Source organism: Devosia submarina, from assembly GCF_003056345.1.
In the GTDB taxonomy this organism is placed as follows: Bacteria; Pseudomonadota; Alphaproteobacteria; order Rhizobiales; family Devosiaceae; genus Devosia; species Devosia submarina.
Genome location: NZ_PYWB01000005.1, coordinates 172,487 through 228,809, shown reverse-complemented (window position 1 = coordinate 228,809; position 56,323 = coordinate 172,487). Strand labels below are relative to the sequence as shown.

Below are 56,323 nucleotides of genomic sequence, written 5' to 3'. Positions count from 1 at the left end.
ATCCATGAAAACGTCCGGGGCGAGGACGTGTTCATTCTTCAATCGACGAGCTTTCCGGCCAACGACAATCTGATGGAGCTGCTGATCCTGACCGATGCGCTACGCCGCTCATCGGCCCGCAGGATCACGGCCGTGCTGCCCTATTTCGGCTATGCCCGGCAGGATCGCCGCGCTGCCGGCCGCACGCCGATTTCGGCCAAGCTGGTGGCCAATTTGATCGCGGGCGCAGGCGTCAACCGCGTCATTACGCTCGATCTGCACGCCGCTCAGATCCAGGGCTTCTTCGACATTCCGACGGACAATCTCTATTCCGCGCCTGTGATGACCCGCGACATCGAAGAGCACTACGACACCAAGAATTTGATGATCGTGTCGCCCGACGTTGGCGGCGTTGCACGTGCCCGGGCCATTGCCCAGCGCATTGGCGCCGATCTGGCCATTGTCGACAAGCGCCGTCCGCGTGCAGGTGTATCCGAAGTGATGAATATCATCGGCGATGTGGCCGGGCATTCATGCCTCCTCATTGACGACATCGTTGATAGTGGCGGCACGCTGATCAATGCGGCCGATGCCCTGCTCAAGGCTGGCGCCAAGGAAGTGTCGGCCTATATCACTCATGGCGTTCTTTCCGAAGGCGCCTGCGCGCGCGTCGGGGCCAGCAAGCTCAAGGAACTGGTGATCACCGACTCGATCGAGGAAACCGAGGCGCAGCGCGAAACGGCCAATATCCGTCGTGTCACCATCGCGCCCCTTATCGGCGAGGCTATCGCCCGCACCGCGAGCGAACAGAGCGTTTCGAGCTTGTTCGACTAGATCCAGCCGCCTGGCTACAATCTCGTCCTCTGATAGGCTCAAGCTCAGGGCGAGTGTATACCCGGTTTTGCTTGCTGCCCGTCGGGCTTTCCGCTATAGCCCCGGCCATGAAGCGCTCGTCACCCCTGGAGGACGGGCGCGTATGCCGTTGTGATGACGCCATACACCAACCCAGAATGGATATTTCCATGGCTGAAACAAAGGTGCTCAAGGCACAGGCGCGTGACGGAGTGGGCAAGGGGGCCGCTCGCGAATTGCGCCGTCAGGGACTCGTTCCTGCAGTTATTTACGGTGACAAGCAGCCCCCCGTCACCATCGCCCTCGCCTACAAGGATGCCTACAAGCACATCTATGCTGGCGGCTTCCTGAGCCACATGATCGATCTTGACGTCGATGGCACGGTCCACCGCGTGATCCCACGCGACTACCAGCTCGATCCCGTCAAGGACTTCCCGCTGCATGTCGACTTCCTGCGCGTCGGCAAGGGCTCCAAGCTCAACGTCCAGGTGCATGTGAACTTCATCAACGAAGACGCAAGCCCGGGTCTCAAGCGCGGTGGTACGCTCAACATCGTGCACCACACGCTGGACCTGACCGTTGCTGCCGACAACATTCCCGAGGAAGTCACCGTCGACCTGACGGGTCTTGATATCGGCGACAGCATTCACATCTCCAACATTCAGCTGCCGGCCGGTGCCACCGACCACAGCCATGAAGAAGACGTGACCATTGCAACCATCGTTGCTCCGTCAGCGCTGAAGTCCGCTGGCACCGATGGCGAAGGCGAAGCCCAGGCCGAGTAATCGCCTCAGCGTAGCTAGAATATTGAGGCGGCCCCATGGGTCGCCTCTTTCGTTTGGAGTGGGTGAATGAAACTGCTTGTCGGCCTGGGCAATCCAGGCAGCCAGTATGAAGGCAACCGCCACAATATCGGGTTCATGGCGATCGACGCCATTGCGCGCGAGCATGGGATATCGCAGTTCCGCTCCAAGCATGCCGGGCTGCTGGCCGAGGGCAACATAGCGGGCGAAAAACTGCTGCTGCTTAAGCCGCAGACCTTTATGAACCGCTCCGGCGACAGCGTTCAGCAAGCGGCCAAGTTCTTCAAGATCGAGCCAGCCGATATCATTGTCTTTTATGACGAACTCGATCTGGTGCCGGGCAAGGTCAGGGTCAAGATCGGCGGCGGCAATGGGGGGCATAATGGCCTGCGCTCCATCGACCCGCAGATCGGCCTCAACTACAAGCGCGTCCGGCTCGGTATAGGTCATCCCGGCAAGGAGTTTGTCACGCCCCATGTGCTGGGCGATTTCGCCAAGGCGGATCAGGCATGGCTCACCCCGCTGCTCGATGGTATCGGCAAGCATGTCGACCTGCTGCTCAAGGGCGATGACGCCGGCTTCATGAACAAGCTGGCTCTTGCATTGAAACCTGCCGAGGACAAAACGGAAAAGCCGGCGCCCAAGGCGCAGAGTCACGTTCGCCAGGCAAGACCAAGCGCTCCGCAAGCCAAGCTGCCCCAGAGCGGTCCAATGGCCGACATGCTCAAAAAGCTCTTCCGGAGCGAGTAGTCCCCCTTTCAACGAACCTTGCTTGGCTCGCCTGCGCCTGAGTGCATTGACATCTCAGCCCATCCGAACCAAGTGGGGGTCAACTATTTCCGGAGCATCCCCATGGGTTTCAAGATGGGCATTGTCGGCCTGCCCAATGTCGGCAAGTCGACTCTTTTCAACGCGCTGACGCGCACCGCCGCGGCAACAGCCGCCAATTTCCCGTTCTGCACGATCGAGCCCAATGTGGGTGACGTACCGGTTCCGGACGAGCGCCTGCAGAAATTGGCCTCTATCGGCAAGTCGGTCAATGTACTGCCTGCTCGCATGAGCTTTGTGGACATTGCCGGCCTTGTGAAAGGCGCATCCAAGGGTGAAGGCCTGGGCAACCAGTTCCTGGCCAATATTCGTGAATGCGATGCCATCGCCTATGTGCTGCGCTGCTTTGAAGACGGCAACATCATCCACGTCGCCAACAAGGTTGATCCGCTGGCCGATGCTGAAGTGGTCGAGACCGAGCTGATGCTCGCCGACCTTGAGAGCCTTGAAAAGCGCCGCACCGGTGTCGAGAAGAAGGCCAAGGGCAATGACAAGGATGCAAAGATCACGCTCGAGCTGATCGATCGCGCCCTGGTACTGCTGCGCGAAGGCAAGTCCGCGCGCTTCGTTGAACGCTCGGCCGAAGAAGAAAAAGCCTTCCAGGAGCTGCAGCTTCTGACCAGCAAACCTGTGCTCTACGTCTGCAATGTGGATGAAGGCTCCGCCGAAAACGGCAATGCCATGAGCAAGGCCGTCGAGGACTACGCCCGCGCCAATGGCGCCGGGGTGGTCATCATCTCCGCCGAGATCGAATCGCAGCTGGCCCAACTGCCAGATGCGGAGCAGGCCGAATATCTGGAATCTCTCGGCCTCCACGAACCGGGCCTCAATCGCCTGATCCGCGAAGCCTATGACCTGCTTGGCTTGCAGACCTATTTCACCGTCGGCCCAAAGGAAGCGCGCGCCTGGACCATCCACAAGGGCGACAAGGCCCCTGCCGCCGCTGGCGTCATCCACTCCGATTTCGAGCGCGGCTTTATTCGGGCGCAAACCATCGGCTACGAGGATTTTGTGACCCTGGGCGGTGAAGTCGCTGCCAAGGAAGCCGGCAAGGCAAGAGATGAAGGCAAGGAATACGTCGTCAAGGACGGCGACGTGATGCTGTTCAAGTTCAATACTTAGCCTTGGCGGCAGAGCCACAAAATTGCTCCGGTGGAGCGATATTAGAGGATAAGGCCATGAGAGTTACGCTCGAATGGCAGGGGCGATCCGCGCACTCGATGTCACCCCAGCCTTGCGCCGGTGCCGGTACGAAGCTCAGGCCAGTAGCCGCTAGCTTGCCGAGTGGACCAATGACATTCCAAGATGGATCCCGGCTCAAGGCCGGGATGACACCGTGGTTGGATATGTCTACTGGAGCTCCTTGCCGCTAGGCTTATCCCTCGATTGTGTCCTTGCGCATCTGGCTCGGCGTCATGCCATAGGCCTTGCGGAAATGCTCGTAGAATTGCGTTTGCGAGACAAAGCCTGATTGAAACGCCACATTGGCGATCGAAAGGCTGCCGTCGAACAGCAATGAGCGGGCGCGGATCAAGCGCATGCGGACAACGAATTTCTGCACCGGTATGCGCATTACCTTGGTGAAGAGGTTGGTGGCGTAGTTGGGATGGAGCCCCACCACTTCAGCGATGCTTTCGGCGCTGAGTGGATCGGCTATGTTTTCCACGATATGGCGCACCATACGCACCACATAGCGCACCGGAGAACCTGTGCGCGTGCGGGTTCCTGTCCCCTCCTCCACCCATGGCGCGAGCAGCAGATCCCATCCAGTGATCGCCGCGCGCCGGAACATGGTGCCGATTTCAGTGCGGACAATGTCGGTGCGCAACGAATTGCCACTGCGATAGTCCTGGTGCCAGCGCTCCAGCGTTTCGAGACCGATGCAGTCGGGGTTGAGTTGGATAACCCCGCCCCCCATCAGCGTTTCGGTGAGCCGGCCCAGTTGCGGCATTTCCAGAAATGCGTCCATGGGCAGGTAGATATTGATCTGCCTGGCATCTTCCGCCCCATGGAGGGCCACAGTCTGGTGCGGAATGCCGGCCCAAAAGGCGACAAGCCGTTCCTGCCCTATGCTGCAGGGGCCCCCGTCAAACTGGTAATCCATGCTCCCGCGCGTCAACCAGTTGAATTCGATATGGCCGTGGCTATGCGGCGCGGGCATGATTTGAGGCGCAAACGAACGCATGCCGAACCGACCGAACGCCTTGCCCGAGGAGTAAAAGCTCCGCTCCGGCCGAGGTGTGGGTTTGGGCGCGCTGCCCCGTTTGGATTGCGTCGCGACTGGCTTGTCAACAATCATACTTATCGGTGCACATCTTAGAAACCCGGAAGAAGTCTCTATCATTCCGGATTGCTTCACCTATGGCAAGGCGTACCATTTGATCCTGTCAGCACAGAGTAAGGCCGGAAGCATGTTCGGCCGGCGGCGGCCAGCCGTCTCGTTGCTAATGGGAGGTTTTATGAAAAAGCACGCATTTGCCCTTGGCGGGGCAGGCTTGATGCTGGGCGTTTCGCTAATGGCGATTCAGGCCCAGGACTTGACCGGTGAGCTTCCGGATCCGCCGGAGTTTGCCGCCCAGAGCGAACCGGTGTTCGTGAGCGTCACCGATATGCTCGAATACAAGGCGCTGCCGGAATACAAGGAACCCGATTGGGTCACCTCGAAATATGTGGATGCCGGCACCCTGCCGCCCGTTGCTGAGCGCCTGCCCAAGGAACCTCTGGTCTACAAGACCGGCAACATGCCAGACGGCGCCGGCGTTTATGGCGATACGATGCGCCACGTCATCGGCGGCCGGCCGGAGGGCTGGAATTATATCGCTGGTCAGTCCCAAGGCTGGGGCGGCATCGACATTGGTCTTTCCGAGTGCCTGACGCGCACAGGTCCCCTGTTCCAGATCAAGGCTGAAGAGCTTGAGCCCCTTCCCAACCTCGCCAAGAGCTGGGAATGGTCTGAGGACGGCCATGAGTTGACCATGCACCTGATCGAAGGTGCGAAATGGTCAGACGGTGACCCCTTCGACTCCGAAGATCTGATGTTCTACTGGGAAGACCACGTCAACGATCCCAACATCAGCGCCGTCCCTTCCGGCACCGGAACGCCCGAACGCTTCGGCGTCGGCACCACGCTTGAGGCGATCGACGAATACACCGTCAAGTGGACCTTCAAGGAAGTTCGCCCAACGCAATATCTCTATGCGATGGCCTATGACTCTTTCTGCCCGGGCCCGAGCCATATCCTCAAGCCAGAGCATCCCAAGTACAATCCGGACAACACCTACGACCAGTACAAGAACGCCTTCCCGCCCGAGTTCCTGAACATGCCCGTCATGGGCGCCTGGGTGCCGGTGGAGTATCGCGCTGACGACATCATCGTCATGCGCCGCAACCCGTACTACTGGAAGGTCGACGAGAACGGCAACCAGCTGCCTTACCTCAATGAGATGCACTATCGCCTCTCGACTTGGGCCGACCGCGACGTTCAGGCTGTGGCCGGCTCCGGCGACTTCGCCAACCTCGAACAGGCTGAAAGCTTTGTGGAATCGCTCAAGCGTTCTGCCGAGGACAGCGCCCCTGCCCGTCTGCAGTTTGGTGCCCGCACCATTGGCTATGCCCTGCGCATGAACCTGTCCGGCAATGGCTGGGGTGAACCCGATGCCCGCGCCCAGGCCGTTCGCAAACTCAACCGCGAGCTGGATTTCCGCAAGGCCGTCTCCATTGCCGTTGACCGCCAGCGTCTCGGCGATTCTCTGGTGCGCGGTCCGTTCACCGCCATCTATCCCGGCGGCCTTTATGCCGGCACGACCTATTACGACAAGGCGTCCACGGTCTACTATCCCTTTAACCTTGAAGCCGCCAATTCGCTGCTTGATGGCCTGGGGCTGACCGATACGGACGGCAATGGCATCCGCAACTTCCCGGCCGACCAGGCTGGTGGTGCAGACGTGGAAATCACGCTCCTTGCCAACACAGACTACGGCACGGACACCAACCTTGCCGAAGGCGTGATCGCCATGATGGAGCCGCTTGGCATCCGTGTCATCGCCAACTTCCAGCAGGGCACTTCGCGTGACGACCTCGCCCAGTCCGGTCAGTTCGATTGGACAGTGGAACGGCAAGGTTCGGAAATGGTCGCCGTGGTCCAGGGCACGACATCGCTCGCGCCGACAGGGCCACGTACCCACCCATTCCACAAGGCGGGCACGGACGGCACTGTCGACCTGCTGCCCTTCGAGCAGGAGATGGTTGATGTGGTGAATAAGTTCATCGCATCCAGCGACACCGAAGAGCGTGCTGAACTGATGAAGCAGTACCAGAAGCTCTTCACCGAGAATGTTTATTCGGTAGGCCTCACCCAGTACCCTGGGGCGCTGATCGTCAACAAGCGCTTCGCCAATATTCCGGCTGGCGCCCCGATCTTCCAATTCAACTGGGCCGAAGACAGCGTCATGCGCGAACGCCTGTTTGTTCCTGCTGACCAGCAGGGCGACTATGAACTGCACCCCGAGACCCTGCCGGGTGAACCGGGCGGCGCTGGTCCGGTGTGATCTAGTCAAAGTCGGCGGGGTGCAATGCCCCGCCGGCACTCACCCCTCACCCCAGCCCTTGCGCTTTCTAGACAAGGGCTAAGGCGAGGGATGCCCATCCAGAATTTTCGACCAAGAGGCGGCGATGCTTCGATTTGTTTCCATGCGCGTACTGGGCGCGATCCCGCTGCTGTTCTTGCTCAGCATCGTGACCTTCGCTATCATCCAGGCACCCCCGGGTGACTATGGCGATTACATCCGCGCCATGGCGGTCAATCAGGGCGGCGCTACGCTCGAGCAGGCCGAGATCCAGGCGGAGCTTTACCGTGAGGCCAATGGCCTCAACGATCCGATGATCGTGCAGTATTTCCGCTGGATCACCGGCATCGTCACCCGCTTCGACTTCGGTCACTCCTTCTACTACAACAAGGAAGTCGGCCAGGTCGTCGCCGAGCGCCTGCCCGCGACTATTGCCCTGGCGCTGGTGTGCCACCTTCTGGCCTCCCTGCTTGGGATTGGCCTCGGCATTGTGGCTGCAACCCGCCAGTATTCCTGGATCGACACGGGCCTGGGTATCATCTCGTTCCTTGGCATGACGATCCCGCGCTTCCTGCTCGCCATCATCATCCTATACGTCCTTGTATTCCGGATGAACGTTTCGGAAGTGGGCATGTTCTTTTCCGCCCGTTATGGCGGCGCGCCCTGGTCTTGGGACAAGTTCGTCAACCTCCTGACCCATATCTGGCCGGTAATCTTCATCGCCACTTTTGGCGGCCTCGCCTACAATATGCGCGTGATGCGAGCCAATCTGCTCGACGTGCTGAACTCGCAATATATCGAGACGGCGCGCGCCAAGGGCCTGCCGGAAGGCGCCGTGATCATGAAGCACGCCGTTCCCAATGCGCTTCATCCGCTGGTCGCCTATCAGGGCGTGGTGCTGCCCTACATGCTCACGGGCGAGATCGAAGTCGCCATCGTGTTTGGCCTTGCGACCGTAGGACCCGCCATTGTGGGCTCCATGGGTGTAGGCGACGTCTACGTCACCGCAACCTTCATGCTGGTGCTCGCCGCCACGCTGATCGTTGGCAACATCATCTCCGATATTCTGCTGGTGGCGCTTGATCCTCGCGTCCGTTTGGGAGGAGGCAACGAATGAGCGACATCGACACACGCTCCTCCATTCCGCTGCCCACCGACCCTGCCGGCGGCCCCGCACCTACACCAGCCGAGGAAGCGGACAACACGCCAATTGTATCTCGCTACGGCTCCGGCAACGAGGGCTATGCAACCCTCGTCTGGCGCCGATTCAAGCGCTCGCCTATGGGCATGATCGGACTGATCCTGGTCGGTCTCATGCTGGTGGTGTCGATCTTTGCCGATTTCTTCGCGCCCATGGACCCCAAGCAGGCGAACCTGCCATTCGCGCCGCCAGACGTAATCGCCTTTGAAGATCCGGACGGCAATTTTAGCCTTCTCCCCTATGTCTACCCAATCGGTGACACCGGGGAGTTCGACCCTGTCACCTTCCAGCCGCTCACCGGCCTGATCAAGGACAATCCGACGCCTACTGGCTTCTTTGTCCAGGGCTATGCCTACAAATTCTTCTGGTTCATTCCGTCCAACATCCACTTCTTCGGCTCCACGGACGGGCGGCCGATCCAGTTGCTCGGCACCGACAAGTTTGGCCGCGATATCCTGTCCCGCGGCATCGTCGGTTCGCGTATTTCGCTGATGATCGCCTTGGCCGTGGTGACCCTGACCACCATTGTCGGCACGCTTGTCGGCATTACCTCGGGCTATATCGGCGGGCGCTTCGACAGCTGGGTGCAGCGCTTCGTGGACTTCGTCCTCGCTTTCCCGCAGCTGCCGCTCTACCTCGCCTTGACATCCCTGATCCCCGTCACGGCACCCTCGAACGTTTTTCTCACCTTCGTCATCTTCGTGATGGCGGTGCTGGGCTGGGCGCAGTTGAGCCGTGAGGTGCGCTCCAAGACATTGTCGCTTGCGCGTATCGACTATGTGCGCGCTGCAATCGCCGTAGGCGCCACCGATAGCCGCATCATCACTCGCCACATCCTGCCCAACGTGCTCAGCCACATCATCGTGGCGGTGACCCTTGCGATCCCCAGCGTGGTGCTGCTCGAGAGCTTCCTTGGCTTCCTCGGCTTTGCCGTGAAGCCGCCGCTGATCTCCTGGGGCTTGATGCTGCAGGATACCGGCACTTTTTCGGTGATCGGCTCCTATCCATGGATCTTGTCTCCTGTTGTCTTCGTGCTGATCACCGTCTTTGCGTTCAATGCGCTGGGCGATGGCCTGCGCGACGCAATCGACCCCTATTAAGGAGCCGGCAAATGAGCCAACCAAGCCACACGCCCGTCTCCCTTACCCGTTACGATCTGGGCAGCCATGGCCGCGAATTGATCCTGGATGCACGCAATGTCGGCGTCAATTTCAAGGTCGAGGGCGGCACCGTGAACGCCGTGCGGGATGTCTCCTTCCAGCTCCACAAGGGCGAAACCATTGCCCTCGTCGGGGAGAGCGGCTCTGGCAAATCCGTTACTGCCCGCACACTGATGAAGCTGCTGACCAAGCGCGCGACCATCCTGCCCAACACGCAAATCACACTAAGCGGCAAGAACATCGTCGCCATGAGTGATCGCGATATGCGGAAGTTGCGCGGCAATGACATCGCCATGATCTTTCAGGAGCCGATGAGCTCGCTGAACCCGGTCTATACCGTGGGCCAGCAGATCTGCGAGATTATCCAGTTGCACAACAGGATGAGCACCAAGGAGGCCATGGAAAAGGCCGAGGCCTTGCTGGCCGAGGTGCAGATTCCCGAGCCCAAGGCGCGCCTCAACAACTACCCACATCAGCTTTCGGGCGGACAGCGCCAGCGCGTGATGATTGCCATGGCCCTCGCCAACCGGCCCGACGTGCTGATCGCCGACGAACCCACCACGGCACTCGACGTGACGGTCCAGGCTCAGATCCTCAACCTGATCAAGGATCTCAAAGACAAGTACGGCATGGCGGTGATCCTGATCACCCATGATCTGACTGTCGTTCGCCAGTTCAGCGAATATGTTTATGTGATGCAGAACGGGCGCGTGCAGGAGCACAACACGACCGAGGCCTTGTTTGCCAATCCCCAGCATCCCTATACAAGGCATTTGCTGGATTCCGAGCCCAAGGGCACGGCCCTTCCGCTCGCAGAAGGTGCCCATGACACGGTGCTGGAGGGCAAGGACGTCAAGGTCAGCTTCACGCTTAAGCGTGGCGGTTTCTTCAAGCCTGATTTTTTTGAGCTCAAGGCTGTCGACAATCTCGACATAAAGCTCATGCGCCACGAAACGCTCGGGATCGTGGGAGAGTCAGGTTCGGGCAAGACGACATTCGGCCAGGCCCTGATCCGCCTCATCGGCAATCAGGGCGGACAGATCTTCTTTGATGGCGAACGCATCGACACCAAGGACCGCCAGGCCATGCGCCCGCTCCGCTCCCGCATGCAGATCGTGTTCCAGGACCCGTTTGCTTCGCTTAACCCGCGCATGTCGATCCGCCAGATCATCGAAGAAGGCTTGATCGTCAACAATATCGGTGCCAACCGCACCGAGCGCGGCAACCGGGTGCGCCAGGCCCTGCGAGACGCTGGCATGCCCGACACGATCCTCAACCGCTTTCCGCATGAGTTTTCGGGCGGGCAGCGGCAGCGCATTGCGATAGCGAGGGCCATCGCGCTCGAGCCCGAGTTTATCCTGCTCGACGAGCCCACTTCAGCGCTCGACCTGTCAGTGCAAGCTCAGATCATTGACCTGCTGCGCAAGCTGCAGGATGAGAAGGGCCTGAGCTACCTCTTTATCAGCCACGACCTAAAGGTCGTGCGCGCCCTTTGTCACCGTGTCATGGTCATGCAGCACGGCAAGATCGTGGAACAGGGCCCGGTGGCCGACGTCCTCACCAACCCACAAACCGACTACACGCGCCGCCTTGTCCGCGCCGCGTTCGAAATAGCCGCCTAGGAGCATTTGATGGCAAATCCAAAAATCACCTTTATCGGTGCCGGTTCGGCCGTGTTCATGAAGAACATCGTCGGCGACATCCTGCAGCGCCCGGCCCTGACCAGCGCCACCATCCGCCTGATGGACATCAACCCCACGCGCCTTGAAGAAAGCGAAGTGATCGCCAAAAAGCTGATCGCAACGCTGGGCGTTTCGGCAACCGTGGAAACCTATTCCAACCAGCGCCAGGCGCTGGACGGTACCAATTTCGTTGTGGTCTGCTTCCAGATCGGTGGCTACGAGCCGTCCACCGTCGTTGATTTCGAGATCCCCAAGAAGTACAATCTGCGCCAGACCATTGCCGATACCCTGGGCGTCGGCGGCATCATGCGCGGCCTGCGCACCGTGCCGCACCTGTGGAGCATCTGCGAGGACATGCTGCAGGTCGCGCCCGATGCGATCATGCTGCAATACGTCAATCCGATGGCCATCAACACCTGGGCCATCTCGGAAAAGTATCCCACCATCAAGCAGGTTGGCCTCTGCCACTCCGTGCAGGGCACGGCGATGGAACTGGCCCATGACCTCGACATCCCGTACGAGGAAATCCGCTACCGCTCTGCCGGCATCAACCACATGGCGTTCTATCTCAAGTTCGAGCATCGCCAGCCCGACGGCTCCTACAAGGACCTCTACCCAGAACTGTTCAAGGCCTATGCCTCTGGCAAGGCGCCCAAGCCGACCTGGAACCCGCGCTGCCCCAACAAGGTGCGCTATGAGATGATGACGCGCCTGGGCTATTTCGTCACCGAAAGCTCCGAGCACTTCGCCGAATATACCCCGTACTTCATCAAGGAAGGCCGCGAGGACCTGATCGAGAAGTTCGGTATTCCGCTTGATGAATATCCCAAGCGCTGCGTCGAGCAGATCGCCAAGTGGAAGAAGACGTCCGAGGATTACCGGACTGCTGACCGCATCGAGGTCAAACAGTCCAAGGAATATGCCTCTTCCATCGTCAACTCGGTCTGGACGGGCGAACCTTCGGTAATCTACGGCAATCTACGCAACAATGGCGTGATTACTTCGTTGCCCAACAACGCAGCGGTGGAAGTGCCGTGCCTGGTTGATGAGAATGGCCTGCAGCCGACCTATATCGGCGAATTGCCGCCACAACTGACGGCGCTGATCCGCACCAATATCAACGTGCAGGAACTCACCGTGCGCGCACTGATCGAGGAAAATCGCGAGCACATCTATCATGCCGCGATGATGGATCCCCATACGGCCGCCGAACTGGATCTGGAGCAGATCTGGAATTTGGTGGACGACCTCACCGAAGCCCATGGCACCTGGTTGCCGGAATGGGCGCGTGGTTCCCGGAAGCAGCGCGTGGCGTAATTCGCGGCGCAACCTCCTCCCCTGCTTCCAAAAGCGGCCCCGATGCGAATAGCGTCGGGGCCGTTGGGCTTTGTGCGGGAAAGACCGCCTGCGTACCGGTCAACAAAAAGGGGCAGGCTGTGAAAGCCTGCCCGGAATGCTTTGGATCAGCAGTGACTTAGTGGTGGCCGCCCACCACTTCGCGCAGCTCTTCAACCGAGCGCACGCGCTTGCGGGCCGCGCCGTCCCATTCGCGCGTCTTGACCGTTGACTTAGCCATGCGCTCCCTGGCGGCGGGGACGGCATCTGCGTATTGCGGCAGCCACTTGGCCTGGGCCACCACCATCTCATCGACCATGGCCCAAACCTCGTCCGGCGTGCAGATGGCGCCGACCAGCGGGTCGTGCAGCACGGCGAGTTTGAGCGTGTTGATATCGCCGGTCATCGCCGCTTCTACCGATAGGCGCTGGACCGATACGGAGACCGAGCAGGTCGCTGCGCATGCCGTTGGCAGGGTGATGCCTTCGATCATGTTGATGCCGAAGCGATCGACATAGCCGGGGCTTTCAATGATCGCGTCGTCGGGCAGGTTGGTGATGATGCCATTGTTGCGGCGGTTGAAATGGCCGCGATAGGAACGGCCGGTTTCCATGGCTTCAATGATGTAGCTGGCGTGTTCGCTGGTCCGCTTGTGTTCGGAAAGCGGCTTGTTGGCCTGCTCCTTGAACATCGGGAAGTCGGTTTCGAACCAGTTGCGACGCTCGGTCGAGTAGCGCAGGTAGCCGCCGGTCTCCCCATGGATCCAGTCGCTCATGTCGATCCAGCGGCCGATTTCCTCCGGGCGCTTGCGGTACCAGGGGAGGTATTCGCTCAAATGTCCATTGGATTCAGTGGAGTAGACGCCGAAGCGCTTTAGGACGTCGATGCGCACCTTCTCCTGCTTGGAGTAGACGGGGTGCTTTTCGAAGCCCGCGATCAGCTCGCCCGCCTCGATCTTGCGGCCCTTGGCGCGAATGTCGATGTACCAGGTCTGGTGGTTGATGCCCGAGCAGACATAGTCGAGCTCGTCGTCGCGGACGCCCAGGACATTGGCGATCTGGTGGGCGCCGTGCTGCACGCCATGGCAGAGGCCGACGACGTTTACGCCGCCATACATTTCCGCCGCCCAAGTGTTCATGGCCATGGGGTTGGCGTAGTTGAGGAACAGCGCGCCCGGTTCGGCTACTTCCCTGATATCCTTGCAAAAATCGAGGATCACCGGAATATTGCGCTGGCCATAAAGAATGCCGCCGGCGCAGATGGTGTCGCCGACGCACTGGTCCACACCGTATTTGAGTGGGATGGAGATGTCGGTGCTGAAGGCTTCGAGCCCCCCCACGCGGACGCAGCTCATGATGTAACGGGCGCCGGTAATTGCAGCGCGCCGGTCGGTGGTGGCGGAAACCTTGGCGGGGAGATTGTTGACCGAGACAATGGTTTCGATCACCTGGCGCACCATGTCGAGGTTTGCCGGGTTGATGTCGGTGAGCGCAAATTCGCAATCGACGAACTCGGGAACCTTGAGAAGGTCGGAGATTAGGGTCTTGGTGAAGCCGATCGAGCCGGCTCCGATGACGGTGACTTTGAACGACATGAGGGGTCCTTAAGAGAGTAGCATTGGCCGCATTCGCGCTAACACATTGCTAGCGTTGAGCGCGCGGTGAGTGGTAGAGAAAGCTTGTGCCATTGCGGGTATTTTTGTGCTTTCCAAGCTCCTTGAACACGGCCACGACGTCCGCGTGCTGAACCTGGGCAAATCTGCCGTGCCGCTCCATTGCATGCCGGTGAGTGCCGGATACGAGCAGCGGATGAACGAGGTTTATTCCTGGGACGGCATGCAGCGCGGTACGGCGCCGTTCGCCGTTATCCAGCACACGCTGGTGGGCGAAGGCCGGCTCGACTTTGCGGGCGTGCAGCATCGGCTGGTCCCGGGACAGACCATGGTGCTCTCCATGCCCCATGCGCATCGCTATTGGCTCGAGCGCGGCGGACGTTGGGAATATTTCTGGCTGGTGTTGAACGGCCGCGAAACGCTGCGGCTGGTGCGCGAGGTGATCGATGCAGCGGGACCTGTGGTGAGCCTGGCACAGCCAGTGGTGGAGCGGCTGGCTGGCGCATGCCTCAGCCTTCTGGATCAAAGCGAGCCAACGCCGGGGGAGGCCTCGGCCGCGGCTTACAGCGCCATGGCGGCGCTTCATGATGGGGTGTTTGCAGCCAGTGCCGTGCCCCAGGCGCCGGTGCAGCCGGCGATTGCGCGGGTCATGGCGCATGTGGAGGATCATTTAAGCGAGCCCCTCCAGGTGGAGCGGCTGGCCGATATAGCCGAAATGAGCCGTGGCCATTTCGTTCGGCAATTCAGCGCTGCGGTGGGACAGGCACCATCCGAATGGGTGCTGGAACGGCGGCTAGAGCGGATCGAGCGCTTGTTGCTGGCAACCGATATGAGCGTGGGGGCGATCGCGGGGGCGACGGGGTTTGCTGATGGAAACTACCTGGCCAAGGCATTTCGGCGGCGGCGGGGAATGGCGCCTTTGGAGTACCGGGCGGCGCAGCGATTGGCTTCTGGGACTTGAAGAGCATCGAGGCACGCCATCATGGTTCGACAGGCTCACCATGAAGATTAGTGAGAGTGAGCAGCAGGCCTCATCCTGAGCTTGTCGAAGGGCGAGGGTGTGGCACTGCGCTTGCCTTGTCGAGGCAAAACGGGCAAAACCGTTACTTGACGTATAGGGCAAGCAAATGACCAATCCTGTCACGGCAGACCGGCGCCATTTTGAGGACCTGCAGCTAGGCGAAGTGATCGAGCTAGGCCAGACCAAGGTCAGCAAGCAGATGATCCTCGAGTTTGCGCGCGAGTTCGATCCCCTGCCCTTTCACCTCGATGAAAAGGCCGCCAAGGCGAGCCTGCTGGGTGGACTGGCATCGAGCGGCTGGCAGACGGGGGCGCTGAGCCTGCGCATGCTGGTGGACAATTTCCTGGGCAAGATCGCCTCGGCGGGCGGCCTTGGCTTCACCGACCTCAAATGGAAGACGCCTGTGATGGTTGATGACACGATCGGGGGCCTTGCGACCATCAGCGAACTCCGCCGCTCCAAGACCCATCCCCATTGGGGCATTGTCGGCATAGACTTCGATATTCGCAACCAGAAGAACCAGCAGGTCATGACCCTGCGGCTGGCCAATCTTGTTGACGTGCGGGAGCGCGCCGCATGACGCGCTGGTATGAAAACATCGTGCTCGATGAAGTGTTTGACCTTGGCGAGCACACTTTTGGCGAAGACGAGATCATCCGCTTTGCCCGCGCCTATGATCCGCAGTATTTCCACACAGATCCTGCGCTGGCCGCCCATAGCCATTTCGGTGGTCTGGTGGCTAGCGGCTGGCATACGGCGGCGGTGGGACATCGCAAAATGGTGGATGCGCTGGAAGCGGAAGAAGCCTTGCTGCGTGGGCGAGGCGAAGAGCCCGGGATATCGGGGCCATCCCCTGGGGGCAGCAAAATTGAATTCCCCGCGCCTGTGCGGCCAGGCGACACGATCCGCTATCAGCTCAGCGTTTATGACAAGCGCCACAGCAATTCCCTGCCGGGCTGGGGCTTGCTGTTTAACCGCATCGCGGCGGTGAACCAGCGCGGCGAGCAGGTCTATCTTTCCGAATTCGTCGGCTTTTCCAAGCTGCGCGATTACCGGCCCGATCTGCGCAGGCGGGTGTTGCTGGCGCTCATCAAACTTCCGTTGATCGGACCTTTGCTGAAGCGTGCCGCTTGAAAGCGCCAAAGCATATCGGCACTCTGCCCTTATGCGCCGAATCGCCCTTGCTACCAGCCTCTTCGCCCTTTTTGCCACGCCGGCCCTTGCCCAGAACTTCGAAGGCAATTGGGGTTGTCGTGACCCCACGGCCAGCAAAGCCGGGATCCTGACCATTTACGGTCAGGTCTATGGCTTCGCCTCGACCGCCGTGGGTGACAAAAGCTCGGGCACCGGAACCATCACACCCTACCAGGATGGTGTGGGCTTCAACGATGGCGGCCTTAAATCTACCCGCGCCATCCAGGCCGGCCGGATCGTTCCCGATCCCAATTATGGCTCGGCGATCCAGCTCGAAACCGCCGATGCCATCGTGATGTTGTGCACGCCCCACTAGGCGACTGCTGCAAGCGCGCTTGAGGCTCGTCCCTAGTCGGACAGCGCCGTTGAGTTCAGCCCGCCCTCATAGAGCTTGAGGGTGGATTCGACATCGGCGATATGAGCAGCAAAGCCGGCTTCAAACGCCTCCGCCTGGCGGCGCAGCAGGTCGCGCCGGGAGATCAGCTCATAGCGTTCGCTTTCCAGTTCCTTGACGGCAAGGCCGATTTTTTCGCGATGGGCCGAGAAACGCTCCACCATGGGGGCAGTCTGCTTGGCTGCTTCCTGAAAGGCGGCTTCTGCCTCCGTATGGGAATTATCCACCACCTTGAGGGCGGTTTTTACGCGTCCAGTCATTCAAGTCTCCATGAAGTTTCCTCCGGCCTACCGCCGGATAAGTGAGTTGATTGACGCTGTGGATAAGGTTCTTCGTGCAGAACCTATTGTATTACCGCTGAAACACGCTGGTCGCCGGCAGGAACACAAAGCAGGCTGCCCGTACTTAACCGTTAACAATAGTTAACGCCTGCCGAATTGACCATCTGCCACAGGGGATTTCACTAGCTCAGGGGAGCTAAAGGCCAGATATGCCCAAAAATTGGGGGAACTTGCCGGTGCTGCGAGGCGCGCAGTCATGTTGACGATCCCGCGGCAATCGGTCGCAATGACTTGAACTTTCTGGCGCTTCAAGCATTTTGGAGGGGCAGCGCCGGGCCCCTCTGGCGAGAGCCTCGTGCTTTCGTGATGTCGGAGCTGCTCCAACAAAAATGGAGATGGTCCGGCGATGGAATCGCTTCTTGCCGCCCTTACGGGTGATTTTCTAGGCACCCCTGTTTATTTCTGGGTCGCGTTTATCGCGGTCGTTATTGGCTTGCTCGTGTTCGACCTTGGCATTCTGCACAAGGAAGAAAAGGAGATTTCCGCCAAGGAAAGCCTTATTCTCTATGGCTTCTATGTCACCATAGCCGTTGCCTTCGGCGCCTGGGTTTGGTGGCAACGCGGCTCACAAGCAGGCCTTGAGTTCTTTACCGGCTATTTGATCGAGCAATCGCTGGCGATGGACAATATGTTCGTGATCGCCACGATCTTTGGCTTCCTTGCCATCCCCCGCATCTACCAGCACCGCGTACTGTTCTGGGGCATTCTGGGCGTGATCGCCTTCCGCGCCATCCTGATCGGCCTAGGTGCGGCGCTGGTTTACCAGTTCAGCTGGATTCTGTTCGGCTTTGGCGCTTTCCTGGTGTTCACCGGCATCCGCATGTTCAGCCACAAGGATGAGGAACCCGACATCGAGAGCAATCCGGTGTACTCGTTCCTCACCAAGCGCTTCCGCGTGACCAGGGAACTGAGCGGGCACGACTTCACCGTCAAGAGGCCCGATCCCAAAACCGGCAAGATCGTGCGCTGGCTGACCCCGCTTGGCGTGGCGCTGATCATGGTGGAAACTGTGGACCTGATCTTTGCCGTGGACTCGGTGCCCGCCGTGTTCGCCGTGACGCAGGACACTTTCATTGTCTATACCTCCAACATCTTCGCGATCCTTGGCCTTCGTGCGCTTTATTTCGCCCTGGCCGCCGCGATGAACCGCTTCCGTTATCTGCAGATTTCGCTCGCGATCATCCTGGTGCTGGTCGGCATCAAGATCTTCCTCGTGCCCATGGGCATCAAGATCGATACCCTCCTCTCGCTAGTGGTGACGATTTCGATCCTGGCGGGTGGCGTGATCTACTCGCTGTGGAAGACGCGCAACGAGCCCGACATCTCGGCCGAGGAAGTGCCCGAAACAGGCCGTCTGGAGCCCTGACCAACTGCTTAAGCCGGGCGCCCTTGTGGCGCCCGTCGCTTTTGTGAAGAAGGCGAAACCGCCGTCTTGCCGCATTTGAGCGGTAGCCGATTCGATCAAGACCATCAGGAGACCACCACATGGGTAGGATCCACGAGATCGTATTCGACTGTGACAAGCCGGCGCGCTTGGCTGCGTTTTGGGCCGAACTGCTCGATGGCTATGCCGTCCGGGACTATGACGAAGCCGAAATTGCGCGCCTGGCCGCCCTCGGCCTGACGCCGGAAAGCGACCCCACCGTCATGGTGGATGGACCAGGTCCCTCGATCTGCTTCCAGAATGTGGAAGGTCGTCGCTATGACAATAATCGCGTCCATTTCGATATCGAGGTGACGGACCGCGCGGGCGAGGTGGAACGGCTCAAGGCGGCTGGTGCCGAGCCGGTGCGTGTTCTACCGACCTATACGGTGATGCGCGATCCAGAGGGCAACCAGTTCTGCCTTGTGGACGCCCAGCAGCAGGCCGAGGCCGAGGCTGTGGCCGCCTAAGCCCCGGGCACCTGCTGACAGGATCTGGCAAGGCGCGGCTGCAGACTGGCTCCACCCGAACAGAGGAGCCCGCCATGAGCCTGACCGCGACCTGCCACTGCGGCGATACCCGGATTATATTGCCGCATCTGCCCCACTCCGCGGGCCAATGCAATTGCAGTTTTTGTGCGCGCACAGGGGCCGTCTGGGGCTATTTTTCGCCGGGCGAATTGCAGTTTGCCTCGATCGAGGGCGACAGGATGTACTCAGTGACGGGCATGAACCAGCACCATTTCTGCGGCCGGTGCGGCATGCAGACTTGGGGCGATTCACCCGATTGGAGCTCGATGTATAATGCCGATGGCACGCCAAAGAATGGCGACCCCACTGCCGTGCCGACGGAGCGAATCCTTGCGGTCAATCTCAGGCTGATCGATGATCTGGATTGGTCCGCGGTGAAGGTGGAGCAGATGGATGGGCGGAATAATTGGTGAGGATGAGGGGGCCATGAAATCCGGCTCACACTTGAATCCTCTCGAAACGCGCCCTTCAACTCCACTACGCGTCACCCTCGGGCCGACTCGAGGGGTTTGCACTTAGCCCAGCTCTCCGCAAGTGAAGTGCCCTTGGGTCAAGCCCAAGGGTGACGATCGGGGTGGGGGTAAGATCAGGGCGACGACGGCGCCATCTTCAGCCCCACTGCGCGTCGCCCTCGGGCTCGACCTGAGGGTCTGCACTTGGCTCAGCGCTCCGCAAGTAAAGTACCCTGGGGTCAGGCCCAAGGGTGACGATCGGGGTGGGGTAAGATCGGGGCCAAGTCGGCACAAGGGGGCGAGAGCGACCCTGTGATGGCTTAGTGGCCCGCGAATTCCATCAGGGCCGTTACGGCAACGCCTTCCGCCTTGAGCTTGGCGGCGCCGCCCAGGTCGGGCAAATCGATCACGAAGGCAGCGTCGTCGACCTTGGCGCCCGTGCGGCGGAGGAGGCCGACGGCTGCGAGGGCAGTGCCGCCGGTGGCGATGAGATCATCGACCATGAGCACCGTGTCGTTGCTGTCGAGCACATCGGCGTGGATCTCGATGGTGTCAACACCATATTCCAGCGCATAGTTCTGCCCGATGGTTTCGCCGGGCAGCTTGCCTTTTTTGCGCACGGGAATAAAGCCGACACCCAAGGCGATCGCCACCCCTGCCCCGAAAATAAAGCCGCGTGCCTCAATGCCGGCAACATGGGTCACGCCGCGGCCGCGATACAGCTGGGCGATACGCTCAACGCTTTCCTTGAAGCCTTCAGGATGCTCGATCAGCGTGGTGATATCGCGAAACAGGATTCCCTTTTTTGGGTAATCGGGAATCGTGCGCACGAGGGATTGCAGATCGAGCGGCATGGGGATCCTTGGATGGGCGGAGAAGATGTCGTCAGGGAATGCGGCGGCCAACGATGTGCCGGGCGATGACGCCGGCATTATAGGCGGCATTGCGCGTGGCAGAAATGGCCGCTTCGCGCGCCTTGGGATTGTTGGCGACAGCGCTGATGCCGGCGCGCACGACAGGGTGGCGCGTCATGGTGATGGCGGCGCCAACAACGGTCACGGCTATGCGAATGGCGGACATGGCGGCTCCCCTCACCTGCTGATTTGCGAACCGCGCTATAATGCGGGAATGGCGGGCGGATTGGCAAGGGGCGAAGTGGCAGCCCCAAACAGGAAGGGCCCCAATGGGGCCCTTCAATCGATGCTGGCAAATGGCCTTAGTGTTCGATGCCGGCCCAGATGCGGCGCTTGGTGGCCCAAAGCAGGCCCGCAAACAGGAACAGGAACAGCAGGACGCGGAAGCCGGTTTCCTTGCGGCCCGGCAGGCCAGGCTCGGCCATCCACATCATGAAGGCCGCAACGTCCGTGGCATATTGCTCGGCGGTCAGCGGAACTTCGGCCTGACCTTCGGCAACTTCATAGACGACCTGTTCGTCGAACAGTGGCGGGGCCATGCCAATGGCGTGACCGGGGAAGTAGTCGTTGTAGTACTTGCCTTCAGGCAGATCGAAACCGGCGGGCGCTTCCTCGTGATAGCCCAGCAGCAGCGCGCGGATATAGTCGACGCCGCCTTCGGAATAGCCGGTGAAGTAGTTGAAGATCCAGTTGGGGAACGGATCAACAATGCCGCGCGCCTTGGCCAGAACCGAGAAGTCTGGCGGGAGCGAGCCGCCATTGGCGTCACGGGCATCCTGCTCGGTGGGGAATGGCGAAGGCCAGCGATCGGCCGGCACGGCGGCGCGGGTGCCGCCTTCAACGGTGGGGTCAGCCACTTCATATTCGGCGGCAAGTGCCTTGACCTGCTCTTCGGAAAAGCCCGGGCCGTCTTCTTCCGAAAGATTGCGGAAGGCGATCAGGCGCGCGCCGTGGCAGCTGGCGCAGACTTCCCGGTAGACCTGGAAGCCGCGCTGGAGCTGGTTGCGGTCATAGGTGCCGAAAATGCCGGCAAAGGACCATTGCTGCTTTTCGATATGAGGGGTCGAGTGGGTGTCGGCAGCCATGGCCGGGGCGGCGAGGCCGAACACCAGCGCCAGGGTCACCAGAACGGTCTTGGTCTTGATCATGGTCACTCTTTTCGTCCTCAAGCGTGGGCCTTGCCGAGGACGTTCTCGGAAATGCTGGTCGGAAGGGGCAAGGGCTTTTCGATCCGCGACAGCACCGGCAGCACCACAAAGAAGTGGATGAAGTAGTATGCCGTGCAGACCTTGGCGAGCACAACGTAGATGCCCTCGGCCGGCTGCGCGCCCAGATAAGTCAGGCCGATGAAGTTGATCAGGAACAAGAGGTAGAACCACTTGAACACAGGCCGGAACAGGCCCGAGCGCACCTTGGCAGTGTCGAGCCACGGCACAACCAGCAAGGCGATCATCGAGAGGGCCATGGCGATCACGCCGCCCAGCTGGGAGTTGATGAACAGCACGTTGAAGTCGATGGCGCGCAGGATCGTGTAGAATGGCAGCAGGTACCATTCGGGCACGATATGAGCCGGGGTGACCTGGGAATTGGCCTGGATGTAGTTGTCGGGGTGACCCAGGATATCGGGCGCAAAGAAGATGAACCACGCGAACGGGATCATGAACAGGACCATCGCGAAGAGGTCCTTCATGGTGTAGTAGGGGTGGAACGGCACCGTGTCACGGGTCGACTTCACGTCCACGCCGATCGGGTTGTTGTTGCCCGGCACATGGAGCGCCCAGATGTGGAGTGCGACAAGGGCTGCAATCACGAATGGCAGCAGGTAGTGGAGCGAGAAGAAGCGGTTCAGCGTCGGGTTGCCCACGGCGAAACCACCGCGCAGCAGCTGCAGCACGCTTTCACCAACCACCGGAATGGCCGAGAAGATGTTGGTGATAACGGTGGCGCCCCAGAAGCTCATCTGACCCCATGGCAGCACATAGCCCATGAAGGCGGTGGCCATGGTCAGGATGAAGATGATCACGCCGATGATGTAGAGGATTTCGCGCGGCGCCTTGTAGGAGCCGAAGAACAGATTGCGGAAGATGTGGACGTAAAGGGCCAGGAAGAACATCGAGGCGCCCACGGCGTGGGTGGCCTGGATGATGCGGCCGCCATTGACGTCGCGACGGATATGCTCGACCGAGTCGAAGGCCATCGCCACATTGGGCGTATAGTGCATGGCCAGGATAATGCCGGTGACGATCTGCACGGCAAGGCACATCACCAGGATTGCGCCAAAGGTCCACCAGTAATTGAGGTTCTTTGGCGTGGGGAAGTCCATCAGGTGCTCTTTGGCAAACCTGGCGACCGGAAGACGATCATCAAGCCACTTCTCAGCGGCAGTTCCGGGAACGTACGAGTGTTCTGACATCACAAAAGGCTCCACTAGCCGATCTGGACCAGCGTATCGCTGATGAATTCATAAGGGGGCACCACGAGATTGGTGGGCGCGGGCCCCTGCCGGATACGGCCGGAGGTGTCGTAGTGCGAACCATGGCATGGGCAGAACCAGCCATCGAAATCGCCCGACTGCCCAAGGGGCACGCAGCCCAGATGGGTGCAGTTGGCGACCATGATCAGCCATTGGGCGTGATCGGGCTTGGTGCGCTCTTCGTCAGTCTGCGGATCCTTGAGATCGGCAATCTGAACGGCGCGGGCCTCGTCGATCTCGGCCTGGGTGCGGTGGCGCACAAAGACCGGCAAGCCACGCCAGGTAATCGTCACGGACTGACCTTCAGGGATGGCCGAAAGATCGAACTCGATGCTCGCGAGCGCCAGCGTGGACGCATCGGGATTGAGCTGGTTGATCAGCGGCCAAACCACGGCGGCGGCGCCAACAGCGCCTACGGCCCCAGTCGCAACGAAGATAAAATCCCGCCGGTTCGTTGAATGTTGAGCTTGCTCGGCCAAGGTCGCGTATCCCCGTACAATCACTTTAGACGCGGCCGGCATCTGGCAAAGCTATTCACGCACAAGTCGGAATCAGCAGCCGTCCGCCATTATGCGGCCCGTCAGTCTGCGTCCTTTTTGCACTGTCACAGGAACTTGTCCAGCCATGGAGGCGGTGACATGGATCAACTGCGATACTATTACCCACCCCACCCTGCGGGAGGCTACGGCCCTCTGCCGCGAACTGGACCATTTGATGCCTGTTGCGCTTGCCCTCTACCAGCCCGACATCGCCAATAATACGGGCACGCTGATCCGCCTGGGTGCGTGCCTGGGCACGACAATACACATTATTCACCCGACCGGATTTCCGTTTTCACCCAAGACGCTAGCGCGTGCCGGGCTCGACTATCTCGACCATGCCGCAGTACAGGAGCATGACAGCTGGACGGCGTTCAACGATTGGCGCAGTGCAGCGGGACACCGGCTGGTGCTACTCACCACCAAGGCCGAGCAATCTGCCTACGCTGCGGCCTATCAAGACAATGACATCCTGATGGTGGGGCGCGAAAGCGCTGGCGTGCCCGACGCTGTGGCGGCAGCCTGCGATCTAGCCGCTCGCATTCCGATGCGTCCCAATTTGCGCTCGATCAATGTTGCGCTTGCAGCAACCCTTATCCTGGGCGAGGCAAAAAGGCAGACCGACGGGTTTACAGACCTCCAATGACAGTCCATTTCAATTCTCCCATGACACTCCCAACCGATATCGACGCCAAGAAAAGCACCGCCCAAAGCTGGTTCCGCCTGCTGCGCGACCGCATTGTGCAGGCCTTCGAGCAGATCGAGGCCGATGTCCAAGGCCCCAACGCGCATATGCCGGCGGGCAAATTCGAGATCAGCCCCTGGGACCGCGCCGCGGGCGGCGGCGGGGAGATGGGGATGCTGCACGGCCGCGTGTTCGAAAAGGCCGGCGTGCATATCTCGACCGTCCATGGTGAGTTCTCGGCCGATTTTGCCAAGCAGATGCCGGGCACCGAACAAGGCGCGCAATTCTGGAGCTCGGGCATTTCACTGATCGTGCATCCCTGGAACCCCCATGTTCCGGCCGTGCATATGAACACACGCATGATCGTAACGGGCCAGCAATGGTTTGGGGGCGGCGCTGATTTGACGCCGGTGCTGGACAGGCGCCGGACGCAGGACGATGCCGACAGCCGCCATTTCCACGCGGCCATGCAGGCCGCCTGCGCCGGTCGGCCCGGGGTGGACTATGAGCGCTACAAGGCGTGGTGCGACGAGTATTTCTTTTTGCCCCATCGCAACGAGCACCGCGGCATTGGCGGCATCTTTTACGACCACCACAATTCGGGCGATTGGGATGCCGACTTTGCCTTCACCCAGGCGGTGGGCGAGGCGTTCCTCGATATCTACCCTCAATTGGTGCGGCGTAATTTCGAGACAGCCTGGACCGAAGCGGACCGGCACGAGCAATTGGTGCGGCGCGGGCGCTATGTGGAGTTCAACCTGCTCTATGACCGTGGCACGACCTTTGGCTTGAAGACTGGCGGGAACGTCAATTCCATCCTGTCGTCCATGCCCCCGGAAGTGCGCTGGCCCTGACCCATGACGCTGGCTTCGATCGAGATCATTGGCTATCGATCGGTCCGCAAGATCCGCTTTCCAGTGCGGCAATTAAGCGTACTGGTGGGCGGAAACGGGGTCGGCAAGACCAATCTTTATCGTTCGCTGGAACTGCTGCAGGCCGCAGCGCGTGACACGCTGGCCGACGAGATCGCCCGAGAGGGCGGCCTTGGTTCGATCTTCTGGGCGGGTGGCAAGAACCTATCGCCCGATGGCGATTTCGACCCAATGTATCGCACTGATGGTTATCGCAAATGGGAAGGCAATGGCCTGCGCCTGGCTGCAAGCTTCAGCGATCTGGGCGATGGGGCGTTCGATCCCACCTACAAGCTCGATGTCGGCTTTGCACCCAATGAAGGCGCCGCCGCCTTCCCTGGGGAAGCGCAGATTCGGGGCGAGCGGCTGGAATGGCGCCAAAGGGGCAAGGCGGTGACGCTGATGGAGCGCGATCGGGGCATGGCCTGGTCGCGCGATGGGCAGGGCCGGCGCGAAGTGGCCCGGGAAGATCTGCTGGCCAGCGAAACGGCGCTCGCTTCGCTCTCCGGGCGCCCGGAAGTCGCCATGGTGCGCGACAGCTTGCTGGGCTGGCGGTTCTTTCACGGGTTTCGCACCGATGCCGACTCGGCGCTGCGCCGGCCGTCCCGCGCCGTAACGTCGCCGTCGCTTGCCGCTGATGGCAGCAATCTGGGCGCGGTGCTGGCAACGCTACGCCATATCAGGGGCGATACGGCCGACCTCGACCTGGCCATTGCCGATGCCTTTCCCGGCGCCCAGTTGGTGATACCGCCGGTCGGCGAATGGGCAGATTTTGGCATGCGCTACCGGGAAATGCCCAAAAGGGTGTTTGGCCCGCATGAACTGTCCGACGGTACGCTGCAGTTCTTGGCGCTGGCAGGCGCCCTTCTGTCCTACCGGTTGCCGCATTTCATCGCTCTCAACGAACCCGAGAATAGCCTTCATCCTTCGCTGCTCCCTATTCTGGCTCGACTGATCGTCAAGGCAGCGGAGCGCGCGCAGGTTTGGGTGGTAACCCATTCGCGCGAACTGGCCGATGCCATTGCGGAGGGAAGCGGCATCCTGCCGCGTGAAGTGGTTCGCAATGATGACGGGACCTGGATCGAGGGCCTCAGCCAGATCGGCGAATTCATGGATTCTGATTAAGGAACCCTTTCGGAAGGGCTGCGTTCACCTCTTTGGCTCACCAGCAAGGGAGATAAGGATGAAGCGTTTCGATTCCGGCACTTTGATCCCCGGCGCAACCTGGCATGCGGAAGCCGAGAGCGAGGCGGAAGTGGTTCGCCGCGCCGTTGAAAATCTGCGCAATCTGCATGGCGAGACCGAAGTGCGCCCCGAGATGATCGAGCGCATCAAGGAGCGCATTGTCGATGTCGACAGTGGGCAACCCACCCGCCACTAGGGTCGCGCGAGCGCTATTAGTTCAGCTTTATCGAGGCTGAAGCCACTCTCGATCCAGAGGCGCTCAAGACGCCTGAGTTCTGCTCCAAGAGCCGGTCCCGGCGCCATGCCGAGGCCGGCAAGGTCGTGTCCGGAAATGGGGAATGGCACAAGTTGCACCCGGCCCAGTTCGCGCGCCGTTTCGGCCAGCCGCTCGCGGTTCCAATTTTCCTGTGCGGCCGCGACGGCAAGGCCTTCCACGGCGAGTTCCCCATGGCGATAGGCCGCTTCTCCGATGGCGCCATTGCGCACCAGTTCGCTGGCCAGTTGCACCTTGCGCACCGCGGCCACCAGATCGTTGGACAGGTGCCAGCGCATGCGGGCAGCCTCAGTGTCGCCCACGAGCGCTAGCCGCGCGACGGCCGATTGCCCGCCGAAATCTTCGTAGGCCTGGAGCCAATCCAGGGCACCTTGCTCGAAAGGGAGGAGATTGATGGCCGCCATGGCCCCCAAAGTTTTTGCGACCTTCGGAAGCGCTAGCATTCGCAGAATTTCGGCGCCTATGCGCTCGGCCGAAAGATGATCCAGCGCACCCACGGCCCGTTCGCAGGCAGCAAGGCCTTGCCCGTCAAGCACTTGCTGCCCATGGCTCGCCGAAAAGCGGAAGAAGCGGTAGACGCGCAAACCGTCCTCGCGAATGCGCTGATCGGCATCGCCGATGAAGCGGATGCGGTGGGCAAGCGCGTCCTCTAGACCATCGAGGGGATCAAAGAGCGTGCCATCGGCGGCGCAGTAGAGAGCGTTCAGCGTGAAGTCGCGGCGCTGGGCGTCGTCGAGCCAGTCGGTGCCAAGAACCACCTTGGCGTGGCGGCCGTCGGTTTCGGTGTCCTGCCGCAAGGTGGTAACTTCGGCGAGCACATCGCCCAGGCGCAGCGTGACTGTGCCGTGATCGATGCCGGTGGGGTACCAGGCGATGCCGGCCGCTTGGGCGCGCGCGATCACTTCGTCGGGAACGAGTTCAGTGGCAAGATCGATGTCAGGCGTCTTGCGGGGAAGCCCCAAAAGGGTGTCACGCACAACCCCACCCACAGCGCGGGTCCGGCCGCGCGCGCCATCGAGCGCAGCAAAGATCGCTTGGGTTTCCGCTTGCTGCAACCAGGGAGCCTGGGCCAGATCGCCGGGGATCATGGAACAGGCTCGCTGAGGACGAGGTCGCGGAAGCGGCGGGTCAGATTGGCCGTGATGCCCCAGATGCGGTGGCCATCATGGTCGATCTGCCAGGTGCGGTGCTCGACGCCATTGCGCTGGATGCGGGCCTGTCCATAGGCGTTAGAGGCCAGAATGCGCTCCAGCGGCACTTCGAACACGGAATGAACTTCGCCCGGATTGGGCACAAAGGGCCCGCGCGGCGTGACATCGGCAACAACGGGCGTGATAAGGTAATTGGTGCCGGTGAAATAGGTGGGCATGAAGCCCATGATCCGGGCGTCACCGGCTTCCAGCCCCACCTCCTCATTGGCCTCGCGCAGCGCCGTTGCCCCCACATCATTGTCGCCGGCATCGACCTTGCCGCCAGGAAAGGCGACCTGGCCCGAATGGGAGCGAAGATCGGGCGAGCGCTCGGTGTAGAGCACGGTAAAGCCTTCGGGGCGGCGAATCAGCGCGATCAGCACGGCGGCAGGAACGGGCGGGCGGGCAAAGGGACGCTCGGGCGCCCAGTCCGGTACGAGACTATCGGCCGGCGGCAAGGGTGGCGGCGCGGGCAGAAGGCGTGCGCTGAGACGCTCGATGAAAATGTCGTCGGACGACAAGAGGGCACCGGAAGTGATTGTCGGAGCGGGGAGCTTAGTGCAGCGCAAGGGAGGTGACCACCCTTGCGGAAGAGGCCCCCACCTGCCTCCAGAAGGCAAGCTCAGGTGGGAGGCTCCGGCTTTACTTCCGCCCGAACGCCCGGATCGGGCCCGCAAGCGTTGCGGCGAGGGTCTTGTCCTCGGCGTAGAGCAGCACTCGGGTGGGATCGACAGGACCGGGGAACTGGATATTGCCTGGGGTGGTCGGCTCCCAGCCTAGGGGGCAATAATAATCGCGGTCGCCCACCAGCATCACGAACTCACCCTCGCCGCGCGCCAGGGTCCGCTGGGTGACTTCGCGGGCGAGGAGCTTGCCGGCGCCCAGCTTGCGGTAATTGGGATGGGTGGCGAGAGGGCCAAGCATATAGCCGTTGCGGCCGCCGATGCTGATCGGGGTCATCCAGACCGAGCCACAGGGCACGCCGTCCACCTCGGCCACAAGGCTGAGGCTCGGATCGATCGGGAACCGCTCGCGAATGCGGAAGGCCGTGCGGGCAAAGCGGCCCGGGCCAAAGGCGATGGCCTGAAGCTCTTCAATGAAGGCATCATCTTGCGCCGTAGCGGGGCGAACGGTGGGGACACGCAGGGACATGGGATCGGCGGCCGAAGAGGCAGGGACAGCGGTCATGATGGGGATCCGGCAAAAGGACGCATAAGACAAATTCGGCGCCTCAAGAGCACCGATCAGGGGACCACTCAGGGTCGTCGTGTTGTCAGCGAAACCTTTACCATCCTGGGCGCCTCCACGCCTGAAATCCGCATTAGCACCAAGGGGGCATCGCGTAAACAAAAAGTCATGGCGCTCGCCTCATATTTCAAGATGGACTTGGCCGCTGTGTCCCAAATGCACAACACTTCGTTGCCGCAGGGCAGCCTTATCGCCACTTGGCGGCCGGCTTATCTAGCAGGCAACCGAAGCAGGCAAGGATGATTATGCCCTGCAACGCGTCCAGAACATGACGGAAAGGCTGCGATCGTGGGACAATTGATCGACGGAAAATGGTCCACCCAATGGTACGACACCAAGTCAACGGGCGGAAAATTCGAGCGCAGCAAGGCTGGGTTCCGCAACTGGATCACCGCTGATGGGTCGGCAGGACCGAGCGGGGATGGCGGGTTCAAGGCGGAGGCGGGGCGCTACCACCTTTATGTGTCCCTTGCCTGCCCCTGGGCACACCGAACGCTGATCTTCCGCAAGCTCAAGAACCTGGAGGATCTGATCTCGGTATCGGTGGTGTCGCCGCGCATGCCCGATGAAACCGGCTGGAGCTTTGACAAGGCCACCGGCTCGACAGGTGATGCGCTGTTCGGCAAGCAAACCCTTTGGCAGGTCTATACGCAGGCGGTGCCGGACTATACCGGGCGCGTGACTGTGCCGGTGCTATGGGACAAGCAGACCGGCACGATCGTCTCCAACGAAAGCTCGGAAATTATCCGCATGTTCAACTCGGCATTCAACGAGGTGACGGGGAACACGGACGATTTCTACCCCGAGGCCGACCGCAAGAACATCGATCAGATCAACCAGCGGGTTTATGACGACATCAACAATGGCGTCTACAAGGCCGGTTTTGCCACGACGCAGGAGGCCTATGAGGAGGCTGTGCGCAAGCTGTTCGAGGCCCTGGACTGGGTCGAGGGGCTGCTAGGCGAAACTGCTTATCTGGCAGGTGACAGTGTCAGCGAAGCCGATTGGCGGCTGTTTACGACCCTGGTGCGGTTCGATGCGGTTTATGTCGGCCACTTCAAGTGCAACATCCGGCGTATCGCGGATTATCCCAACATCTCGCACTATCTGAAGGCCCTCTATGAGGTGCCCGGGATCAAGGAGACGGTGGACCTCGATCACATCAAGACGCACTACTACTGGAGCCACACGACCATCAATCCCACGCGGGTGATACCGGTGGGGCCGAATCTGGAGTTCGTGCGCTAGCATGTCCCCCCACCATGATCGCGGTGTCACCCCGGAATTGATCCGGGGTCCATCTCGAGATCCCAGGATGGATCCCGGGTCGAACCCCGGATGACATCGGGGTGAGGTGAGATCGGAGCCTAATACCCCCAGATGTCGCGCTTGGGCGCGCCGTCGAAATATTCGTCGATCCGCTGTGAGGTGGCGGGGGTCACTTTTTGCGGGAGGGCGGAGCGGTGGAACCAGCCGACTTCGGAGATTTCGCGGTCCGGCTTGCGCTCAAACACCTTTTCGCTCGCGGTGGCGACATAGAAAGCCACATGGTCACGGTTCGTGACGGGGCTTGAATTGTGGTACATGCCGAAAAGCTGGAGCGGGCCGGTTATGCGATAGCCGGTTTCCTCCAGAACTTCGCGTGCAGCAGCCTGCGGCAGGGTTTCGCCGGGATCGACGCCCCCGCCAGGAAACTGCCAGCCCGGCACATAGGTGTGGCGGATGAGGAGCACCTTGTCGCCATCGACCACCATGATGCGCGTGCCGATGGTCATGCGATGCCAAAAGCCCTTCACGGTGAGAAAAATTCTCGAAATCGTCTGCTGGGTGCGGTTCATCTGCATGGGGAATCCCTCTTTGCCGACATGGGTAGCAGGAACTTGATGGCGACAAAATTGCGGTTCGGGGCGTTTCATCGTTTTCTTGACGCTCCCCTTCTGGCATTACGCCCACAATGATCACCCTCGCCCATATCTCCGATATTCACCTTTCCCCTATGCCCGAGATCGCCCTGCGCGATCTCTTGGGCAAGCGCTTCACTGGTTATCTGAACTGGAAGATGCGGCGTAACGAGGAACTCAACAGCGAAACGCTGGCGAGCCTTGTGGCGCATCTGCAGGAGCAGAATGCCGATTTCACCGCGGTGACCGGCGATCTGGTCAATCTGGCTCTTGATGTGGAAATGGTGCGCGCCGGCAGATGGTTGGAGTCGCTGGGCGGTCCCGACAAGATCGCCGTATGCCCCGGCAATCACGACGCCTATGTGCCCGGCGCGCTGGAGGACGCCCACCGCGCCTGGGGCCGGTATATGCAGGGGGAAACCCTTGATGGCATGGCCTTCCCCTTTGTGCGACGGGTTGGGGAGCTGGCCGTCATCTCCTGTTCGAGCGCCGTGCCGACGCGGCCATTCCTAGCAACGGGCCGATTTGACGAACAGCAGGCCGAGCGGCTGGGGCGCATCTTGAAAGTTATGGGCGAGGCCGATTATTTCCGCGCCGTGATGATCCACCATCCGCCCAATCCCGAACTGCAGCATCCTTCCTTCGGGCTCAAGGGACACAAGCTGTTCCGCCAGGTTATCGCCGAGCATGGGGCTGAACTGATCCTCCATGGCCATACGCACCGCTCCTCGATCCACTCCATCCCCGGCAAGAACGAGGAAGTGCCCGTGGTGGGCGTCGCGGCGGCGAGTGCGGCCCAGGGCGGTACGCTCGACGATCCGGCGCGCTATAATCTTTTCCGGATCGAGCGGTCGTCCGATGGCTGGTCCTGCACCATGCGCGAATATGGCTACCAAAGGCTTGGGACCGAGATCGTGATGCGCATGCAGATGCGAATATCCTGAAGGCCTGGTAGCCAGCGATCATTTTGGGGTTGGGGCTGGCGCCCCCTCTTCTCGCCTCCCCCGTTGAGAGGAGGCGAATAGGGTGCCTGCCAACAACGCCGCCTACTGCTCTCCCAGCTTTTCGCTTACGCGGCCGTGGACGTCGGCGGCTTCGGCGGTCATGATTTCTTCGAAATCACTCATCTCGAAGACGGGACGGATTTCGATCTCACTGGGTCCAGGCATGGGGTTGGGACATTTCTTGACCCATTCAATGGCGTGGTCCATATCGCGCACCTCCCAGATCCAGTAGCCGGCCACCAATTCCTTGGTTTCGGTGAAGGGGCCATCGATGACCATGCGGCTGGCACCGTCGAAGGCCACGCGCTTTCCGTCGCGGGAAGGCTTTAGGCCGTCGCCGCCCTTCATGATGCCCGCATCCACCAGCGCTTCATTGTATTTGCCCATTTCGACGAGCAGTTCGGGCGGCGCCATCACGCCCGCTTCGCTGTCTGCCGTTGCCTTGACGAAAACCATTACACGCATGTTTGTCTCCTTTTCCCCTGGCCAAGAATGGACCATTGCCCTCCCGACGAACAAGGTGATCCGATTTCGACAAAGCGCTGCACCCTACTCCCGCCGCGCCGGCAAATCACCTATATGGTCTTGACCCGCAGAGTATTCGCCATTGACTGATCAGTTCCTTATCGAGCGCCCGAGTTTTGATCCCGCGAGCGGGATTGCCGAGTTTTCCTATGGACTGGAAGGGATGCGGTTTACCGAGCGGCTCGTGCTGCCGCCCGGCGCCGATGTAGCGGCGGCGCAAAGCTCGAGCTTTCTCAAGTTGCTGGACTTGACCGCCCTTGTCCTGGGCGTAAGCTATTTCAAGCTCAAGGCACCCTTCGAGATTGCGGCGCCCAATATTGCCCTCACCGAAGCTGAGCGCGCCTTTGTTATCGACGTTTATGAGAACGGGCTGGGCGAGTTTTATGCGCGCAACAATTTGCAGCGCTTCGGCAAGCTTGTGCTCCACACGCCCCATGATGTGCAGAAGCGCAGCGCACCTGCCCTGCCCGAACGCACGCTGCTGCCGATCGGCGGGGGCAAGGATTCGCTGGTGAGCGTGGATTTGCTGAGCCATGTCGGCGTCCAGTTCAGCCCTTTTGCGGTGAACCCCAAAGGTCCGATCATCTCGTCGGTCGACAAGATCGGCACAGCCCCTGTTTATGTGACGCGCAATCTTGATCCCGAAATGATCCGGCTGGGCAAGGAGCCAGGCTATTACAATGGCCATGTGCCATCGACCGCCATCAACTCCATGATCGCAGCGCTTTGTGCCTTGCTTTACGGCTTTAACCAGATCGTTCTGAGCAATGAGCGCTCGGCCAGCGAAGGCAATGTTGAGTTTGATGGGCGCGAGACGAACCACCAATATTCCAAGTCGCTGGGGTTCGAGCTGCTGATCGCTTCGATCCTGAGCGATGCCACGGGCGGGGTGCTTAAATATTTCTCGCTGCTGCGGCCCTATTCGGAAGCGCGCATCGCTTCGCTCTTCACGCATGAAACCAAGTTCGACCATGTGTTTTCGAGCTGCAATCGCAATTTCCGGCTGGCCGGGCATGAGGGTCCGCTCTGGTGTGGCGAATGCCCCAAATGCCATTTCGTGTTTTTGATCTTTGCGCCCTTCATGCCCAAGGATCGCTTGCTGGCAATTTTTGGCAAGAATCTGCTTGATGTTCCCGCCAATGAAGGCTCGTTCCGTGAACTAGCGGGCCTGGCGGGGCAAAAGCCCTGGGAGTGCGTGGGGGAAATTCTCGAAGCTGCGGCCTGCCTTTATACACTAACGCGCCATTCCGATTGGCATGAGGCCGCCGTGGTGCGGGCGGTGAAGGCTAACCTTTTCGAGCAATATGGCGAGCCAGCCCTGCAGATCGCCATGGCCGAGTGCCTGACCGATAGCCACGATCACAATATCCCGCCTGCGCTTGCCGCCAAGGTTGCTGCCTATGCGGTTTGAGGAACCGGTCCTGCTCTATGGAGCCGGGCGCGAAGCGCAATCGACACGCGCATTTCTCCAGGCGCGGCAGCCGGAGCTCCCCGTCTTCGTTACGGTAGATAGCGGCAATGCCGACATTGCCGGCACACAGGCGATTGCCCCCGAGGATCTTCCGCAAGCCATTCGGGAGCACCGCTTCGGGCTGATCATCAAGAGCCCCGGTGTTTCCCTGTATAAGCCGATCTTCGAGATCGCCGGGGCGGCCGGCATTCCGGTCACGTCCAACCTCAATCTTTGGGGCAGTTTCTATCGCGCCGGGCGCACGGTGATTGCCATCACCGGCACCAAGGGCAAGTCAACAACGGCCACATTGGTCCATCTGATGTTGACCCGCTCCGGCGTGGATGCGGGGCTTGCAGGCAATGTCGGGCTGGCGCCGCTCGAGATCGCCGACAAGCATGCAGTCGTGATCTTCGAGCTCTCCAGCTACCAAACTGCCGACATGTCGTTTTTGCCCGACATTGCCGCTGTCACCAATCTTTATCCTGAGCATGTGGATTGGCATGGCAGCGTCGAACGCTATTACAGCGACAAGCTCCATCTGATCGATCGCGAGGGCGGCTTCCCCGTTGCGCTGAGTGCGGGGGCCATGGGCAATGCCCTTGTGGCGCTGGCCGTGCGCGACCACAGGCGCCTCTTGCGCGCGCTGGATGGGAGTGAACTGGCAGCCGTGGATGCGGCAAGTGCCTCCTCGCGGCTCAAGGGCAGCCACAATCTCGACAATGCCCGGCTGGCGGCACAGATCGCCCTGGCTGCCGGTGGGACAATTGATGGGATTGTTCGGGGGATAGCGGCTTTTATGCCCCTGCCCCACCGTCTCGAAGAGCACCAGTTTGGCGGCACGGTCTTCGTCAACGACTCAATCTCAACCACGCCCGAGGCCACCAAGGCTGCCCTGGCCGCTTATCGCGGCTATCGCATCGCCCTGATCGCCGGGGGCCACGAACGCGAGCAGGACTACACCGAACTCGCGGGGCTTTTGGCTGGATATGGCGTGACCACGCTCGCCTGCCTGCCGGTGACCGGTGCGCGCCTGGCTAGCGCAACGCAGGCAATTGCACCCCACATCGATGTTCTGGCGCTGCCGGATCTGGAAAGCGCCATGCAGGCGCTCCATCAGCATAGACGCAAATTCGATGCGGTGATCCTTTCGCCGGGCGCCCCCTCTTATAACCAGTTCAAGAATTTCGAGGAGCGCGGGCGGCGCTTCACTGAACTAGCCCGAGCGATCTTTGGTGGAGATGTGGGCTAGAACGGCTTGTCGAGTGATGCCGGCGGCACACCGGCGGCAAGCAGTCCCTGGCGGATCGCCTCCAGCAGGGCTTCATTGGTGATCCTGAGCTGCAAGCGCGGCAGGATGCCAACGCGGCGGAAGCTTGGCAGGCTCAGAAGCGTCGGTAAGTGGCGATTGACGAGGGCGCTATTACCCGCCCCTTGTGCCGCAGCAATCATCAGCACAAGGCCAATTTCACGATCAACTGTAGCATAGCGCTCCGCCAGTTTCGTGGCCTGGTTGAAGTTCCTGTCCAACAGGGCCAGCGCCGCTGGAGCGCCATGGTACCAGGCGGGCGGCTCGGGTGCACCGGACAGGGCCTCCATGGCCAGCGGTCGCACTTCGGCATTCCAGCCGATGAAGAGCAGGAGTCGGGCCAGGGCTGCCATGGCGCTGGTGTTGGCCGGGTTGAGTTGGGTGGACGAGCCGTAGTCGGAAAGCGCCATGATGTGCTCGCCACGCAGCTCCTGCAGGCGGGCACGCTGTTCCCACACAAAGCTGCTGACCGGATTGAGCTGGATTGCCCGGTTGAGGTCGCTCAAGGCGCGGTCGATGATTTCCCTCCGCTCAGCCTCGGTGCTGGCAGGGGGAAGGTTTTCCGCCGCAAGGCTCGCGCTCATGGCCAGGGCGCCGGCCTGGGTGCGGTCAACATCGCGCAAACGCCCGAGGCATTGACTCACTCGCCCTGCGTTCGCGAGCGCTTCGCGGTAGAGCTCGAACAGGACGCGGCAGGCATAAATGCGCGGCGGTCCGGAAGGTTCGATCCCCGCCAGGGCGCGATTGCGGGCTGGAGCGTGCAAGAGCCCCCTCGGACTGCCCAGCAGCAGGCTCAGCGAGCGCGACAGCCGGTCAAGAATAGCCGATTGGGCGGCTTCTTCGGGGGTCGCGGTGATTGTATGATCCCACACCGTGCTGCCAGTCGCATTGTCGAGCAAGGAGGCGGTGTATAACACCACATCCCCATCGGTATGAACGGCGCCGTTAAGCACGAAATTGGTCTGCGGGTCGGGTTGGTCATCCCCGCCATAATGCACTTCAAGGTTCTCGAATTGCTCGAGATCCGTCACCAGTTCGATCGCGAGCCCCGAAACACGGGGCGTTCCCGTTTCGGCGCGCTTTGCAAATTCGAGAATGGTGATGCTGGGCCGAGCCATTGTCGCGCCCCCCGGCGGGTCGGCATCAAGCCACCGCCACAAGCCAAAGGCCGCGAGGGCAAGGACGAGCGCCAGGGCAGCGACAATTATCCACCAGCGCCTCTTGCGCACAGGGGGCGGGGCAATTGGTGGGACATCAGGCGCTGGCTGGTTGACGACGAACTCGGGAATATAGCGGCCGGTGGGCAGGCGGATTTGGACGGGCTCATCCTCGCCCTGGTTGTCGTAGTAGCTGTTGATGAGAGCGCGAAGGCGGCGGGCCTGGACACGCACGATGGGGTCCGATTGCGGGTCGAAGTCGGCGGGGCGGCCGAACACGTCGACGGCAATGGAATAGGCCTTTATCCCCTGACCCTCGCCATCCAGCGTCCGATGCACGATGTAGCTCAGGAATTTGGCAAGTTGGGGCGAGCGGACCATTTCGGGCCACGCCAACAGCCGCTCCAATGCGAGCAGTACAGCGTCTCTATGCGGCCCGGTGTCAGCCAGCATCCCCTCCGTGCCTGGCCGAAAAAGCGTTGGCTTTACATGTAAAAACGGACGTGAGTTACACCCATGTAACCTTGCTTAGCTGGTCACGACAATAACTATCCTTCATAGGGTGACTAAATCGCGCAGCTACACGACTGGCTGTGGAAAGCCGCCTCCGCTCGGCGGCACCTTATACCAGGCGCGGCAAATGTGCTTGGTGCGTGACGGCATGTAGTCCCTGCGTCCACAGGTTACATGCTGGGTCGGGAGGAGCGCTGCTGGTTACCCCCGGGTATTCCTGCATTCCCAAGCGCTCCTCCGGCCACTCTCAGAGGTCGTTGGATTCCTTGAGGCCGTGCTTGCGGACTACCTGATGCGCAAAGGCGCGCAGGACGGCAAGGACAAGCACCGCCAGGACCGCAACGCCAATTGCAATGATGTAGTATCCCAGCGCGGTTGCAACGCCCACGGCGCCCGCCAGCCACATGCCGGCGCCCGTGGTGATTCCCTGCACATTGCCGCGGTCTCTGAAAATCGCGCCGGCACCCAGAAATGCAATGCCTGCCGTAACGGCTTCCACGGCGCGCACCGGATCGGCCCGCACAGTGTCAGAAGAACCGCCGTCCAGCGTATGGTAGATTTCGAAGGCCAGGATCGTAAACAGCGAGGCTGCGATAGCGACAAGTATATGCGTGCGCAGCCCGGCCTGGGCCGTATTCACCTCGCGCTCAAACCCGATAATAGCGCCAAGCACGGCAGCGATAAGCAGGCGAATGGCGATGATGTGCTGGGGCAGATAGGTCTGTACATACCCAAACTCGTTGCCAACATCCATGGCCGTTATTCCTTGCTCATGACGCTGCCGTGATAACTGGAGGCGAGGTGGATTGTTCCAGCTTCGATCACACAGTCTTGAGCCAGCCACCATCCACAAAATAGGTGGAACCGGTCGAATAGCTGGCCTTGTTTGAGCACATGAAAACAAAGAAGTTCGCGACTTCTTCGGGCGTGGCGAAACGCTTCATGCCGCCGGCCTCGTCGGCAACGCCTTGCAAATGTGCTTCCCAGCCGACTTCGCCGGCGATCTGCTTGGCCGTCTTGATCCAGTCCGGGGTAAGGACAAGGCCGGGATTGACCGTGTTGACGCGAATATTGTCCCCCACCACCTCATTGGCGAGGGTCTTTGAAAACATCATCAACGCGGCTTTGGTGGTGTTGTAGATCGGCTCGTACCACAGGGGCTGCACGGCGCAGATGGAGGCATTGTGGAGGATCACGCCACCACCACGCGTTTTCATGGTCGGCAGGAGCCCTCGGGCGAGCCGCACCGCGGCCATGACATGGAGATCCCAATAATATTGCCAGCGCGCATCGTCGGCTTCGGCGATGGTCTCGTTGGAGCCGGTGCCAGCATTGTTGATCAGGATATCGCAGCCGCCAAAAGCCTTCTGCGTGCCGCTGACCACAACGTCACAACCCTCGGCAGTCGCCACATCGGCGGCAATGGCCGTTGTAATGACGCCGAACTTGTCCGCCACAGCTGCGGCCGCATCCTCCGCCCGTTCCTTGTTGCGGGCGACCAGAACTAGGTTTGTTCCTTCTGCTGCCAGCCCCTCGGCTATGGCAAGGCCAATACCGACGCTGCCCCCGGTGATAACAGCGACTTTGTCCCTCAGGTTCAGGTCCATCTACTTCGCAACCCGGATTTGCAGCTTCACGTCGCTCGGCCGCGCCTCGACGGCCCGGTCGAAGGCTTTAACAGAGTCCTCGAAGTCGAACGTTTCGGAAATCAGCGGCTTGAGGTCGACCTTGCCCGAAGCAATCAAGGCAATGGCGCGGTCATATTGATGGGCGTAGCGGAACACGTTTTCGATCCGCAATTCCTTGGTAGAAGCCGAGGCGATGTCCACAGGAACCGGATCAACTGGCAAGCCAACGGCCACGACTACCCCACCTGGACGTGGCAAGCTCATGATGGTCTTCCAAGCATGGGGCGAGCCCGAACATTCAAAGACCACATCGGCGCCCCAGCCTTCGGTAAGCGCAGCAACTTCGGCAACAACGTCCTTGTCGCGGATGTTGACCGTTGTGATGCCCTGGTACTTGGCAGCAATGTCGAGCTTGGGTTGGGCGAGATCGGCAACAATCACGCGGGCACAGCCACCGGCGAGCGCCGCCAGCGCAACCATGGTGCCGATCGGGCCGGCACCGAGCACAACAGCCGTGTCACCGGGGGTAATGCGGGCCTTGGTAGCAGCCTGCATGCCCACGGCAAACGGTTCCACCATGGCTCCTTCGGCAAAGCTCACATTGTCGGGCAATTTGAAGGTGTAGTTAGCGGGATGAACGACTTCCGAGGTCAAGACGCCATGGATGGGTGGGGTGGCCCAGAACGCCACGGCAGGATCGACATTGTACATGCCCAGGCGACTGGCACGGGAGTTTGGATCAGGGATACCCGGCTCCATGCAGACACGATCGCCCACCTTGAGGTGCGCAACGCCCTCCCCCACTTCCGTCACCGTGCCGGCAGCCTCGTGCCCGAGCACCATGGGCTCGTTGACCACGAAGGGCCCGATCTTGCCATGGGTGTAGTAATGGACATCCGAGCCGCAAACGCCCACCGTGTGAATGGCGATCTTGACCATGCCCGGCCCGACCTCGAGCGGCAGGTCGATGTCCCGCAATGCCATTTCATGCTGGCGTTCCAGAACCAGAGCGCGAACCTTGGTCATTCCTTGATCTTCCTTTTTGCCGCTTGCCGAATCTGCTTGTTTCTAGCGCATGAGCGTGCGGCCACGAAGCGTGAAAAGCGCTCCGAAGGCCACCAACCAGATTGTTTTCCCTGGTTTAGCTCAGGGCCGCCAGAACGGCGCCCAGGCGCTTCTCGCGCGTGGCCAGTCCTGCCCGGCCCCGGCCGGCGGCTTCCCAGACCTGCTTAAGCTTGCCATCGTCAAACAGCTTGAAAAGGCAGGGCGCGATATAAGATTTGCGGCAGATTGCTGGCGTGTTGCGCAAGGTTTCCGAAACCTCGCGAGCGACCTTGGCCATTTGCCGGCGGCGGGCAGAAGGCGAATTGCCTGCTTCCATCTGGGCGAGAGCCTCGCCGGCCATGGCACTGGCATGAAGCGTGCGAAAATCCTTGGCCGAGATATCGACGCCCGAGATGGTGCGCAGATATTCGTTGATTGCCGGCGTCTTGATCGGCCGGACCTTGCCCGCTTCATCACGGAAGACCAGGAGCCGCTTGCCCGGCAATTCCTTGATGCGCCGCACGGCATCGGCCAGCGCAGGATCTGCCAGATGGTATTCGGCGCGCTTGCCGCCCTTGGCGTCAAAGGCGATCCACAAATCATCCCCGCTCACGCGAACGTCGCGCGCGTAAAGCGTGCCGGCTCCGCGGGTGCCGCTGGCTTCAAGATATTTCTCGCGGCCCAGGCGCATGGCTGTTTTGTCGATCAGCCCCGCAGCGATGGCAAGGGCAAGCGTGCGCGAGCCCGCCTCGGCCTGCAGATCAATAGCGATCTGGCGCCGCAGCCTGGGCAAGGCACTGGTGAGGACGCCCAAGCGCTTCTGCTTCTTGCCGTCGCGGCGCAGCTCCCAATGAGGATGATAGATATATTGGTCGCGCCCGGCTTCGTCGATGCCGAGCACCTGGATATGCGCCCGCTCATGGGGAGCGATCCGCACATTCTGCCAGGCAGGCGGAATGCCCAGCGCCTTGATACGCTCGATCACCGCCTGGTCGCACACCAACGTGCCATCGGCATCCCGATAGCAGAACCCTTTGCCGCGCTTCTGCCTTATGATGGTAAGCTTGTCGCGGCTGACTTTGACTAATCTCATGGTGTGTTATGTGGGATTAGGCTGGCTCATTGTGTAGATCATGTAGACAATGGCAAACAGCACCACGATGCCGATCAGCCCAAACAGCAAGACGCGCAAATTCATCTTCCGTGGATTGGCCTGGCGTGCTTCGGTCGATGATTTCTGCGGATCGTAGGTTTCCATTACCTTCTCCATGGGATTGATCGGAGCAACGTCTGCGATGGCTGCGCGGTTCCGCCCCTTGACGTGCAAGCGCGCTGAGTTGAGGGTTCGGGCAAAACCACCAAGGACGCCACCATGACATCAGCCCACGCCCTCACCCGCATGATCATGGCCGGACAGGGCAAGGCGCCAGCGGATTTGGTGATCAAAAACATCCAATTGCTGGATGTGATCACGGGCGCAGTGACACGAAGCGACATCGCCATTGTTGGCGACCGGATCGTGGGGACGCATGCACATTATGAAGGTGCAACCGAGATCGACGGTTCTGGGCGCTTTGCGGTGCCCGGCTTCATCGACACCCATCTGCATATCGAATCTTCTCTGGTCACTCCGTTCGAATTCGACCGCTGCGTGCTGCCGCATGGCGTGACGACCGTGATCTGCGATCCGCACGAGATTGCCAATGTGCTGGGCGCCGAAGGCATCCGCTATTTCCTGCAATGCGCCGAGCAGACGGTTATGGATGTGCGGGTCAATCTCTCTTCCTGCGTGCCGGCGACGGCCTTTGAGACCTCAGGGGCAGCTCTCGAAATTGCGGACCTGGAGCCGTTCCGCTCTCATCCCAAGGTGATTGGCCTTGCCGAAGTGATGAACTTCCCCGGCGTGCTCAATGCCGATCCGGGGATAATCGCCAAGCTCGAAGCCTTCCAGGATGGGCATATTGATGGCCATGCGCCCTTGCTGCGCGGGCAGGCGCTGAATGGCTATCTCTCAGCGGCCATTCGCACCGACCATGAAGCGACCAGCGCTGATGAGGCACGGGAGAAACTGGCCAAGGGCATGGCCATCCTGATCCGGGAAGGCTCAGTCTCCAAGGACCTCAAGGCGCTGGCTGAAGTGCTGGACGAAAATACCTCGTCCTTTGTTGCGCTCTGCACCGATGATCGCAATCCACTCGACATTGCCGAGGAAGGCCATCTCGACAGCTCCATTCGCCGGCTGATCGCCATGGGGCGGCCGCTGCACCATGTGTATCGTGCGGCAAGCCATTCGGCAGCGCGCATCTTTGATCTGCGGGACCGAGGATTGCTGGCGCCGGGATGGCGGGCGGATATTGCCCTGCTCGACAGCCTCGAGGATTGCCGCGTGTCCGATGTGGTGACGGGTGGTCGGCTGGTCACACCCAAATTGTTTGCCGCGCGCAAACCAGTGCCGCCGGTGGGCCTGCATTCGGTGAAGGCAAGAACGGTGAAGGCGGAAGACTTCATCGTGCCCGGGCGGCCCGATCGCAATGAAACTCCGGTGATCGGCGTCAAGCCTGGCTTGATCCTGACCTTTCGCGAGAGTGCGGCCTTCTCAGTTGGGGAGAATGGCATTCAGCCCGATCTGCAAGCCGATGTGCTCAAGGTTGCGGTGGTGGAGCGGCATGGGCGCAATGGCAATATCGGGCTGGGTTTTGTGCGGGGCTTCAGGCTCAAGAAAGGGGCCATCGCGTCCTCGGTTGGTCATGACAGTCACAACATCACGGTGATCGGCGCAACAGACGCGGACATGGCCTTGGCAGTGAACCGGCTGATCGCGCTCGGTGGCGGCTTTGCCGTGGCGGAGGGCGGGCAGATCACGGCCGAGCTGGCGCTGCCCTTGGCCGGGCTCATGAGCCTTGAGCCGTTTGAAACCGTGTCGCACCGATTGCATGTGCTGCGAGACGCCGCCTATGCGCTGGGCTGCGTCCTACCCGAGCCGTTCCTGCAGGTCGCGTTTTTGGCGCTTCCGGTGATCCCCCATCTCAAGATGACGGACAGGGGACTGTTTGACGTGGACCAATTTGATTTTGTGGATTAGCCCATGAGCCTTCGATCAATGATGCTGAGCTGGGTGGACAAGCTGCCGCCTCGGCTCAACAGGGTGAGGGCGCACCGCAATATCCCCCTCACCATGACCGATGGCGTGGTGCTGATGACGGACCATTTCGCGCCCCGATCGGAGGGGCCGCATCCCACCATCCTTATGCGACTGCCCTATGGGCGTTCCGGCTTCCGAGGCATTGCCGAAGCCTATGCCGAGCGTGGCTTCAACGTCGTGCTGCAGGCGTGCCGTGGGACGGAAAAATCAGGCGGCGAGTTCGACCCGCTGGTGAATGAACGGGCGGATGGGCTGGAGACAATGGAGTGGATCAAGGAGCAAAGCTGGTTTGATGGCCGGCTGGGCCTGTCGGGCCCCTCATATTTGGGCTATGCGCAATGGGCGATTTCGGACGCGCCCGAGATCGGCGCGATGGCCACCAAGGTGACGACGGCGGACTTCCGCTCCGTGGTGTTTCCCGCCGGCGCCTTTCACCTGGGGCTGTGGCTCTCCTGGCTGCAGGTGATAGAGGGCCTGCGCAATCATCCGCTCAAAACCGCCACGACGATGTTCTCGGGCGGGATCGAGCGCACGACGGCAAAGGCGGCCATGGTCCTGCCCCTGCTCCATGCCGATGTCGCGGCGTCAGGTCGGCAGGTGCCGTTCTGGCGGCTTTGGTTCGAGGAATCGATTGGCAATAACGAGTTCTGGGACGCGATCGATCACCGGGAACTGCTGACCGAACGGACTCCGCCAGTGCATTTCATGTCCGGCTGGTATGATTTCATGCTGGACGAATTGCTGGCCGATTACCAGCGGCTCGTGAGCCTGGGGCACACGCCCTATCTCACGGTTGGCACCTGGACCCATATTGCCGATGAATTGCAGCGTGACAATCTGCGCGAAACCCTGATCTGGATGCGGGCCAAGCTGATGGGGGACCCGTCAGGGCTGCGGGAGAAGCCGGTGCGGATCCATATTTCGGGGCTGGAGGAGTGGCGCGAGTTCAACGCTTATCCGCCCGGGCCGCCGCGGCTGGAGCGCTGGACCATCGGGGCGGAGCGGCAGCTTGTGCGGGGCGATGGGACAGATGATGGTGCCGATCGCTATCGCTATGACCCCGCGGACCCGACGCCCAATCTCGGGGGGGCTATTTTTGCTTTTACCGGTGCCGGGCCGGTGGACAATGCCGCGCGGGAAAACCGGGCGGATGTGCTGAGCTATACGTCAGAACCACTGGGCGCGGACCTGCTGATCATCGGGCAAGTGCAGGTGAGCGTTCGCGCACGAGCAAGCGTGCCGCATGTGGATTTTTTCCTCCGGCTCTGCGATGTGGACGAGGCTGGCATGTCCACCAACATCAATGACGGCCTGTTCCGGGTGACGCCGGAAACGCCAAGGGAGGCGGATGGCAGCTGGGTGCTGCACTTCAACCTCCATGCCGCCGCGCATTGCTTCCGTGCCGGGCATCGCCTGCGGCTGCAGGTCTCGTCAGGGGCGCACCCTCGCTATGCACGGAATTTGGGGACGGATGAGCCGGTGGGAGAGGCAACGACCCTCGTCGCCAATGATGTCGAGATATTCTGGCGCGGAACCGGGATGAACCTGCCGGTTTACGAGGTTTAGCATCCCCGGACCGTCACCCTCGGGGCAAGCCCGAGGGTAATAATCGGCGCTATTGCTTTTGTGCGTTCCGCGCCTTGACCTTGCGGCGGGCGGCGTGAAGCAGCGGTTCGGTGTAGCCGCTGGGCTGATCGGCGCCGTGAAGCGCCAGATCGAGTGCCGCCTGGAAAGCGACGGACTGCAGATTTTCACCCATGGGCCGGTAGAGCGGATCGCCGGCATTTTGCTGGTCCACGACGCCCGCCATGCGTTCGAAAGTGGCGGTGACCTCATCGCGCGAGACCAAGCCATGGCGCAGCCAATTGGCAATCGCCTGGGCCGAGATGCGGCAGGTGGCACGATCTTCCATCAGGCCCACATTGTTGATGTCGGGCACCTTGGAGCAGCCTACGCCCTGCTGCACCCAGCGCACCACATAGCCGAGGATGCCCTGCGCATTGTTTTCGAGTTCGCGGGTGATCTCCTCGCGGCTGAGCGAGAATGGCACCTGAACCGGCATGGAAAAAAGATCAGCAAGCGGCGGAACGGCCTGATTGTGGCGGCGGCGCTGAGCCTCGAAAACGTCGATCTGGTGATAATGCAAGGCATGCAGCGTAGCGGCGGTTGGCGACGGTACCCATGCCGTGTTGGCGCCAGCAGAAGGATGGCCGGACTTGGCCGCCATCATTGCCGCCATATCGTCGGGCCGCGCCCACATGCCCTTGCCGATCTGTGCCCGGCCAGAAAAGCCGCAAGCCAAGCCAATCAGCACGTTACGATCCTCATAGGAGGCGATCCAGCGCTCGTTCTTGATCTCGTCCTTGCGCAGCACGGCGCCAGCTTCCATGGAGGTGTGGATCTCGTCGCCCGTGCGGTCAAGGAAACCGGTATTGATGAAGAAGACACGGTGACGTGCTTCATAGATGGCTGCCTTGAGGTTGGCCGAGGTACGGCGTTCCTCGTCCATGATGCCGATTTTTACCGTGTTGGGCGCGAGCCCCAGCATCTGCTCGACCGAGGCGAAGACCGTACAGGCAAAGGCAACTTCCTCTGGCCCGTGCATCTTGGGCTTGACGATATAGATGGCGCCGGTGGTGCTGTTGACCTTGTCCTGCATGGCGCAAAGCACGGTGACGGCAGCGTCCATCAAACCTTCCCCGATCGGCTTGCCATCATGCAGCACGGCATCGGTGGTCATCAGGTGACCCACATTGCGCACAAGCAGGAGCGAGCGGCCCTTGAGCACCAGCGGGGCGCCGTGATCGTCCTTGTACTGGCGGTCGGGATTGAGCTTGCGGGTAACGGTCTTGCCGCCCTTTTCGAACCTGTCCTCCAGCGTGCCGTTCATCAGGCCCAGCCAGTTGCGGTAAACGCCGACCTTGTCCTCGGCATCGACAGCCGCGACGGAATCCTCGCAATCCTGGATCGTGGTGAGGGCCGCTTCGACAATGACATCGCTCAGCCCCGCCCTATGCGCCGAACCGATCGGGCTGGCCGGGTTGATGACGAGAATGATGTGCAATCCATTGTGGCGCAGTACGAGTTCGCCGGACTGCTCGGTGCCGGCATAGCCAACAAAAGCCGAAGAATCTTGGAGGGTGGTGCGGCCATTGGAGGTGTCGACGACGAAGCGGCGGATGTCGCCGTCCTTTTCCACGTGGTAGCCGGTGACATCACGATGGCTGCCTGATTGCAGCGGCAGGGTTTCATCAAGAAAAGCGGCGGCGCGTTCAACTACAGCCTGGGCCCGCTGGGTATTGACGCCCGCGCCGGGCGCTAGATCGCCTTCGCGGCTGATGACATCGGTGCCGTAGAGCGCATCATAAAGGCTGCCCCAGCGGGCATTGGCAGCGTTGAGTGCATAGCGGGCATTGCTGACCGGCACCACCAATTGCGGACCGCACAGCGTGGTGATCTCGGGATCGAGCCCGGTTGTCTCGATGGTGAAATTTTCGGGCTCGGGCAGGACATAGCCGATGTCGCGCAGGAAAAATTCATAGCCCTGCGGATTGTTGGCGACAGGGCCATATTTGTGGTGCCATTCATCGATCTGGCTCTGCAGCTCATCCCGCCGCTGCAGCAGGCGCGCATTGGTTGGGGCGTGTTCGGCAACAAGGCGCGCGAAACCGGACCAGAACTGATCAGGCGTGACGGGGAGCCCGGCAAGGGCTTCTTTCTCGACGAAATCGACCAGCAGGGGGTGAACCGACAGGCCGGACTTCGTGAGGTACTCGCTCATTCTTGCTTCCTTTATGTGCAGGCTGACTAGACTTAAGTCAGGATGATGGCGCTGAGAACCCGCTCAAAACGGACTTCGCCCTTGCACCAGCGACATAGACCTCCGCGATCGAGCGGTCATCACCCAGGGTTTGGAGGAGAAACAATTCCTCGGCAAGGCTCGTCACCGTCTGCATGCGCAGGGCCATGGCGGACGTCGCTGCAGCGTTGAGGACGACCAGATCCGCCGCATGGCCGGGCGCCACGGCGCCGATCGTGCCCTCGAGGGAAAGCGCCCGCGCATTGCCCAAAGTCGCCATATAGAAGGACGCGAAGGGATTGAGCCGCTGGCCGCGCAGCTGGAGGATCTTATAGCCTTCATCCAGCGTGCGCAGCATGGAATAGCTGGTGCCCCCGCCGATATCGGTGGCAATCCCGATCCGCACCCCGGCCTTGGCGAACCGCTCCCGATCAAACAGGCCAGAGCCCAGAAACAGGTTCGAGGTGGGGCAGAACACGGCGACGGAACCGGTTTCCGCCAGGACTTGGGTTTCGCGATGGTTGAGGTGAATGCTGTGGCCAAGCAGTGTCTTGGGACCGAGCAGGCCGTAATCCTCGTAAATACCGGTATAGTCAGGCGAATTGGGGTAAAGCTCCATCGAGAGCGAAATCTCACCGTCGTTTTCGCTTAAGTGTGTCTGCACATAGCATTGGGGATGCTCACGAACGAGCGCTTGGGCTGCCTCCATTTGCCCCGGAGTTGAGGTGATGGCAAAGCGTGGCGAGATGGCATAGAGCGCCCTGCTCCGTCCATGCCAGCGTTCGATGAGCATCTTGGTGTCGTCATAGCCGGACTGGGCGGTGTCACAGAGCGCTTCGGGCGCATTGCGATCCATCATCACCTTGCCGCCCAACATCAGCATGTTGCGCTTTTCGGCTTCGGCGAAATAGGCATCGACCGACCGGGGGTGGCTGGAGCAATAAGCCACCGCCGTGGTCGTGCCGTTGCGGATCAGCTCATCGTAAAAGGCGGACGCTACAGCGTCGGCATGGCCCTGCTGGCTGAATTTCTGCTCTTCGTGGAAGGTGTAAGTGTTGAGCCATTCCAAGAGCGAACCGGCATAGGAGGCGATCATCTGCGACTGCACATAATGCAGGTGCATGTCGATAAAGCCCGGCATGATCAAATGCGGACGATGATCGATATAGTCGGCACCGAGGGGCGCAATTGCCGACCATGGCTCTACGGCAACGATCTTCCCGTCAACGATGACGACGGCGCCATCTTGGAGGTAGCTATAGCTTGCTGTATCATCGATCGCTTGCGGCTCGCTGACGAAACTCAGCACCCGCCCGCGCAGAATAGTCTGGCTCATTGGCCCGAGCCTTCGCGGAACCATTCAACAAGAAGGGCGCGTTCTTGGGGCGTCATTTCGCTGACATTGCCGGGCGGCATGGCATGGGAATAGCCGGCCTGCATGGCGACATCCTTGGCGTGGTTGGCGATGGCAATGTCATTGTCGAGAATGACATTTTTGGGTGCCTGGTAGATTCCGGGCCAGGCCGGCTCTGCCGTGTGGCACATGGCGCAGCGTGTTTGCACCGCTAGGCTGGCTTGCTGGAAGTGCTGAGCGTTGAGAAACGGCTCGGCCGCACGAGACGCCACCTCCTCTCCCGCCGAACCCGGCAGCTTGGGGCCGGAGGAGAGCCACGCGATCATGATGAAGATGATGACCGCGACCGCCCAGGTCCAGTGCGGATTGCCTTTGCGGGCATGGCGCGTGTTGAAATAGTGCCGAATGACGACGCCCACAAGGAAGATCAGGGAGGCGATGATCCAGTTCCACTGGGTGGCAAAAGCCAGCGGATAATGGGACGAGAGCATGAAGAAGATGACGGGCAGCGTCAGGTAGTTGTTGTGCAGCGATCGCTGCTTGGCGATCTTGCCGTACTTCGCGTCCGGCACGCGCCCAGCCTTGAGATCGGCCACCACGATCTTCTGGTTGGGAATGATGATCATGGCCACATTTGCCGCCATGATCGAAGCCGTGAACGCACCCATGTGGAGCATGGCCGCGCGGCCGGTGAATAGCTGCGTATAGCCCCAGGCCATGGCCGTGAGGATCGCAAACAGCACCAGCATCAGCCCGTTCTGCGAATTGCCAAGCGGGGACTTGCAAAGGCGGTTGTAGACCACGAAGCCTAGAACGATAGACCCCATGGAAATCAGGATCGCGGCCCAATTGGGCACATCGAGGACATTGCGGTCTATAAGGTAGAGGTCGGCGCCGACATAATAGATCAGAACCATGAGCATGAAGCCCGAGAGCCAGGTCCAATAGCTTTCCCATTTGAACCAGGTCAGGTGCTCGGGCAGGAAATCGGGCGCCACCAGGTATTTCTGGATGTGGTAGAAACCTCCGCCATGCACCTGCCATTCTTCGCCATGGGCAAGAGGGGGCAGGCTGGGCGTCTTGCGCAGGCCAAGGTCGAGCGCGATGAAGTAAAAGGACGAGCCGATCCAGGCAATGGCCGTGACCACATGCAGCCAGCGCACGGCAAAGCTGAGCCACTCATAGGCGATTGCGTAGTAGGGCATCGTAACCATCTCTCCAGTAGACCTCATGGTGAGCCTGCCGCACCCACCAGGTCGTGCAGCTGAGTGTGCCACGACTTCGTCCTTCGGCAAGCTCAGGATGAGGCCTACTGCAGCAGCAGTCAGCAAAGAGGCGGGCACTGGCCCGCCCCTTAAGGCTTTAGATCAAAAAAGCTTACGCCGGCTGTTCGACGCCTTCAACATACCAGTCCATGGAAAGCAGTTCCGCATCGGTCATGGTGACGCCGGCGGCAACGCGTTCGGTGCCGGTATTGTCCTTGATCGGACCGGTGAAGATGTGGACCGAGCCATCGATCTGCCCGGTGCGCATGGCTTCGGCGGCTGCCTTAACCTCTTCGGTGACCTTTGGACCGTAAGGCCCGATCTGGACCACGTCTTCCTTGAGACCTTCCCAGGTGTCGCCGGGGGTCCAGGTGCCATCGATAACGGCCTTGGCCGAGGCGAGATAATGCGGGCCCCAATTGTCGATGATCGAGGTCAGCTGGGTTTCAGGGGCAAAGGCGCTCATGTCGGCGCCCTGACCGAAGCCACCGACAATGCCGCGTTCCTGCGCGACCTGAAGGGCCGCCGGGCCATCGGTGTGCTGGGCGATGACATCGAGGCCCTGATCGATCATGGCGCGGGCAGCGTCGGCTTCCTTGGCCGGGTCGTTCCAGGTCGAAATATACACCGGCTTGATAGTGAACTCGGGATTGACCTGGCGGGCAGCCAGTACAAAGGCGTTGATGCCCATTACCACTTCGGGGATCGGGAAGGAGCCGATATAGCCGGCCTTGCCGGTCTTGGAGAGGTGACCCGCAACGACGCCGCACACGGCACGGCCTTCATAGAAGCGCGCATTGTAAAGGCCGACATTGGGGGCCTTCTGGTAGCCCGTGGCGTGCTCGAACTTTACGTCGGGGAATTGCTGGGCAACCTTGATCACCGAATCGCCGAAGCCGAAGCTGGTTGCGAAGATCAGCTTGTTGCCCTGCTGGGCCAGTTCACGCAGCACGCGCTCGCAGTCCGGGCCTTCAGGCACGTTCTCGACATAGGTGGTTTCCACCGCATCGCCGAGCTGCTCCTCGACATAGATGCGGCCCTGATTATGGGCGTAGTTGTAGCCGTTGTCGTTGATGCTGCCGACATAGATGAAGCCGATCTTGAGCGGCTCGGCTTGGGCGAAGGCCTTGGAGCCCAGCAGCGGCAAGGCTGCGGCGGCAGCCCCAGTTTTAAGGATTGTGCGGCGTGAAAGGGTCATTTGTCTCTCCTGAATGACTTTTTCTTTGTTCATCGAGACGGTCATTGGCGCCGGCTCAATTGCTGGGCAAAAACGGCTTGCCGAGGCAAGCCGGTGCATTGGTGGACGCGTCGCGCCGGATGGAGATCAGCACGAGCACGATGATGGTCGCGAGGTAGGGCAAAGCGGCCCAAAGCTCGGATGGAATGACCGAAAGTGGGCCGCCGCCAGCCTTGGCGTAAAGCTCCATGGTCATGACGAGGCCGAAGAGATAGGCGCCGGCAAGAAGCCGGAATGGCTTCCAGGATGCAAAGACCACCAGCGCCACCGCGATCCAGCCGCGGCCCGCCGTCATGCGCTCGGCCCATTGCGGGGTGAGAAGGAGGGGGAAGCACGCTCCGGCAATACCGGCCATGGCCCCGCCGAACACAACCGCAGCGTAGCGCACGCCTTTGACCGAATAGCCGATGGAATGGGCGGAAAGATCGTTCTCGCCCACGGCCCGCAGGATCAGGCCACCACGGGTTTTCTTGAGGAAATACCAGATGGCAAAGACCATGAAGAAGGAAAAGTAGACCGGCGCTGAATAGCCGAAAACGACGCGCCAGACGGGATGGGTGGCAAGTTCTGCGGGAAAGAGCGGGCGCATCAGCTCGATAGGGCGGGCAGAGAATGGTGCGCCGGCAAGCGCCGAAAAGCCGGTGCCGAAAATGGTAAGTGCAAGCCCAGTCGCCGTCTGGTTGGCGGAAAGGCTTAGCGTTAGGAAGCCAAAGATCAGCGAGGTCGCAGCTCCCGCGCAGGCGCCGATCAGCAGGGCGAAATACGGATTGCCGGTGTAAAACTGGGCGGCAAAGCCCGCTATGGCGCCGACCAGCATCATGCCTTCCACGCCAAGATTGAGCACCCCGGCCTTTTCCACCACCAGCTCGCCAAGCGCTGCCAGCAGGATCGGGGTCGCGGCGCCAACAAGGGTAATGACGATGGGGATCAAGATTTCCATCAGGCCGTCCCTACCGCTGCTTGCACGCGCCGGATGCGGTAGCGCACGAGGATGTCACCGGCGAGGAGGAAGAACAGCACCATGGCCTGGAAAATGCCGGTCGCGGCATTGGGCAGCCCGATCGTGGTCTGCGCCACTTCGCCACCCACAAAGGTAATGGCCATGACAATGCCGGCGAAGATTACGCCGAGTGGATTGAGCCGGCCCAGGAAAGCCACGATGATCGCGGTGAACCCATAATTGGTAGGGAAACCCGGCACCATGCGCTGGAAGGGTCCGGCCACTTCCAGCACGCCGGCAAGCCCTGCCAGCGCGCCGCTCACCAGCATGGCAAGCCAGATCGTCTTGTTTTCCGAGAACCCGCCATAGCGCGCGGCATGGGGGGCAGCACCGACCACTTTCATCTGGTAACCGAATACTGAACGGGACATGATGAACCAGGCAAGGACCGCCACCAGGATGGCGATCGGCACGCCCAGATGCACGATGGTGCCGGGGATGATGGTGGGCAGGCGCGCAGCTTCCGCAAAGAGGCGCGTCTGGGGGAAACCCATGCCCATCGGGTCCTTCCAGGGCAGGCGGATCAGATAATAGATCAGTTGCACCGAGGCATAGGTCAGCATCAAAGAGGTCAGGATCTCGTTGACGTTGAAACGCACCTTGAAGAACGCAGGGATGGCGGCATAAAGAGCGCCGCCCAGCACACCCGCCAGGATCATGGCGGGCAGGATCCAGGGGCCAGTCATGTTGTAGGTCGCCAGCGCTACCCAAGTGCCGGCAAGGCCGCCCATGACATACTGGCCTTCAGCGCCGATGTTCCAGACATTGGCGCGATAGGCAATGGAGAGGCCCACCCCGATGATGATGAGGGGCGCGGCTTTGACGCCGAGGTCCTGCCATTTATAGCTGTTGGTCAGCGGCGTAAGGAAGATTTCCCGTACGGCGCCGATGCCGTTGTAGCCGATCAGGGTAAAGATGATGGCACCCACGATCATGGTCAACAAGACGGCCGCTACGGGCGTCGCATAGACCATGAAGCGGGAAGGCTCCTGGCGCTTCTCAAGCCGGAACGGCATCGTGCGCCTCCGTCGAGCCATGCACACCGCCCATGAGGAGGCCGATTTCTTCCACGCTCACCTCGCCTACAGGTCGTGCGGGCGACAGGCGCCCCATATTGATAACCGCCATGGTGTCACACAGCGCGCGCAGCTCATCGAGGTCCTGGCTGATGACCACGATGGCGGAGCCCGCGGATGCCAAATCCACTAGCGCCTGATGGATGGCGGCGGCTGCGCCGGCATCGACGCCCCAGGTCGGCTGGCTCACGACCAGCACGCTGGGCTTTTGCAGGATCTCGCGGCCCATGATGTATTTCTGAAGGTTCCCGCCCGAAAGCGATCCCGCAGTGGACGCTGGACCCAGAGCCTTGACGGCAAAATCGGCGATGACCTTGCCGGTATAGGTCTTGGCGGCGCCTGAATTGATCAATCCCAGCATCACCATGCCCAGCCGGTCACGTGCGGTCAGAATAGAATTGTCGCTGAGCGAAAAGTCGGCCACGGCGGCATGGCCGTTGCGCTCTTCCGGAACGGCACAAAGCCCCCGCTTGCGGCGACCGGTCGTGTCCAGCAGGCCCAGGGGATAACCATCAATGGTGATGGCGTCCTTGTCGTCGCTGCGGATCTCGCCCGAAAGCGCATCGAGCAAGGCGTTCTGCCCATTGCCGGCGACGCCAGCTATCCCGAAGATTTCCCCGGTGCGCACGGTGAAGCTGACATTATCGACCGGCACTTCGAAATGCCCGGTCTTGGTGGTCGACAGGCGCGAGATCACAAGCTTGGGCTGGCCCAAGCTGCGCCCGGGCGCGCGAACGATGTCCTTGAGCCCCGCACCGATCATCTTTTCGGCCATGGAGCGGGAGGTTTCCGCCTTGGGATCGCAAGTATCCACCAGCTTGCCGCCGCGCAGGATCGTCGCCGTGTCGCAAAGCGCCTTGATCTCATGCAGCTTGTGAGAAATGTAGAGGATGGAACAGCCCTGCGCAGCCAGCTTGCGCAGGACCTCGAACAATTGCTCGACCTCCTGCGGCGTCAGCACGGAAGTTGGCTCATCCATGATCAGGAGCTTGGGATCAAGCAGAAGCGCGCGAACGATCTCGATGCGCTGGCGCTCACCAACGGAAAGGGTTGCGACCGTCCGGTGCGGATCAAGCAGCAGCCCATAGGTGCTCATGACATCGCGAATGCGGCTTTCGAGCTCGCGAGAGGGGATCTTGCTGTCCATGCCCAAGGCGATGTTTTCCAACACCGTCAGCGCTTCAAACAGCGAAAAATGCTGAAACACCATGCCGATGCCCAGCTTGCGGGCGGCTTTGGGGTTCGCGATCTGCACGGGCTGTCCATCCCAGCGGATCTCGCCGCTATCGGGCTGCATGATGCCGTATATCATTTTGACGAGGGTGGATTTGCCCGCGCCATTTTCGCCCAGGAGAGCGTGGATTTCACCGGGGCGCACGGAAAAGGAAACATTGTCGTTGGCAAGAACGCCGGGGAAGCGCTTGGTAATACCAATCAATTCAAGCCGATGCGGCATACTAACGTCCAATCACCACCCCCAAACTCTTGGGGGCGCGTGCCCGCGCAATCTCAGCTTCCCGTCGCTGAATGTGGACCATAATTTCCGCCGCCGCTAGTGCCGCGATGACTTCAGGCCGTTTATCCCCAAGCCCTTGTTGGCCAATTGGTAAAATTAACCGTTCCAGCGCCCGCTCGTCCCCACCCTCGCCACGGAACCAGCTAGAGAATCGCGCCCTCTTGGTCGTGGAGCCGACCATGCCAACATAGGGGCCGTCTGTGCGCGCCAGGGCTTCTTGGGCAAGAAGGAAGTCGAGCGCATGATCATGGGTAAGGATGACGAAGCTGCTACCCTGCGGTGCCGAGCGGACGACAGCTTCGGGCATAGGCACGGCACGTGAGTTGATGCCGGGCGGCAAGAGTGCCAGTTCCTCACGGCGAGTATCGATCACCTCGAGTTGCACCGGCAGCATGGCAAGAAATTGCGCCAAAGCGCGCCCCACATGGCCGGCGCCAAACACATAGACATGCGGCAAGGCCGCTTGTTCGGTAGCCACGGTGTCGGTGAGTCTCTGGCGGATGGCGTTGTCGGCATAAAGAAGGGAAACACCGACCCTGCCCCCGCAACACTGCCCGATCTCAGGGCCAAGCGGCACGTCCATGGCTTCTTGCCCCCGGCCATCCGCCAGGAGCCGCCGGGCATGCTCAATCACCATGTATTCCAGCGCGCCGCCGCCAATGGTGCCAAACAGCGTATCCGGCCCCACAAGCATGAACGTACCTTGTTCACGAGGAGAGGAGCCGCGGACGGAGGTGAGTTCGCATACGATGGCGTGGTGGGTGGCGGAGAAGAAAGCGGTGAGCTGGGCGAGACGGGTGCTCATGGCATGGTACCACGCGCAGGCAAGCCCCCCAGGGGGAGGTCAGGTGAAGGTGACGTGGCCAAGAAAACCACCGATCTCACCCCCGCGCCTCCCGCTTCAGCCGCTCGACGCCCATCAGCACGCGCTCCGGTGTCACCGGCGTATTGAGCCGCGGCGCAATCCGGTAATCGGCGACGCTGGCAACGGCCATGGACAGCGCCTCAACCACGCTCATGGCCAGCATGAAGGGCGGCTCGCCCACGGCCTTGGAACGACCCACAGCGGCTTCCTTGTTGGCCGACCATTCGGCCAGCTTGACGTTGAAGATGGGCGGCACGTCGGAGGCCAGCGGGATCTTGTAGGTGGAGGGCGCCTTGGTGCGCAGCTCACCCTTGCTGTCCCACCACAATTCTTCGGTGGTGAGCCAACCCATGCCTTGAATGAACCCGCCCTCGATCTGCCCTAGGTCAAGCGCCGGATTGAGCGATCGGCCCACGTCGTGGAGAATGTCGACGCGATCGACGCTGTTTTCGCCGGTAAGCGTATCGATGGTGACTTCACTGACGGCAGCGCCATAGGCGTAGTAGTAGAATGGACGGCCCCGGCCGGTGGCGCGGTCCCAGTGCACCTTGGGCGTCTGGTAAAAACCTGCAGCCGAGAGTTGCACACGGTTGAGATAGGCGGACATGGCGAGTTCCGCCAAGCCGATGAACTTGTCCCCGGTTCGAACGCCGCCTTGCGCCCACTCCACCTGAGACTCGCTTACATCAAAGAGCTTGGCCGCATGGCGCGCCAGCCGCTCCTTGATCTGCCGGGCAGCGTCCAGTGCTGCCGCGCCGTTGAGATCGGTCCCCGAAGATGCCGCAGTGGCCGACGTGTTGGCGACCTTTCCAGTCGAGGTCGTCATGATCTTGACTGTTTCGAGCCCCACGCCGAAGGCATCCGCCACCAGCTGCGCCACCTTGGTGTGGAGCCCCTGCCCCATCTCCGTGCCGCCGTGATTGAGCTGGATCGTGCCATCCTTATAGAGATGCACCAGCGCCCCGCCCTGGTTGTACCAGGTGGCGGTGAAGGAGATGCCGAACTTCACCGGCGTCAGCGCAATGCCCCTCTTCAGGATCGGGCTTGTCGCATTGTAATCAAGGATAGCGCGGCGGCGCGCCTGGTAGTCGGATGATGTCTCAAGCTCTTCCACCACGCGGTGGATGACGTTGTCTTCCACGGTCTGGTGATAGGGCGTCACATTGTTCCGGTCGGTGCCATAGAAATTGGCCTTGCGGATTTCGAGCGGGTCCCTGCCCAGATCATAGGCGATCTCCTCGATCCACCGCTCGGCTGCCAGCATGCCCTGCGGCCCGCCAAACCCACGAAACGCCGTATTGGACACGGTGTTGGTATAGAGCGGCTCCGAGCGCACCCGCACCGCGGGATACCAATAGGCATTATCGGCGTGAAACAGGGCACGATCCGTAACAGGGCCCGAAAGGTCCGACGAGAACCCGGCCCGGGCGCCATAAACGGCGTCCACAGCATGAATCTTGCCGCTCTCGTCATAACCGACCTGGTAGTCCACCACGAAGTCGTGGCGCTTGCCCGTAGCGGTCATGTCATCGTCGCGGTCGGGGCGGATCTTGCAGGCACGGTTCCATTTCTTGGCGGCAAGCGCTGCAACACAAGCAAAGAGATTGCCCTGCGTTTCCTTGCCGCCAAAACCGCCACCCATGCGCCGGACATTGATCGTCACTGCATGGTGACGAATGCCAAGCACCTGCGCGACCATCAATTGCACTTCGCTGGGGTGCTGGGTGGATGAAAAGACGGTGACGTC

54 protein-coding genes (2 of these 54 cut by a window edge) are annotated in these 56,323 nt (G+C 60.9%); 26 read left to right on the top strand and 28 right to left on the bottom strand.

What is annotated here, in order from left to right; all coding sequences use genetic code 11:
• The 4 genes from DDE77_RS09100 to ychF form a co-directional block, all read left to right on the top strand.
• Nucleotides 1-813 carry the 3' portion of a ribose-phosphate pyrophosphokinase gene (locus DDE77_RS09100; RefSeq protein WP_108397137.1) on the top strand. 120 nt of this gene lie to the left of the window's left edge, so 813 of the gene's 933 nt are visible here — the last part of the coding sequence; the start codon falls outside the window, past its left edge; the stop codon is at nt 811-813.
• 188 nt (nt 814-1,001) lie between these two features.
• Nucleotides 1,002-1,616: a 50S ribosomal protein L25/general stress protein Ctc gene (locus DDE77_RS09095; protein ID WP_108397248.1), complete on the top strand. Its 615-nt coding sequence runs from the start codon at nt 1,002-1,004 to the stop codon at nt 1,614-1,616.
• A 66-nt stretch (nt 1,617-1,682) separates the two neighbouring features.
• Nucleotides 1,683-2,384: an aminoacyl-tRNA hydrolase gene (gene pth / locus DDE77_RS09090; protein WP_108397136.1), complete on the top strand. Its 702-nt coding sequence runs from the start codon at nt 1,683-1,685 to the stop codon at nt 2,382-2,384.
• 102 nt (nt 2,385-2,486) lie between these two features.
• Nucleotides 2,487-3,584, top strand: coding sequence for a redox-regulated ATPase YchF (gene ychF / locus DDE77_RS09085; protein WP_108397135.1), 1,098 nt, complete (start codon nt 2,487-2,489; stop codon nt 3,582-3,584).
• A 253-nt stretch (nt 3,585-3,837) separates the two neighbouring features.
• Here ychF and DDE77_RS09080 read toward each other — a convergent pair whose 3' ends face one another.
• A complete protein-coding gene (locus DDE77_RS09080; protein ID WP_157959745.1) occupies nt 3,838-4,623 on the bottom strand; it encodes a helix-turn-helix domain-containing protein in 786 nt (261 codons plus the stop codon).
• Nucleotides 4,624-4,921: 298 nt separating this feature from the next.
• On the opposite strand from DDE77_RS09080, the gene DDE77_RS09075 reads away from it, so the two are divergent.
• The 5 genes from DDE77_RS09075 to melA (DDE77_RS09055) all read left to right on the top strand — a co-directional run bounded on the left by DDE77_RS09075 (nt 4,922) and on the right by melA (DDE77_RS09055) (nt 12,387).
• Nucleotides 4,922-7,009, top strand: coding sequence for an ABC transporter substrate-binding protein (locus DDE77_RS09075; protein WP_108397133.1), 2,088 nt, complete (start codon nt 4,922-4,924; stop codon nt 7,007-7,009).
• Between the two features lie 124 nt (nt 7,010-7,133).
• Nucleotides 7,134-8,144 (top strand): ABC transporter permease, encoded by a 1,011-nt coding sequence (locus DDE77_RS09070; protein ID WP_108397132.1) that lies wholly within the window; start codon nt 7,134-7,136, stop codon nt 8,142-8,144.
• On the top strand, nt 8,141-9,328 hold the full coding sequence (locus DDE77_RS09065) for an ABC transporter permease (protein WP_108397131.1): 1,188 nt from the start codon (nt 8,141-8,143) through the stop codon (nt 9,326-9,328). Before DDE77_RS09070 ends, DDE77_RS09065 begins: the two co-directional genes overlap by 4 nt.
• Nucleotides 9,329-9,339: 11 nt before the next feature.
• Nucleotides 9,340-11,010: an ABC transporter ATP-binding protein gene (locus DDE77_RS09060; RefSeq protein ID WP_108397130.1), complete on the top strand. Its 1,671-nt coding sequence runs from the start codon at nt 9,340-9,342 to the stop codon at nt 11,008-11,010.
• A gap of 6 nt (nt 11,011-11,016) precedes the next feature.
• Nucleotides 11,017-12,387, top strand: a complete 1,371-nt coding sequence (melA, locus tag DDE77_RS09055; RefSeq protein WP_108397129.1) for an alpha-glucosidase/alpha-galactosidase — start codon at nt 11,017-11,019, stop codon at nt 12,385-12,387.
• Nucleotides 12,388-12,544: 157 nt separating this feature from the next.
• Here melA (DDE77_RS09055) and melA (DDE77_RS09050) read toward each other — a convergent pair whose 3' ends face one another.
• Entirely contained in the window at nt 12,545-13,999 is a 1,455-nt protein-coding gene (gene melA, locus DDE77_RS09050; protein WP_108397128.1) for an alpha-glucosidase/alpha-galactosidase, read from the bottom strand.
• A gap of 70 nt (nt 14,000-14,069) precedes the next feature.
• On the opposite strand from melA (DDE77_RS09050), the gene DDE77_RS09045 reads away from it, so the two are divergent.
• From DDE77_RS09045 to DDE77_RS09030, 4 genes are all read left to right on the top strand, one after another.
• Nucleotides 14,070-14,978 (top strand): AraC family transcriptional regulator, encoded by a 909-nt coding sequence (locus tag DDE77_RS09045; RefSeq protein ID WP_157959744.1) that lies wholly within the window; start codon nt 14,070-14,072, stop codon nt 14,976-14,978.
• Between the two features lie 166 nt (nt 14,979-15,144).
• Complete coding sequence (locus tag DDE77_RS09040; RefSeq protein ID WP_108397126.1) at nt 15,145-15,618, top strand: MaoC/PaaZ C-terminal domain-containing protein; 474 nt, start codon at nt 15,145-15,147, stop codon at nt 15,616-15,618.
• A complete protein-coding gene (locus DDE77_RS09035) occupies nt 15,615-16,172 on the top strand; it encodes a MaoC/PaaZ C-terminal domain-containing protein (RefSeq protein WP_108397125.1) in 558 nt (185 codons plus the stop codon). Before DDE77_RS09040 ends, DDE77_RS09035 begins: the two co-directional genes overlap by 4 nt.
• A gap of 31 nt (nt 16,173-16,203) precedes the next feature.
• Nucleotides 16,204-16,548, top strand: a complete 345-nt coding sequence (locus DDE77_RS09030; protein WP_157959743.1) for a hypothetical protein — start codon at nt 16,204-16,206, stop codon at nt 16,546-16,548.
• A gap of 32 nt (nt 16,549-16,580) precedes the next feature.
• Here DDE77_RS09030 and DDE77_RS09025 read toward each other — a convergent pair whose 3' ends face one another.
• Nucleotides 16,581-16,886, bottom strand: coding sequence for a hypothetical protein (locus tag DDE77_RS09025; protein WP_108397123.1), 306 nt, complete (start codon nt 16,884-16,886; stop codon nt 16,581-16,583).
• Nucleotides 16,887-17,313: 427 nt separating this feature from the next.
• Here DDE77_RS09025 and DDE77_RS09020 point away from each other — a divergent pair, with 427 nt between their 5' ends.
• From DDE77_RS09020 to DDE77_RS09010, 3 genes are all read left to right on the top strand, one after another.
• On the top strand, nt 17,314-18,333 hold the full coding sequence (locus DDE77_RS09020; protein WP_108397122.1) for a TerC family protein: 1,020 nt from the start codon (nt 17,314-17,316) through the stop codon (nt 18,331-18,333).
• A 119-nt stretch (nt 18,334-18,452) separates the two neighbouring features.
• Nucleotides 18,453-18,860 (top strand): VOC family protein, encoded by a 408-nt coding sequence (locus tag DDE77_RS09015; RefSeq protein WP_108397121.1) that lies wholly within the window; start codon nt 18,453-18,455, stop codon nt 18,858-18,860.
• A gap of 74 nt (nt 18,861-18,934) precedes the next feature.
• The gene (locus tag DDE77_RS09010; RefSeq protein WP_108397120.1) at nt 18,935-19,333 is read left to right on the top strand and encodes a GFA family protein; all 399 of its coding nucleotides are present in this window, start codon (nt 18,935-18,937) and stop codon (nt 19,331-19,333) included.
• Nucleotides 19,334-19,692: 359 nt separating this feature from the next.
• On the opposite strand, the gene DDE77_RS09005 is transcribed toward DDE77_RS09010, so the two are convergent.
• From DDE77_RS09005 to petA, 5 genes are all read right to left on the bottom strand, one after another.
• A complete protein-coding gene (locus DDE77_RS09005) occupies nt 19,693-20,226 on the bottom strand; it encodes an adenine phosphoribosyltransferase (RefSeq protein ID WP_108397247.1) in 534 nt (177 codons plus the stop codon).
• A gap of 31 nt (nt 20,227-20,257) precedes the next feature.
• Complete coding sequence (locus tag DDE77_RS09000; protein WP_108397119.1) at nt 20,258-20,452, bottom strand: hypothetical protein; 195 nt, start codon at nt 20,450-20,452, stop codon at nt 20,258-20,260.
• Between the two features lie 136 nt (nt 20,453-20,588).
• Complete coding sequence (locus DDE77_RS08995; protein ID WP_108397118.1) at nt 20,589-21,434, bottom strand: cytochrome c1; 846 nt, start codon at nt 21,432-21,434, stop codon at nt 20,589-20,591.
• A gap of 17 nt (nt 21,435-21,451) precedes the next feature.
• Complete coding sequence (locus tag DDE77_RS08990; RefSeq protein ID WP_108397246.1) at nt 21,452-22,699, bottom strand: cytochrome b; 1,248 nt, start codon at nt 22,697-22,699, stop codon at nt 21,452-21,454.
• Nucleotides 22,700-22,713: 14 nt separating this feature from the next.
• Entirely contained in the window at nt 22,714-23,238 is a 525-nt protein-coding gene (gene petA / locus DDE77_RS08985) for a ubiquinol-cytochrome c reductase iron-sulfur subunit (RefSeq protein WP_245895144.1), read from the bottom strand.
• Nucleotides 23,239-23,473: 235 nt separating this feature from the next.
• On the opposite strand from petA, the gene DDE77_RS08980 reads away from it, so the two are divergent.
• Genes DDE77_RS08980 through DDE77_RS08965 form a run of 4 tightly spaced genes read left to right on the top strand, consistent with a single transcriptional unit; the run spans nt 23,474 to nt 26,275 of the window.
• On the top strand, nt 23,474-23,944 hold the full coding sequence (locus DDE77_RS08980) for a tRNA (cytidine(34)-2'-O)-methyltransferase (protein ID WP_108397245.1): 471 nt from the start codon (nt 23,474-23,476) through the stop codon (nt 23,942-23,944).
• Between the two features lie 20 nt (nt 23,945-23,964).
• Complete coding sequence (gene hemF / locus DDE77_RS08975) at nt 23,965-24,837, top strand: oxygen-dependent coproporphyrinogen oxidase (protein WP_210204362.1); 873 nt, start codon at nt 23,965-23,967, stop codon at nt 24,835-24,837.
• 3 nt (nt 24,838-24,840) lie between these two features.
• Nucleotides 24,841-26,019, top strand: coding sequence for an AAA family ATPase (locus tag DDE77_RS08970; protein WP_108397115.1), 1,179 nt, complete (start codon nt 24,841-24,843; stop codon nt 26,017-26,019).
• A gap of 58 nt (nt 26,020-26,077) precedes the next feature.
• A complete protein-coding gene (locus tag DDE77_RS08965; RefSeq protein ID WP_108397114.1) occupies nt 26,078-26,275 on the top strand; it encodes a DUF1059 domain-containing protein in 198 nt (65 codons plus the stop codon).
• Here the strand turns inward: DDE77_RS08965 and DDE77_RS08960 are convergent.
• From DDE77_RS08960 to DDE77_RS08950, 3 genes are all read right to left on the bottom strand, one after another.
• Nucleotides 26,272-27,441: a CCA tRNA nucleotidyltransferase gene (locus DDE77_RS08960; protein ID WP_108397113.1), complete on the bottom strand. Its 1,170-nt coding sequence runs from the start codon at nt 27,439-27,441 to the stop codon at nt 26,272-26,274. The genes DDE77_RS08965 and DDE77_RS08960 overlap by 4 nt on opposite strands.
• Nucleotides 27,438-28,064 carry a CoA pyrophosphatase gene (locus DDE77_RS08955; RefSeq protein WP_210204361.1) on the bottom strand — a complete coding sequence of 209 codons (627 nt, stop codon included), beginning with the start codon at nt 28,062-28,064 and terminating at the stop codon, nt 27,438-27,440. Before DDE77_RS08955 ends, DDE77_RS08960 begins: the two co-directional genes overlap by 4 nt.
• Before the next feature lie 121 nt (nt 28,065-28,185).
• Nucleotides 28,186-28,731 (bottom strand): GNAT family N-acetyltransferase, encoded by a 546-nt coding sequence (locus tag DDE77_RS08950; protein WP_210204360.1) that lies wholly within the window; start codon nt 28,729-28,731, stop codon nt 28,186-28,188.
• Nucleotides 28,732-29,079: 348 nt separating this feature from the next.
• Between DDE77_RS08950 and DDE77_RS08945 the strand changes: the two genes are divergently transcribed.
• Nucleotides 29,080-30,039 (top strand): glutathione S-transferase family protein, encoded by a 960-nt coding sequence (locus tag DDE77_RS08945; RefSeq protein ID WP_108397112.1) that lies wholly within the window; start codon nt 29,080-29,082, stop codon nt 30,037-30,039.
• A 119-nt stretch (nt 30,040-30,158) separates the two neighbouring features.
• Here DDE77_RS08945 and DDE77_RS08940 read toward each other — a convergent pair whose 3' ends face one another.
• On the bottom strand, nt 30,159-30,635 hold the full coding sequence (locus DDE77_RS08940; protein ID WP_157959742.1) for an NUDIX domain-containing protein: 477 nt from the start codon (nt 30,633-30,635) through the stop codon (nt 30,159-30,161).
• A gap of 110 nt (nt 30,636-30,745) precedes the next feature.
• On the opposite strand from DDE77_RS08940, the gene DDE77_RS08935 reads away from it, so the two are divergent.
• On the top strand, nt 30,746-31,636 hold the full coding sequence (locus tag DDE77_RS08935; RefSeq protein WP_108397110.1) for a metallophosphoesterase family protein: 891 nt from the start codon (nt 30,746-30,748) through the stop codon (nt 31,634-31,636).
• A 102-nt stretch (nt 31,637-31,738) separates the two neighbouring features.
• Here the strand turns inward: DDE77_RS08935 and DDE77_RS08930 are convergent, their stop codons facing one another.
• Entirely contained in the window at nt 31,739-32,161 is a 423-nt protein-coding gene (locus DDE77_RS08930) for a YciI family protein (protein ID WP_108397242.1), read from the bottom strand.
• A gap of 142 nt (nt 32,162-32,303) precedes the next feature.
• Here DDE77_RS08930 and DDE77_RS08925 point away from each other — a divergent pair, with 142 nt between their 5' ends.
• Complete coding sequence (locus DDE77_RS08925; RefSeq protein WP_108397109.1) at nt 32,304-33,632, top strand: MurL-like N-terminal domain-containing; 1,329 nt, start codon at nt 32,304-32,306, stop codon at nt 33,630-33,632.
• Nucleotides 33,622-34,923 (top strand): UDP-N-acetylmuramoyl-L-alanine--D-glutamate ligase, encoded by a 1,302-nt coding sequence (gene murD / locus DDE77_RS08920; RefSeq protein ID WP_108397108.1) that lies wholly within the window; start codon nt 33,622-33,624, stop codon nt 34,921-34,923. The genes DDE77_RS08925 and murD overlap by 11 nt, the downstream gene beginning before the upstream one ends.
• Here murD and DDE77_RS08915 read toward each other — a convergent pair.
• The 6 genes from DDE77_RS08915 to DDE77_RS08890 all read right to left on the bottom strand — a co-directional run bounded on the left by DDE77_RS08915 (nt 34,920) and on the right by DDE77_RS08890 (nt 40,580).
• On the bottom strand, nt 34,920-36,533 hold the full coding sequence (locus DDE77_RS08915) for a hypothetical protein (protein WP_157959741.1): 1,614 nt from the start codon (nt 36,531-36,533) through the stop codon (nt 34,920-34,922). The genes murD and DDE77_RS08915 overlap by 4 nt on opposite strands.
• 364 nt (nt 36,534-36,897) lie before the next feature.
• Nucleotides 36,898-37,404, bottom strand: a complete 507-nt coding sequence (locus tag DDE77_RS08910; RefSeq protein ID WP_108397106.1) for an MgtC/SapB family protein — start codon at nt 37,402-37,404, stop codon at nt 36,898-36,900.
• Nucleotides 37,405-37,471: 67 nt separating this feature from the next.
• Nucleotides 37,472-38,257, bottom strand: coding sequence for an SDR family NAD(P)-dependent oxidoreductase (locus DDE77_RS08905; RefSeq protein WP_108397105.1), 786 nt, complete (start codon nt 38,255-38,257; stop codon nt 37,472-37,474).
• On the bottom strand, nt 38,258-39,304 hold the full coding sequence (locus DDE77_RS08900) for an NAD(P)-dependent alcohol dehydrogenase (protein ID WP_108397104.1): 1,047 nt from the start codon (nt 39,302-39,304) through the stop codon (nt 38,258-38,260).
• 115 nt (nt 39,305-39,419) lie between these two features.
• The gene (locus tag DDE77_RS08895) at nt 39,420-40,415 is read right to left on the bottom strand and encodes a DNA topoisomerase IB (protein WP_108397103.1); all 996 of its coding nucleotides are present in this window, start codon (nt 40,413-40,415) and stop codon (nt 39,420-39,422) included.
• A gap of 6 nt (nt 40,416-40,421) precedes the next feature.
• Entirely contained in the window at nt 40,422-40,580 is a 159-nt protein-coding gene (locus DDE77_RS08890) for a hypothetical protein (protein ID WP_157959740.1), read from the bottom strand.
• 114 nt (nt 40,581-40,694) lie between these two features.
• Here DDE77_RS08890 and ade point away from each other — a divergent pair, with 114 nt between their 5' ends.
• Both ade and DDE77_RS08880 read left to right on the top strand, forming a co-directional pair.
• Nucleotides 40,695-42,404: an adenine deaminase gene (gene ade, locus DDE77_RS08885; RefSeq protein WP_108397101.1), complete on the top strand. Its 1,710-nt coding sequence runs from the start codon at nt 40,695-40,697 to the stop codon at nt 42,402-42,404.
• Nucleotides 42,405-42,407: 3 nt separating this feature from the next.
• Nucleotides 42,408-44,030 carry a CocE/NonD family hydrolase gene (locus tag DDE77_RS08880; RefSeq protein WP_108397100.1) on the top strand — a complete coding sequence of 541 codons (1,623 nt, stop codon included), beginning with the start codon at nt 42,408-42,410 and terminating at the stop codon, nt 44,028-44,030.
• Nucleotides 44,031-44,079: 49 nt separating this feature from the next.
• On the opposite strand, the gene DDE77_RS08875 is transcribed toward DDE77_RS08880, so the two are convergent.
• The 9 genes from DDE77_RS08875 to xdhB all read right to left on the bottom strand — a co-directional run.
• Nucleotides 44,080-46,260, bottom strand: coding sequence for a malate synthase G (locus DDE77_RS08875; RefSeq protein WP_425430739.1), 2,181 nt, complete (start codon nt 46,258-46,260; stop codon nt 44,080-44,082).
• Between the two features lie 22 nt (nt 46,261-46,282).
• Nucleotides 46,283-47,599 (bottom strand): guanine deaminase, encoded by a 1,317-nt coding sequence (gene guaD, locus DDE77_RS08870; RefSeq protein ID WP_108397098.1) that lies wholly within the window; start codon nt 47,597-47,599, stop codon nt 46,283-46,285.
• Entirely contained in the window at nt 47,596-48,822 is a 1,227-nt protein-coding gene (locus DDE77_RS08865; RefSeq protein ID WP_108397241.1) for a urate hydroxylase PuuD, read from the bottom strand. Before DDE77_RS08865 ends, guaD begins: the two co-directional genes overlap by 4 nt.
• 172 nt (nt 48,823-48,994) lie before the next feature.
• Nucleotides 48,995-50,080: a BMP family ABC transporter substrate-binding protein gene (locus DDE77_RS08860; protein WP_108397240.1), complete on the bottom strand. Its 1,086-nt coding sequence runs from the start codon at nt 50,078-50,080 to the stop codon at nt 48,995-48,997.
• Nucleotides 50,081-50,135: 55 nt separating this feature from the next.
• The gene (locus tag DDE77_RS08855) at nt 50,136-51,059 is read right to left on the bottom strand and encodes an ABC transporter permease (RefSeq protein ID WP_108397097.1); all 924 of its coding nucleotides are present in this window, start codon (nt 51,057-51,059) and stop codon (nt 50,136-50,138) included.
• Nucleotides 51,059-52,135, bottom strand: a complete 1,077-nt coding sequence (locus tag DDE77_RS08850; RefSeq protein ID WP_108397096.1) for an ABC transporter permease — start codon at nt 52,133-52,135, stop codon at nt 51,059-51,061. The genes DDE77_RS08855 and DDE77_RS08850 overlap by 1 nt, the downstream gene beginning before the upstream one ends.
• Entirely contained in the window at nt 52,119-53,651 is a 1,533-nt protein-coding gene (locus DDE77_RS08845; RefSeq protein ID WP_108397095.1) for an ABC transporter ATP-binding protein, read from the bottom strand. Before DDE77_RS08845 ends, DDE77_RS08850 begins: the two co-directional genes overlap by 17 nt.
• A gap of 1 nt (nt 53,652) precedes the next feature.
• Nucleotides 53,653-54,516 carry a xanthine dehydrogenase accessory protein XdhC gene (gene xdhC / locus DDE77_RS08840; RefSeq protein ID WP_108397094.1) on the bottom strand — a complete coding sequence of 288 codons (864 nt, stop codon included), beginning with the start codon at nt 54,514-54,516 and terminating at the stop codon, nt 53,653-53,655.
• A gap of 76 nt (nt 54,517-54,592) precedes the next feature.
• Nucleotides 54,593-56,323, bottom strand: partial view of a xanthine dehydrogenase molybdopterin binding subunit gene (gene xdhB, locus DDE77_RS08835; protein WP_108397093.1) — the 3' portion only. It continues 600 nt past the right edge of the window; 1,731 of the gene's 2,331 nt are visible here — the last part of the coding sequence; the start codon falls outside the window, past its right edge — the gene reads right to left on this strand; the stop codon is at nt 54,593-54,595.

What these genes read in the sequence shown, in the direction of transcription:
- DDE77_RS09030 (WP_157959743.1), top strand. Translation starts at nt 16,204, where the DNA reads ATGCGCCGAATCGCCCTTGCTACCAGCCTCTTCGCCCTTTTTGCCACG.
- DDE77_RS08860 (WP_108397240.1), bottom strand. Translation starts at nt 50,080, where the DNA reads ATGACCCTTTCACGCCGCACAATCCTTAAAACTGGGGCTGCCGCCGCA.
- DDE77_RS08855 (WP_108397097.1), bottom strand. Translation starts at nt 51,059, where the DNA reads ATGGAAATCTTGATCCCCATCGTCATTACCCTTGTTGGCGCCGCGACC.
- DDE77_RS09070 (WP_108397132.1), top strand. Translation starts at nt 7,134, where the DNA reads ATGCTTCGATTTGTTTCCATGCGCGTACTGGGCGCGATCCCGCTGCTG.
- DDE77_RS08960 (WP_108397113.1), bottom strand. Translation starts at nt 27,441, where the DNA reads ATGATCCCCGGCGATCTGGCCCAGGCTCCCTGGTTGCAGCAAGCGGAA.
- DDE77_RS09095 (WP_108397248.1), top strand. Translation starts at nt 1,002, where the DNA reads ATGGCTGAAACAAAGGTGCTCAAGGCACAGGCGCGTGACGGAGTGGGC.
- DDE77_RS09015 (WP_108397121.1), top strand. Translation starts at nt 18,453, where the DNA reads ATGGGTAGGATCCACGAGATCGTATTCGACTGTGACAAGCCGGCGCGC.
- DDE77_RS08845 (WP_108397095.1), bottom strand. Translation starts at nt 53,651, where the DNA reads ATGCCGCATCGGCTTGAATTGATTGGTATTACCAAGCGCTTCCCCGGC.
- xdhC (WP_108397094.1), bottom strand. Translation starts at nt 54,516, where the DNA reads ATGAGCACCCGTCTCGCCCAGCTCACCGCTTTCTTCTCCGCCACCCAC.
- DDE77_RS09010 (WP_108397120.1), top strand. Translation starts at nt 18,935, where the DNA reads ATGAGCCTGACCGCGACCTGCCACTGCGGCGATACCCGGATTATATTG.
- DDE77_RS09065 (WP_108397131.1), top strand. Translation starts at nt 8,141, where the DNA reads ATGAGCGACATCGACACACGCTCCTCCATTCCGCTGCCCACCGACCCT.
- DDE77_RS09080 (WP_157959745.1), bottom strand. Translation starts at nt 4,623, where the DNA reads ATGCCCGCGCCGCATAGCCACGGCCATATCGAATTCAACTGGTTGACG.
- DDE77_RS08890 (WP_157959740.1), bottom strand. Translation starts at nt 40,580, where the DNA reads ATGGAAACCTACGATCCGCAGAAATCATCGACCGAAGCACGCCAGGCC.
- DDE77_RS08880 (WP_108397100.1), top strand. Translation starts at nt 42,408, where the DNA reads ATGAGCCTTCGATCAATGATGCTGAGCTGGGTGGACAAGCTGCCGCCT.
- DDE77_RS08980 (WP_108397245.1), top strand. Translation starts at nt 23,474, where the DNA reads ATGCCTGTTGCGCTTGCCCTCTACCAGCCCGACATCGCCAATAATACG.
- DDE77_RS08940 (WP_157959742.1), bottom strand. Translation starts at nt 30,635, where the DNA reads ATGCAGATGAACCGCACCCAGCAGACGATTTCGAGAATTTTTCTCACC.
- DDE77_RS08930 (WP_108397242.1), bottom strand. Translation starts at nt 32,161, where the DNA reads ATGCGTGTAATGGTTTTCGTCAAGGCAACGGCAGACAGCGAAGCGGGC.
- DDE77_RS08900 (WP_108397104.1), bottom strand. Translation starts at nt 39,304, where the DNA reads ATGACCAAGGTTCGCGCTCTGGTTCTGGAACGCCAGCATGAAATGGCA.
- ade (WP_108397101.1), top strand. Translation starts at nt 40,695, where the DNA reads ATGACATCAGCCCACGCCCTCACCCGCATGATCATGGCCGGACAGGGC.
- DDE77_RS09060 (WP_108397130.1), top strand. Translation starts at nt 9,340, where the DNA reads ATGAGCCAACCAAGCCACACGCCCGTCTCCCTTACCCGTTACGATCTG.
- DDE77_RS09075 (WP_108397133.1), top strand. Translation starts at nt 4,922, where the DNA reads ATGAAAAAGCACGCATTTGCCCTTGGCGGGGCAGGCTTGATGCTGGGC.
- murD (WP_108397108.1), top strand. Translation starts at nt 33,622, where the DNA reads ATGCGGTTTGAGGAACCGGTCCTGCTCTATGGAGCCGGGCGCGAAGCG.
- DDE77_RS09040 (WP_108397126.1), top strand. Translation starts at nt 15,145, where the DNA reads ATGACCAATCCTGTCACGGCAGACCGGCGCCATTTTGAGGACCTGCAG.
- DDE77_RS09020 (WP_108397122.1), top strand. Translation starts at nt 17,314, where the DNA reads ATGGAATCGCTTCTTGCCGCCCTTACGGGTGATTTTCTAGGCACCCCT.
- DDE77_RS09000 (WP_108397119.1), bottom strand. Translation starts at nt 20,452, where the DNA reads ATGTCCGCCATTCGCATAGCCGTGACCGTTGTTGGCGCCGCCATCACC.
- DDE77_RS08850 (WP_108397096.1), bottom strand. Translation starts at nt 52,135, where the DNA reads ATGCCGTTCCGGCTTGAGAAGCGCCAGGAGCCTTCCCGCTTCATGGTC.
- DDE77_RS08990 (WP_108397246.1), bottom strand. Translation starts at nt 22,699, where the DNA reads ATGTCAGAACACTCGTACGTTCCCGGAACTGCCGCTGAGAAGTGGCTT.
- DDE77_RS09005 (WP_108397247.1), bottom strand. Translation starts at nt 20,226, where the DNA reads ATGCCGCTCGATCTGCAATCCCTCGTGCGCACGATTCCCGATTACCCA.
- DDE77_RS08995 (WP_108397118.1), bottom strand. Translation starts at nt 21,434, where the DNA reads ATGATCAAGACCAAGACCGTTCTGGTGACCCTGGCGCTGGTGTTCGGC.
- DDE77_RS09035 (WP_108397125.1), top strand. Translation starts at nt 15,615, where the DNA reads ATGACGCGCTGGTATGAAAACATCGTGCTCGATGAAGTGTTTGACCTT.
- DDE77_RS08970 (WP_108397115.1), top strand. Translation starts at nt 24,841, where the DNA reads ATGACGCTGGCTTCGATCGAGATCATTGGCTATCGATCGGTCCGCAAG.
- DDE77_RS08950 (WP_210204360.1), bottom strand. Translation starts at nt 28,731, where the DNA reads ATGACCGCTGTCCCTGCCTCTTCGGCCGCCGATCCCATGTCCCTGCGT.
- pth (WP_108397136.1), top strand. Translation starts at nt 1,683, where the DNA reads ATGAAACTGCTTGTCGGCCTGGGCAATCCAGGCAGCCAGTATGAAGGC.
- DDE77_RS08865 (WP_108397241.1), bottom strand. Translation starts at nt 48,822, where the DNA reads ATGCCCTACTACGCAATCGCCTATGAGTGGCTCAGCTTTGCCGTGCGC.
- hemF (WP_210204362.1), top strand. Translation starts at nt 23,965, where the DNA reads ATGACACTCCCAACCGATATCGACGCCAAGAAAAGCACCGCCCAAAGC.
- DDE77_RS08910 (WP_108397106.1), bottom strand. Translation starts at nt 37,404, where the DNA reads ATGGATGTTGGCAACGAGTTTGGGTATGTACAGACCTATCTGCCCCAG.
- DDE77_RS08905 (WP_108397105.1), bottom strand. Translation starts at nt 38,257, where the DNA reads ATGGACCTGAACCTGAGGGACAAAGTCGCTGTTATCACCGGGGGCAGC.
- DDE77_RS08935 (WP_108397110.1), top strand. Translation starts at nt 30,746, where the DNA reads ATGATCACCCTCGCCCATATCTCCGATATTCACCTTTCCCCTATGCCC.
- DDE77_RS08895 (WP_108397103.1), bottom strand. Translation starts at nt 40,415, where the DNA reads ATGAGATTAGTCAAAGTCAGCCGCGACAAGCTTACCATCATAAGGCAG.
- DDE77_RS09025 (WP_108397123.1), bottom strand. Translation starts at nt 16,886, where the DNA reads ATGACTGGACGCGTAAAAACCGCCCTCAAGGTGGTGGATAATTCCCAT.
- melA (WP_108397128.1), bottom strand. Translation starts at nt 13,999, where the DNA reads ATGTCGTTCAAAGTCACCGTCATCGGAGCCGGCTCGATCGGCTTCACC.
- guaD (WP_108397098.1), bottom strand. Translation starts at nt 47,599, where the DNA reads ATGAGCCAGACTATTCTGCGCGGGCGGGTGCTGAGTTTCGTCAGCGAG.
- DDE77_RS08965 (WP_108397114.1), top strand. Translation starts at nt 26,078, where the DNA reads ATGAAGCGTTTCGATTCCGGCACTTTGATCCCCGGCGCAACCTGGCAT.
- ychF (WP_108397135.1), top strand. Translation starts at nt 2,487, where the DNA reads ATGGGTTTCAAGATGGGCATTGTCGGCCTGCCCAATGTCGGCAAGTCG.